Annotated in this window: 59 protein-coding genes and 1 tRNA gene (1 of these 60 running past the window's edge); 34 read left to right on the top strand and 26 right to left on the bottom strand. The window is 61.5% G+C overall.

The window, feature by feature from the left end; genetic code table 11:
- Both Q0X62_RS01730 and Q0X62_RS01725 read right to left on the bottom strand, forming a co-directional pair.
- A protein-coding gene (locus Q0X62_RS01730) for a GNAT family N-acetyltransferase (RefSeq protein WP_297730938.1) crosses the window boundary here: on the bottom strand, positions 1-386 show its 5' portion. 217 nt of this gene lie to the left of the window's left edge; the window shows 386 of its 603 coding nt (coding positions 1-386); the start codon lies at positions 384-386; its stop codon lies off the left edge, out of view.
- Positions 383-1,021, bottom strand: coding sequence for a hypothetical protein (locus Q0X62_RS01725; protein ID WP_297730936.1), 639 nt, complete (start codon positions 1,019-1,021; stop codon positions 383-385). The genes Q0X62_RS01730 and Q0X62_RS01725 overlap by 4 nt, the downstream gene beginning before the upstream one ends.
- Before the next feature lie 89 nt (positions 1,022-1,110).
- On the opposite strand from Q0X62_RS01725, the gene Q0X62_RS01720 reads away from it, so the two are divergent.
- The 3 genes from Q0X62_RS01720 to Q0X62_RS01710 all read left to right on the top strand — a co-directional run bounded on the left by Q0X62_RS01720 (position 1,111) and on the right by Q0X62_RS01710 (position 2,795).
- Positions 1,111-2,082, top strand: a complete 972-nt coding sequence (locus Q0X62_RS01720; protein ID WP_297730934.1) for a LysR family transcriptional regulator — start codon at positions 1,111-1,113, stop codon at positions 2,080-2,082.
- Between the two features lie 7 nt (positions 2,083-2,089).
- Positions 2,090-2,476 (top strand): helix-turn-helix domain-containing protein, encoded by a 387-nt coding sequence (locus Q0X62_RS01715; RefSeq protein ID WP_297730932.1) that lies wholly within the window; start codon positions 2,090-2,092, stop codon positions 2,474-2,476.
- A gap of 157 nt (positions 2,477-2,633) precedes the next feature.
- Positions 2,634-2,795 (top strand): hypothetical protein, encoded by a 162-nt coding sequence (locus Q0X62_RS01710; RefSeq protein WP_297730931.1) that lies wholly within the window; start codon positions 2,634-2,636, stop codon positions 2,793-2,795.
- 63 nt (positions 2,796-2,858) lie between these two features.
- On the opposite strand, the gene Q0X62_RS01705 is transcribed toward Q0X62_RS01710, so the two are convergent.
- Positions 2,859-2,933 (bottom strand) — tRNA-Gly (locus tag Q0X62_RS01705).
- Between the two features lie 123 nt (positions 2,934-3,056).
- Here Q0X62_RS01705 and Q0X62_RS01700 point away from each other — a divergent pair.
- The 6 genes from Q0X62_RS01700 (at position 3,057) to Q0X62_RS01675 (ending at position 6,702) form a co-directional block, all read left to right on the top strand.
- Positions 3,057-3,575 carry a YbaK/EbsC family protein gene (locus tag Q0X62_RS01700; RefSeq protein ID WP_366946088.1) on the top strand — a complete coding sequence of 173 codons (519 nt, stop codon included), beginning with the start codon at positions 3,057-3,059 and terminating at the stop codon, positions 3,573-3,575.
- An 85-nt stretch (positions 3,576-3,660) separates the two neighbouring features.
- The gene (gene trxA / locus Q0X62_RS01695) at positions 3,661-4,578 is read left to right on the top strand and encodes a thioredoxin (protein WP_297730927.1); all 918 of its coding nucleotides are present in this window, start codon (positions 3,661-3,663) and stop codon (positions 4,576-4,578) included.
- A gap of 11 nt (positions 4,579-4,589) precedes the next feature.
- Positions 4,590-4,781, top strand: a complete 192-nt coding sequence (locus Q0X62_RS01690) for a Trm112 family protein (RefSeq protein ID WP_366946087.1) — start codon at positions 4,590-4,592, stop codon at positions 4,779-4,781.
- A gap of 2 nt (positions 4,782-4,783) precedes the next feature.
- Positions 4,784-5,086, top strand: a complete 303-nt coding sequence (locus Q0X62_RS01685; protein ID WP_297730925.1) for a DUF971 domain-containing protein — start codon at positions 4,784-4,786, stop codon at positions 5,084-5,086.
- Between the two features lie 23 nt (positions 5,087-5,109).
- Positions 5,110-6,087, top strand: a complete 978-nt coding sequence (locus tag Q0X62_RS01680; protein ID WP_297730923.1) for a Gfo/Idh/MocA family oxidoreductase — start codon at positions 5,110-5,112, stop codon at positions 6,085-6,087.
- Between the two features lie 66 nt (positions 6,088-6,153).
- Positions 6,154-6,702 (top strand): DsrE family protein, encoded by a 549-nt coding sequence (locus tag Q0X62_RS01675; protein WP_297730921.1) that lies wholly within the window; start codon positions 6,154-6,156, stop codon positions 6,700-6,702.
- 27 nt (positions 6,703-6,729) lie between these two features.
- On the opposite strand, the gene Q0X62_RS01670 is transcribed toward Q0X62_RS01675, so the two are convergent.
- On the bottom strand, positions 6,730-8,004 hold the full coding sequence (locus Q0X62_RS01670) for a UbiH/UbiF/VisC/COQ6 family ubiquinone biosynthesis hydroxylase (protein WP_297730919.1): 1,275 nt from the start codon (positions 8,002-8,004) through the stop codon (positions 6,730-6,732).
- 106 nt (positions 8,005-8,110) lie between these two features.
- Between Q0X62_RS01670 and Q0X62_RS01665 the strand changes: the two genes are divergently transcribed.
- The 5 genes from Q0X62_RS01665 (at position 8,111) to xth (ending at position 14,004) form a co-directional block, all read left to right on the top strand.
- Complete coding sequence (locus Q0X62_RS01665; protein ID WP_297730917.1) at positions 8,111-10,534, top strand: DNA translocase FtsK; 2,424 nt, start codon at positions 8,111-8,113, stop codon at positions 10,532-10,534.
- Between the two features lie 87 nt (positions 10,535-10,621).
- A complete protein-coding gene (locus tag Q0X62_RS01660; RefSeq protein WP_297730915.1) occupies positions 10,622-11,497 on the top strand; it encodes a hypothetical protein in 876 nt (291 codons plus the stop codon).
- A gap of 76 nt (positions 11,498-11,573) precedes the next feature.
- Positions 11,574-12,245 carry an outer membrane lipoprotein carrier protein LolA gene (locus Q0X62_RS01655; protein ID WP_297730913.1) on the top strand — a complete coding sequence of 224 codons (672 nt, stop codon included), beginning with the start codon at positions 11,574-11,576 and terminating at the stop codon, positions 12,243-12,245.
- A gap of 310 nt (positions 12,246-12,555) precedes the next feature.
- Positions 12,556-13,164 carry a hypothetical protein gene (locus tag Q0X62_RS01650; RefSeq protein WP_297730911.1) on the top strand — a complete coding sequence of 203 codons (609 nt, stop codon included), beginning with the start codon at positions 12,556-12,558 and terminating at the stop codon, positions 13,162-13,164.
- A gap of 27 nt (positions 13,165-13,191) precedes the next feature.
- Positions 13,192-14,004 (top strand): exodeoxyribonuclease III, encoded by an 813-nt coding sequence (xth, locus tag Q0X62_RS01645; RefSeq protein ID WP_297730909.1) that lies wholly within the window; start codon positions 13,192-13,194, stop codon positions 14,002-14,004.
- Positions 14,005-14,024: 20 nt separating this feature from the next.
- Here xth and Q0X62_RS01640 read toward each other — a convergent pair whose 3' ends face one another.
- Positions 14,025-14,711, bottom strand: a complete 687-nt coding sequence (locus Q0X62_RS01640; protein WP_297730907.1) for a response regulator transcription factor — start codon at positions 14,709-14,711, stop codon at positions 14,025-14,027.
- Between the two features lie 251 nt (positions 14,712-14,962).
- Between Q0X62_RS01640 and Q0X62_RS01635 the strand changes: the two genes are divergently transcribed.
- Positions 14,963-15,463 (top strand): L,D-transpeptidase family protein, encoded by a 501-nt coding sequence (locus Q0X62_RS01635; RefSeq protein ID WP_297730905.1) that lies wholly within the window; start codon positions 14,963-14,965, stop codon positions 15,461-15,463.
- An 11-nt stretch (positions 15,464-15,474) separates the two neighbouring features.
- Here the strand turns inward: Q0X62_RS01635 and Q0X62_RS01630 are convergent, their stop codons facing one another.
- Complete coding sequence (locus Q0X62_RS01630; RefSeq protein WP_297730902.1) at positions 15,475-16,152, bottom strand: YggS family pyridoxal phosphate-dependent enzyme; 678 nt, start codon at positions 16,150-16,152, stop codon at positions 15,475-15,477.
- Here Q0X62_RS01630 and Q0X62_RS01625 point away from each other — a divergent pair.
- Positions 16,151-16,786, top strand: a complete 636-nt coding sequence (locus tag Q0X62_RS01625) for a thiamine phosphate synthase (protein WP_297730900.1) — start codon at positions 16,151-16,153, stop codon at positions 16,784-16,786. The two genes, Q0X62_RS01630 and Q0X62_RS01625, sit on opposite strands and share 2 nt — an antisense overlap.
- On the opposite strand, the gene Q0X62_RS01620 is transcribed toward Q0X62_RS01625, so the two are convergent.
- Both Q0X62_RS01620 and Q0X62_RS01615 read right to left on the bottom strand, forming a co-directional pair.
- The gene (locus tag Q0X62_RS01620) at positions 16,758-17,189 is read right to left on the bottom strand and encodes an NtrZ family periplasmic regulatory protein (protein WP_297730898.1); all 432 of its coding nucleotides are present in this window, start codon (positions 17,187-17,189) and stop codon (positions 16,758-16,760) included. The two genes, Q0X62_RS01625 and Q0X62_RS01620, sit on opposite strands and share 29 nt — an antisense overlap.
- A 104-nt stretch (positions 17,190-17,293) precedes the next feature.
- Complete coding sequence (locus Q0X62_RS01615) at positions 17,294-18,580, bottom strand: hypothetical protein (RefSeq protein ID WP_297730896.1); 1,287 nt, start codon at positions 18,578-18,580, stop codon at positions 17,294-17,296.
- A 264-nt stretch (positions 18,581-18,844) separates the two neighbouring features.
- Between Q0X62_RS01615 and Q0X62_RS01610 the strand changes: the two genes are divergently transcribed.
- The 4 genes from Q0X62_RS01610 to holA are packed head-to-tail and all read left to right on the top strand — an operon-like array spanning position 18,845 to position 23,549.
- The gene (locus tag Q0X62_RS01610) at positions 18,845-19,339 is read left to right on the top strand and encodes a DUF3576 domain-containing protein (RefSeq protein WP_297730894.1); all 495 of its coding nucleotides are present in this window, start codon (positions 18,845-18,847) and stop codon (positions 19,337-19,339) included.
- 55 nt (positions 19,340-19,394) lie between these two features.
- Complete coding sequence (gene leuS, locus Q0X62_RS01605) at positions 19,395-21,992, top strand: leucine--tRNA ligase (protein WP_297730892.1); 2,598 nt, start codon at positions 19,395-19,397, stop codon at positions 21,990-21,992.
- 4 nt (positions 21,993-21,996) lie between these two features.
- Positions 21,997-22,500: an LPS assembly lipoprotein LptE gene (lptE, locus tag Q0X62_RS01600; protein WP_297730890.1), complete on the top strand. Its 504-nt coding sequence runs from the start codon at positions 21,997-21,999 to the stop codon at positions 22,498-22,500.
- Positions 22,497-23,549, top strand: coding sequence for a DNA polymerase III subunit delta (gene holA / locus Q0X62_RS01595; protein ID WP_297730888.1), 1,053 nt, complete (start codon positions 22,497-22,499; stop codon positions 23,547-23,549). Before lptE ends, holA begins: the two co-directional genes overlap by 4 nt.
- Here the strand turns inward: holA and Q0X62_RS01590 are convergent, their stop codons facing one another.
- The 6 genes from Q0X62_RS01590 to Q0X62_RS01565 form a co-directional block, all read right to left on the bottom strand.
- Complete coding sequence (locus tag Q0X62_RS01590; RefSeq protein WP_297730886.1) at positions 23,550-24,473, bottom strand: ParB/RepB/Spo0J family partition protein; 924 nt, start codon at positions 24,471-24,473, stop codon at positions 23,550-23,552.
- Entirely contained in the window at positions 24,470-25,327 is an 858-nt protein-coding gene (locus Q0X62_RS01585) for a ParA family protein (protein WP_297730884.1), read from the bottom strand. Before Q0X62_RS01585 ends, Q0X62_RS01590 begins: the two co-directional genes overlap by 4 nt.
- The gene (gene rsmG / locus Q0X62_RS01580; RefSeq protein ID WP_297730882.1) at positions 25,305-25,928 is read right to left on the bottom strand and encodes a 16S rRNA (guanine(527)-N(7))-methyltransferase RsmG; all 624 of its coding nucleotides are present in this window, start codon (positions 25,926-25,928) and stop codon (positions 25,305-25,307) included. Before rsmG ends, Q0X62_RS01585 begins: the two co-directional genes overlap by 23 nt.
- Positions 25,929-27,788: a tRNA uridine-5-carboxymethylaminomethyl(34) synthesis enzyme MnmG gene (mnmG, locus tag Q0X62_RS01575; protein ID WP_297730879.1), complete on the bottom strand. Its 1,860-nt coding sequence runs from the start codon at positions 27,786-27,788 to the stop codon at positions 25,929-25,931.
- 122 nt (positions 27,789-27,910) lie between these two features.
- Positions 27,911-29,227 carry a tRNA uridine-5-carboxymethylaminomethyl(34) synthesis GTPase MnmE gene (gene mnmE / locus Q0X62_RS01570; protein WP_297730877.1) on the bottom strand — a complete coding sequence of 439 codons (1,317 nt, stop codon included), beginning with the start codon at positions 29,225-29,227 and terminating at the stop codon, positions 27,911-27,913.
- Between the two features lie 4 nt (positions 29,228-29,231).
- On the bottom strand, positions 29,232-29,516 hold the full coding sequence (locus tag Q0X62_RS01565) for a DUF6489 family protein (protein WP_297730874.1): 285 nt from the start codon (positions 29,514-29,516) through the stop codon (positions 29,232-29,234).
- 12 nt (positions 29,517-29,528) lie between these two features.
- On the opposite strand from Q0X62_RS01565, the gene Q0X62_RS01560 reads away from it, so the two are divergent.
- Positions 29,529-30,227, top strand: a complete 699-nt coding sequence (locus tag Q0X62_RS01560) for a dienelactone hydrolase family protein (RefSeq protein WP_297730871.1) — start codon at positions 29,529-29,531, stop codon at positions 30,225-30,227.
- 113 nt (positions 30,228-30,340) lie between these two features.
- Entirely contained in the window at positions 30,341-31,165 is an 825-nt protein-coding gene (locus Q0X62_RS01555; protein ID WP_297730868.1) for a LytTR family DNA-binding domain-containing protein, read from the top strand.
- Between the two features lie 208 nt (positions 31,166-31,373).
- Here the strand turns inward: Q0X62_RS01555 and Q0X62_RS01550 are convergent, their stop codons facing one another.
- Positions 31,374-32,006, bottom strand: coding sequence for a glutathione S-transferase family protein (locus Q0X62_RS01550; RefSeq protein WP_297730865.1), 633 nt, complete (start codon positions 32,004-32,006; stop codon positions 31,374-31,376).
- 272 nt (positions 32,007-32,278) lie between these two features.
- On the opposite strand from Q0X62_RS01550, the gene Q0X62_RS01545 reads away from it, so the two are divergent.
- Positions 32,279-33,022 (top strand): glycerophosphodiester phosphodiesterase family protein, encoded by a 744-nt coding sequence (locus Q0X62_RS01545; RefSeq protein ID WP_297730862.1) that lies wholly within the window; start codon positions 32,279-32,281, stop codon positions 33,020-33,022.
- 58 nt (positions 33,023-33,080) lie between these two features.
- Positions 33,081-34,055 carry a quinone oxidoreductase gene (locus tag Q0X62_RS01540; RefSeq protein ID WP_297730859.1) on the top strand — a complete coding sequence of 325 codons (975 nt, stop codon included), beginning with the start codon at positions 33,081-33,083 and terminating at the stop codon, positions 34,053-34,055.
- A 15-nt stretch (positions 34,056-34,070) separates the two neighbouring features.
- Here Q0X62_RS01540 and rho read toward each other — a convergent pair whose 3' ends face one another.
- The 4 genes from rho to hemE form a co-directional block, all read right to left on the bottom strand.
- Positions 34,071-35,381 (bottom strand): transcription termination factor Rho, encoded by a 1,311-nt coding sequence (gene rho, locus Q0X62_RS01535; protein WP_366946086.1) that lies wholly within the window; start codon positions 35,379-35,381, stop codon positions 34,071-34,073.
- A 237-nt stretch (positions 35,382-35,618) separates the two neighbouring features.
- Positions 35,619-36,074 carry a CopD family protein gene (locus tag Q0X62_RS01530; RefSeq protein ID WP_297730856.1) on the bottom strand — a complete coding sequence of 152 codons (456 nt, stop codon included), beginning with the start codon at positions 36,072-36,074 and terminating at the stop codon, positions 35,619-35,621.
- A 32-nt stretch (positions 36,075-36,106) separates the two neighbouring features.
- Positions 36,107-37,147 carry a ferrochelatase gene (gene hemH, locus Q0X62_RS01525; RefSeq protein ID WP_297730853.1) on the bottom strand — a complete coding sequence of 347 codons (1,041 nt, stop codon included), beginning with the start codon at positions 37,145-37,147 and terminating at the stop codon, positions 36,107-36,109.
- A gap of 25 nt (positions 37,148-37,172) precedes the next feature.
- Complete coding sequence (hemE, locus tag Q0X62_RS01520; protein ID WP_297730851.1) at positions 37,173-38,210, bottom strand: uroporphyrinogen decarboxylase; 1,038 nt, start codon at positions 38,208-38,210, stop codon at positions 37,173-37,175.
- Between the two features lie 444 nt (positions 38,211-38,654).
- Here hemE and Q0X62_RS01515 point away from each other — a divergent pair, with 444 nt between their 5' ends.
- The 5 genes from Q0X62_RS01515 to dnaQ are packed head-to-tail and all read left to right on the top strand — an operon-like array spanning position 38,655 to position 42,250.
- Positions 38,655-39,494 (top strand): pyruvate, water dikinase regulatory protein, encoded by an 840-nt coding sequence (locus tag Q0X62_RS01515; RefSeq protein WP_297730849.1) that lies wholly within the window; start codon positions 38,655-38,657, stop codon positions 39,492-39,494.
- Positions 39,491-40,081: a nucleoside triphosphate pyrophosphatase gene (locus Q0X62_RS01510; RefSeq protein ID WP_297730847.1), complete on the top strand. Its 591-nt coding sequence runs from the start codon at positions 39,491-39,493 to the stop codon at positions 40,079-40,081. Before Q0X62_RS01515 ends, Q0X62_RS01510 begins: the two co-directional genes overlap by 4 nt.
- Entirely contained in the window at positions 40,078-40,920 is an 843-nt protein-coding gene (locus tag Q0X62_RS01505; RefSeq protein ID WP_297730845.1) for a shikimate dehydrogenase, read from the top strand. The genes Q0X62_RS01510 and Q0X62_RS01505 overlap by 4 nt, the downstream gene beginning before the upstream one ends.
- A complete protein-coding gene (gene coaE / locus Q0X62_RS01500; protein WP_297730843.1) occupies positions 40,920-41,528 on the top strand; it encodes a dephospho-CoA kinase in 609 nt (202 codons plus the stop codon). The genes Q0X62_RS01505 and coaE overlap by 1 nt, the downstream gene beginning before the upstream one ends.
- A gap of 29 nt (positions 41,529-41,557) precedes the next feature.
- Positions 41,558-42,250, top strand: a complete 693-nt coding sequence (gene dnaQ / locus Q0X62_RS01495) for a DNA polymerase III subunit epsilon (RefSeq protein ID WP_297730841.1) — start codon at positions 41,558-41,560, stop codon at positions 42,248-42,250.
- A 34-nt stretch (positions 42,251-42,284) separates the two neighbouring features.
- On the opposite strand, the gene secB is transcribed toward dnaQ, so the two are convergent.
- On the bottom strand, positions 42,285-42,809 hold the full coding sequence (gene secB / locus Q0X62_RS01490; protein ID WP_297730839.1) for a protein-export chaperone SecB: 525 nt from the start codon (positions 42,807-42,809) through the stop codon (positions 42,285-42,287).
- Between the two features lie 213 nt (positions 42,810-43,022).
- Between secB and Q0X62_RS01485 the strand changes: the two genes are divergently transcribed.
- Genes Q0X62_RS01485 through Q0X62_RS01475 form a run of 3 tightly spaced genes read left to right on the top strand, consistent with a single transcriptional unit; the run spans position 43,023 to position 45,459 of the window.
- Positions 43,023-43,643, top strand: coding sequence for a Tim44/TimA family putative adaptor protein (locus Q0X62_RS01485; protein ID WP_297730838.1), 621 nt, complete (start codon positions 43,023-43,025; stop codon positions 43,641-43,643).
- Complete coding sequence (locus tag Q0X62_RS01480) at positions 43,627-44,868, top strand: murein transglycosylase A (protein WP_297730836.1); 1,242 nt, start codon at positions 43,627-43,629, stop codon at positions 44,866-44,868. The genes Q0X62_RS01485 and Q0X62_RS01480 overlap by 17 nt, the downstream gene beginning before the upstream one ends.
- Positions 44,869-44,871: 3 nt before the next feature.
- Entirely contained in the window at positions 44,872-45,459 is a 588-nt protein-coding gene (locus Q0X62_RS01475; RefSeq protein ID WP_297730834.1) for a Smr/MutS family protein, read from the top strand.
- A gap of 38 nt (positions 45,460-45,497) precedes the next feature.
- Here the strand turns inward: Q0X62_RS01475 and hslU are convergent, their stop codons facing one another.
- Positions 45,498-46,805 (bottom strand): ATP-dependent protease ATPase subunit HslU, encoded by a 1,308-nt coding sequence (gene hslU / locus Q0X62_RS01470; RefSeq protein ID WP_297730832.1) that lies wholly within the window; start codon positions 46,803-46,805, stop codon positions 45,498-45,500.
- A 79-nt stretch (positions 46,806-46,884) separates the two neighbouring features.
- On the opposite strand from hslU, the gene Q0X62_RS01465 reads away from it, so the two are divergent.
- On the top strand, positions 46,885-47,304 hold the full coding sequence (locus tag Q0X62_RS01465; protein WP_297730830.1) for a VOC family protein: 420 nt from the start codon (positions 46,885-46,887) through the stop codon (positions 47,302-47,304).
- A 66-nt stretch (positions 47,305-47,370) separates the two neighbouring features.
- Here the strand turns inward: Q0X62_RS01465 and Q0X62_RS01460 are convergent, their stop codons facing one another.
- The 5 genes from Q0X62_RS01460 to Q0X62_RS01440 all read right to left on the bottom strand — a co-directional run bounded on the left by Q0X62_RS01460 (position 47,371) and on the right by Q0X62_RS01440 (position 53,387).
- Complete coding sequence (locus tag Q0X62_RS01460) at positions 47,371-48,228, bottom strand: alpha/beta hydrolase (RefSeq protein ID WP_297730828.1); 858 nt, start codon at positions 48,226-48,228, stop codon at positions 47,371-47,373.
- 64 nt (positions 48,229-48,292) lie between these two features.
- Complete coding sequence (locus tag Q0X62_RS01455; RefSeq protein ID WP_297730826.1) at positions 48,293-49,375, bottom strand: AraC family transcriptional regulator; 1,083 nt, start codon at positions 49,373-49,375, stop codon at positions 48,293-48,295.
- A gap of 80 nt (positions 49,376-49,455) precedes the next feature.
- Complete coding sequence (hslV, locus tag Q0X62_RS01450) at positions 49,456-50,022, bottom strand: ATP-dependent protease subunit HslV (RefSeq protein WP_297730824.1); 567 nt, start codon at positions 50,020-50,022, stop codon at positions 49,456-49,458.
- Between the two features lie 96 nt (positions 50,023-50,118).
- Positions 50,119-52,212, bottom strand: a complete 2,094-nt coding sequence (locus Q0X62_RS01445) for an EAL domain-containing protein (protein WP_297730822.1) — start codon at positions 52,210-52,212, stop codon at positions 50,119-50,121.
- A 167-nt stretch (positions 52,213-52,379) separates the two neighbouring features.
- Positions 52,380-53,387 (bottom strand): adenosine kinase, encoded by a 1,008-nt coding sequence (locus tag Q0X62_RS01440; RefSeq protein WP_297730820.1) that lies wholly within the window; start codon positions 53,385-53,387, stop codon positions 52,380-52,382.
- A 101-nt stretch (positions 53,388-53,488) separates the two neighbouring features.
- Between Q0X62_RS01440 and Q0X62_RS01435 the strand changes: the two genes are divergently transcribed.
- Complete coding sequence (locus Q0X62_RS01435) at positions 53,489-54,385, top strand: hypothetical protein (protein ID WP_297730818.1); 897 nt, start codon at positions 53,489-53,491, stop codon at positions 54,383-54,385.
- Positions 54,386-54,851 lie beyond the last annotated feature (466 nt).

Below are 54,851 nucleotides of genomic sequence, written 5' to 3'. Positions count from 1 at the left end.
CGGAAGCCGTGGGTCCGCCAGTATTTCACGCGATTGAGCTGGGCATGGCCGAGCATTTTCTTGTAACCGCGACGCGCGGAGTAACGCTGGGCTTCCTGCATCAGCACCCGCATGACGCCGAAGCGTCGATACTGTCGCAGGACAGCGGCGCGCTCGACCTTGGCGAAATCGGCAAAGAAGCGCAGGCGCAGGACACCGACCGGTTCCTTTCCGCGCCAGGCTATCAGATGCGCCGCCCCCACAAAGTCATTGCCGTCATACTCTTCGGCATAGGGTGCGAATTGCTCGCCGAGATAGATGACCCCGCGCAAGGTCATCGCCATGACCACCTGGTCGAGCGAGCGCGCGATGGTCACTTCCAGACTATCGGGTATCGCGTTTTTCACGAAGCAGCCTCCCATTCGCCGAGAACGGTCCGCTTTAACAGCATGTCGCCGAGCTTCTTCGGGAAGCCGGTGCTGCCATAGAGCGGGCTTTCACCGTCCGGATAAGCACAAATCTCAAAATTCAAGCGCCGCATCAGCGCCTTACCCTCGGTCGTCCGCGCCCGCGCATAGACACGAACATCGTCATAGAAGCCGCGCCAACCGACCAGGAGCGCCCGCAAGGCGGCGGCTTGCGCATGTGGCGTCCGGCCTGCCAGACCCCATGACAGGAGCGCCGCCGCCCTTTCCTCGAGCCCGCATACCCACTCACGACGCGCATTCGCGAAACCGAATTCGCCCCTGAGGAGTGCGGAAACGCCGGATTCGCTAAGCGGGATTGAGGCAACGAAACCGTCAGGCCTGCCATTCCAGCGACGCATGTGGAGCGAGCGACGGGTCCATTCCTGAACCCGGCCGATATCCTGCGCACTGGCGATCTCGCCATCGATCAGATCGTTGGCCAGGGCATGGAACTCGTCGATCTCGGACAGCTTAACAGGCTTGAAATCCAAGGACCCAAAGGCCTGGTCAAGCCGCTCGAGGGGAAACTCGAACCCTGTCTTCGCGGCGCTGAGACGCTGCCCTTCACTCACCATTACGCACACTCCGCCATGTAGTTAATTCTTCGTTAACACCGGCGAGCTACTTCTTCTTCGGCGAAGTTGGAATAGGGGGTAGTCTTAACTTGGATAGCGATCTTCGTCGCAACGTCTTCGACTGGGACGACCTGCAGATCTTCCATGCCGTCGCCACGACCGGCTCCATGAGCGCGGCGGCGACCGTGCTGGGGTGTCAGCAATCCACGGTTTCCAAGCGAATGCGCCAATTGGAAAGTCGGCTCTCATCGCAGTTGATCGAGCGGCGTGCGGACGGTGTCGTCCTGACCCGGGCCGGCGCAGCAGCGCTGGATTACGCGGTGACCATGCAGCGTTCCGCGCAGCGGCTTGAGACCGAAATCGCGGGCATGGATCGCAGCCTTGCGGGGCAGGTTTCCCTGCGTGTTCCCGATGGGCTGGCGACCTATTGGCTGGCCCGCCATATCCCGGAGTTCCAACGCGTTAATCCGGAAATCGTCCTCAAATTGATCAATGACCGTTCAGTGCCCGCGGGCGATACGGCCGCAGCCCTGAGCCTGACCTTCACGCCGGACAAATCAATGGATACCGAGGCCCGAGCCCTGGGAAGCATCCACTACATGCCCATGGCGTCACGTGAGTTTATCGCGACCTATGGCGCCCCACGCTCCTTGGAAGACGTTCTGACACTGCGATTCTTGAGGCTGGAACAGTACGACCCCTCACTCCACCTGTGGCAGCGAAAGGCCACAGCAACGGATGAGGTTGTAAGATATTCCTTCACTGCGGACATCAGTTCGGTGCTATTTGAAACCATTCGCCATGGAGGTGGAATTGCCATGGCACCAACCTATCTGGCCTCCTTGTATCCGGATGAGCTGGTTGTTCTTGACTATGACTTTCATCAAGACGTCCGTTTCTGGCTCAAGAATTCACCAGGCAGTCTTGGAATATCGAGAATAAAGTGCGTTGCCGACTGGATTGCAGAACTGTTCAACCGTAGACTCCACCCTTGGTTCCGCGAAGAGTTTTGCCATCCGAGCGAGTTCTGCGACGTAGAAGTCATCAAACCACAGACGTGAGGACGCGATGAGTGCACGAGGCCCAACCAGTATTGATCAGCATGTCGGGGCCAGACTGCGGCTGCGGCGCAGCCTTCTGGAAATGAGCCAGTCGGAATTGGGCGAAAAGCTCGGTGTGACGTTCCAGCAAGTCCAGAAGTATGAACGCGGCACCAACCGGATTGGCGCCAGCCGCCTGTTCCATGTCGCCAAAGTCATGGAAGTCCCGGTCTCCTACTTCTTCGAAGGCCTGGAAGAGGATGGCTCGTCCGAGCTCAAGGGCGGCGATTCCGACACTCTGTATGATTTCATTGCCAGCCCGGACGGCCTGGCTCTGGCGTCAGCCTTTTCCGGCATCAAGGACCAGACGGTCAGACGACGCGTAATCGATCTGCTGCGTTCCCTTGCCAGTTGATTGTTCAGCGCCCGGCCTTTGGGTCGGGCGCGGACGACACACCTTTCCCGCAAACCTGATCGAACGATGAACGCAATGGCCGGGAAATGGCCTTGCCGCTGCCCCGTGCCTGCCTTTCTGGCGTGTGACCATGCTCTTTCATGGCAAGGAGGCTTTCATGACCATGCGTCCGAACAAGACCCCGCGACCCCACATCCAGGCCCCTGCGGCCTTGCGGATTGGACTGCCGCACCTGCTCTTCAATACGCGACCGGTATTGCGCGCCCGGGATCCGCGCCATGACGCCTATGTGCGTCAGCGCGAACTGAAACTGTCCTGAGGCCGGGACCGGCCTGACAGCCAAGCGATCAAACCGGACCAGGAATCAAAATGGGGAAGAGAATGGAGCGGGCGATGAGATTCGAACTCACGACATTCACCTTGGCAAGGTGACGCTCTACCCCTGAGCTACGCCCGCTCACGACTGGCAGGGCATGGCCCCGCCGGGGAGCGGGGTATATCGCGCAAAGCTTCGAAGATTGCAAGCGTCTGTTTCCGTCCTCTTGCACATCATCTGCAGCCGCGCTTCAACAAGGTCATGATCGCCAGCCGCACTGACCTCTTCGCACGCCTTGATGCTCTCGGTATTGCTCACAAGACCCATGAGCATCCACCCATCTTCACCGTCGCCGAAGGCGAGGGTATGAAGGATGACATGCCGGGCGGGCATACCAAGAACCTGTTCCTGAAAGACAAGAAGGGTGTCCTCATCCTGATCTCGGCCCTGGCCGAAACCAGCATCCGCATCAACAAGCTGCACACAGTCCTGGGCTGTGGGCGCCTGTCTTTCGGGAAACCCGAACTCCTGCTCGAAACGCTCGGAGTCACGCCGGGCTCGGTCACGGCCTTTGCGCTGATGAATGATCCGGACGTCCGGGTCCGCTTCGTGCTCGATGCGGCGCTGATGGCGCATGACATCGTCAATTTCCATCCACTTTCGAACAACGCCACGACCGCTATTGCCGCGGACGACCTTCTTCGCTTCGTGCGGGACACGGATCGCGAACCGGAGATCCTGGACCTCGGCGCCCTCGCGGCAGCAGAAGATGCGGCGCAGTGACCGCTTGCATCCGCGTGCCTCAGAGGCCACTTAGTCAGTCATACCAGACCGCGGCAATGAACCAGGCAAAGACAAGGAAACCGGCATGACCCTTATCGGCGGCGACAACGGACAAGGCACGGCCCAAGACGACCTGGTGCGCGATTCCTCGGATCGCACCTTCATGCAGGATGTCGTCGAACCGTCCAAGGATGTTCCGGTCATCGTTGACTTCTGGGCGCCCTGGTGTGGCCCCTGTCGGCAATTGGGCCCGATGATCGAGAAATGCGTCCATGACGCAGGCGGCGCGGTCAAACTGGTGAAAATCAATATCGACGAGAATCCGGGCATCGCCCAGCAATTGCGGGTTCAATCCATCCCCGCAGTCTATGCCTTCAAGAATGGCCAGCCGGTGGACGGCTTTACCGGTGCGCTTCCGGAAAGCCAGATCAAGGATTTCATCGGCCGCATTTCCGGCAAGGGACCCAGCGAGGCGGAAATCCGCGCCATGGTCGAACGGGGTCTCGCCGCCATCGAAACCGGGGACTTGCAAGGCGCATCCCAGGATTTCGGGACGGTTCTGCAGTCCGACCCCGGCCATCCCGGCGCCATAGCCGGACTTGTCCGGGTCTGGCTGAAAGCCGGAGATGCCGACAAGGCCCGACAAATTCTCGCACAAGTGCCGGAAGACCGCGCCGATGATCCCGCGATCGACGGTGCCCGCGCGGCGCTGGAACTGGCAACCGGTGCCCCCGCCGACGATGCAGCCACAGCGGCTTTGCGCCAGGCTGTTGCGGCGGATTCCAGTGATCTCCAGGCCCGCTATGACCTTGCCGAAGCGCTCGTTGCGGCAGGCGATCACAAGGGCGCGGTCGACCAGTTGATCGCTATCACCGCGCTGGATCGCGAATGGAATGAGCAGGCCGCGCGGACCCTGCTTCTGAAAGTCTTCGACGCGGCCGGCCCGGCCTCCGAAGTGACCCGTGACGGACGTCGCCGTCTGTCCGCCATCCTGTTTTCCTGAGGAGAGTGTCCATGAGCGACGCCGAGACCCGCGAGATCGACCCGAAACTCCTGGAAATCCTGGTCTGCCCGGTGACCCGCGAGACTTTGCACTTTGATCGCGAGGCCAATGAGCTGATCTCCAAGGGTGCCGGCCTCGCCTATCCGGTGCGCGATGGCATCCCCATCATGCTGCCCGACGAAGCCCGCAGACTTGAGGATTGACCATGTCACGCCCCTGGCCCGAGAAGCTGGACTTTTCAAGCACCGACAAGGCCCTTCATGCCCGCTTTGATGACGGGGAGAGTTTCTCGATCCCGTTCGAGACCTTGCGCGTGGAAAGCCCGAGCGCTGAAGTCCAGGGCCATGGCGCCGGCCAGAAGAAAATCGTCACCGGCAAGGAGAATGTCGGCATCACAGCTGCGGAGCCTGTCGGACGTTATGCGGTCCGCCTGACCTTCGATGATGGACATGACAGCGGGATTTTCACCTGGGACTATCTTTATGCGCTGGGAGAAGCCGCGCGCTGATTCAACCGGCGAGGACACAGGGTATGACCGCAAAGACCTGGCGCTGGGGCATGATCGGATGCGGTGACGTGACCGAGCGCAAGAGTGGCCCGGCCTACCAGCAGGCCCGGAACAGCGAATTGGTCGCGGTCTGGGCCCGGCGCCCGGAACAGGCGACAGCCTATGCCGCCAGGCACCGGGTCGCGACGGTTTGCGCGAACCTCGAAGACCTGCTGAACCACGATACGGTTGATGCGATCTATATCGCCACACCGCCTGCTTCCCACCCGGAACTCGCTGAAAAGGTCGCCGGCGCGGGCAAACCCTGTTGTATCGAAAAGCCGCTGGCCAATACCGGGGTCGAGACGGAGGCCATCACCAGCGCTTTTGAAGCCGCCGGTCAGCCGCTATTTGTGGCCTACTACCGACGCAGTCTGCCGCGCTTCGCCCAAATTGGTGCATGGATTGACGCCGGCGAGATCGGGGCGGTCCGGCATGTTGAGTGGCGACTGACCCGCGAGCCCAACGCAACCGATCTCGCCGGCCTGCCGAACTGGCGAACGGAAATCGAGGCGGCGCCGGGTGGCTATTTTGACGATCTCGCCTGTCACGGGCTCGACCTGTTCGACCATTTGATTGGCCCGCTCGTCGAGGCTTCCGGGCAAGCAACTCACCAACACACACTCTACACCAGCCCCAGCGCATTTGCGGCCAGTTGGCAGCATGCAAACGGGGCGACCGGCAGCGGGTTCTGGAATTTCGCCGCCTTCGGACATGAGGATCATGTGCGCATTCTGGGCTCGCATGGCGAGATTCGCTTCTCGGTCTTCGACGATGCCGCCCTCGAAGTGGTCACCGAGGCCGGCACGACACGGATCATGATCGACAATCCGGATCCGGTTCAGCTGCCGCACGTGGAAGGCATGGTCACTCACCTCAATGGCGGTGCGCCTCACCCCTCGCTGGCCTCAAACAGCCTGCGAATCGCGCGCGCGCTAGATGCCATACGGGGCCCACGCTGAAGGACAGTTGAGGGACAAGGCCGCCGGACCGCGCTAAATTGATGGCAAGACAGTCCGGAGACCTTCATGTTGCCTGCCATCATTCCGCGTACCGCGCGACCTGCCCTGCTCGCTGCGACGAGCCTGTTCATTGCACTCCAGAGCGCACCGGCCCTGGCCGGGCCAGAGGATTTCGGGGCCGGGCCGCTGATCGCTGATTATGGTCAAATCGCCGCTGTCGACATGACCTCGGCCCTGCCGGACAACAGCGTCTTCCAGATCGCCTTCGACAGCGCCACGCGCTCCGATACCGACAGCCTCAACCGCACGCTGACCAGCGCCGCGCGCTTTCTCAACATGCATGTCGCCAACGGCGTTGAAGCAGGTAACCTCCACCTCGCCATCGTCATTCATGGCGGCGCCGTGCATGACGTCGCCGGCGAAAGCGCGGCCGGCAATGCGGACCTGGTCGCGACCCTGCTCACGCATGGCGTTCGGGTGATCGTCTGCGGTCAGAGTGCGGCCTATTACGACGTTTCGCGCGAAGACCTTCTGCCTGGCGTGGAAATGGCGCTCTCAGCGATGACCGCCCACGCCTTGCTGCAGCAGGACGGGTATACGCTCAACCCGTTTTGATCCTGTCGCGCCCCGAAAGCCGGTCGCTTAAGCAGCATCCAGACGCTGACCCTTGAGCAGTCGGGGCGGATCGCCCGTTTCGCCGCCAGCCTGGCGCATGAAAAAGCGCCGGGCCGGGCCGATCTTGTTGACCAGGGACAGGCCCAAGCCGCGCAATTGGCGAAGCGGCTCGATATCGTTCGAGAAGAGCCGGTTGAAGATATCCGTCCCCGCTGCCAGCGTCGCACTGTCAAATTTGCGCCAATCCTCATAGCGCCGCAGCGTTAGGAGTGCGCCGATATCCAGACCGACGCGCCGGGCCTCGCCAACCACTTCGGCCAAGGCGGCGGCGTCACGAATACCCAGATTGAAGCCCTGCCCCGCGAGCGGGTGAATGCCGCGTGCCGCATCGCCGACAAAGGCCACACGCTCCTCGCAGAATCGCTCGGCATATTTCAGCCCCAGCGGATAGGCGAAACGCGGCCCTTCCGGACGCACATCGCCGAGGAAATCACCAAAGCGATTCTCGAGCTCTTCCTGGAAGACGGCCTCCGGAGCGTCCTTCAGCGCATCGGCAACGGCATCCGGCTCGGTCCAGACGAGGGAGGCCCGGTTGTCAGGAAGCGGCAGGATGGCAAAGGGGCCTGACGGCAGGAAATACTCATAGGCCACGCCATTATGCGGCTCGGAATGTCGGACCGTGGCAACAAGGCCTTTCTGACCATATTGCCAACCGGCGGTACGGATTCCTTCCTGCCGGCGTCGGGGCGAAAACTTGCCGTCACAGGCAACCAGAAGCTGGCCGGACAGATAGCGGCCATCCTCCAGGAAAAGGTCGACGCCGTCCCCGCGCGTCTCATGCCGCTCCGCCCGCGCCGGCGCAAAGACCTTGATGCCCGGGCGGGCCTTGATGGCCTGGATCAGGGCGAAACGGGAATGCCGGTTCTCCGCCATCCAGCCGAGCGGCTCACCGTGTTCGCCTTCGGAGATCTCGCGGCGATCGAAATGCAGTGTGTGCGGGCCGGGTCCACCGGGCTTATCGCCCCCATAGGGGCGCCCGTCGCAGACCAGGATATGCTCGATCCGCTGGGTGTATGGCTTGAGAAACTCGGCCACGCCCAGAGCTTCGAACATGCGCCAGGACGTATAAGCAAGCGCTGAGGCCCGACCATCAAAGCTCGGCGCCAGCTGGTCCTCGATCTCCAGCGCGTCGACAAGGGCCACACTCAGCCCGGCCTGATCCATGGCCAGGGCCAGGGTCATGCCGGCCAGGCCACCGCCGGCGATCACAACATCGCCATCAAATTCTGCTGACTTCATCATGCAGGCAGAATAAGCGCTTTGTTGACGGTGAAAAGCGGCCAGAGCGTCGCAGCGCTGTTAACCTTTGTTTACCGCCCGGGAAGACTTGCAGCGTTAGGACGACAGGATGAGCCGCAAACCTTCGACCCGCAAAGCCAAGACTCCCAAGGCCGTAGCCAAGCCGACGCCGCGCTGGCGGCTGCGCCTTGCAGATATTGCCTTTGGCTGCCTGATGCTGGCTGGCGGTGTCTTCCTGATGGTCTCGCTGCTGACCCACAACGTGCTCGATCCAAGCTGGAATGTCGCGTCGGATGGCGAAATCGGAAACTGGATGGGGCGCCCGGGTGCGACCGTCAGTGACGCCTTCTTGCAGGCACTCGGCTGGGCGGCGGGCGGACCCGCCATCGCCCTTGCCATCTGGGGCGGCATCCTGATCTGGCGAACGCCGCAGCCTCGCAGCGGGTCAGTGGCGATTTTCCGCTGGTTTTTCGCCGGGCTGGGCACAACCGGGTTTGCCGCCGCAGTCGCATCCTTGCCCGTACCGCAAGCCTGGCCACTTGCGCCGGGTCTGGGCGGCGTGATCGGCGATGCCGCACTGACCTCACTGGCCTCACTGCCGGCGCGACTGGATTTGCCTGTGCCGGTCGCCCTGGCGGCCGGTTTTGCGCTGCTTCTGTCGATTGCCGGTATCTTCTTCACCTTCGGCCTGCGCGCCCGCGACCTCACCAATGCGGTGGATGCCGGCGGCCTGGCCTGGGCCACGCTGCGGGTCTGGTTCGACCAATTGCGCGGACGCCTCGGCGGATGGGGTCGAGAGGCGCACGAAGATGACGAGGATGAACCGGACGGAGACCGCCACGAAGAACCCGTTCTGAGACGCGCCATGCGGGCCGCAGACTCCGGACCTGCACCCACCGCGGCACGCGCCGGCGAGCCGGACCCCTCTCCCCATAACCCGTCGGTCAAGGTGGCTCCCTCGCGCAAGTCCAAGGCATCGGATCGGGATGTCAGGGAAGCCCAGGGGGCGCTGCCCTTCGCGCGCAGCGAAGGGTTCAAACTGCCGCGGCTGGACTTGTTGACCAAGCCGAGCGTGCGCAATGACGCCGTCGACGAACTGGCCCTGCGCCAGAATGCTGAGCTTCTTCAAGGCGTTTTGTCGGATTTCGGCGTGAAGGGCGAAATTGTCCAGGTGCGCCCCGGCCCGGTCGTTACCCTGTATGAATTCGAACCCGCACCGGGGGTGAAGTCCTCGCGCGTCATCAATCTGGCCGATGATATCGCCCGCTCGATGAGCACGATGGCCGCGCGCGTCGCCGTCGTCCCCGGCCGCAATGCGATCGGGATCGAACTGCCAAACCCCAAACGCGAAACTGTTTTCCTGCGCGCCCTGTTCAATTCCAAGGCCTTTGAGGACGCCAAGGCCGAACTGCCGTTCGCGCTCGGTGAGACGATTGGCGGCGAACCCTTTGTCGCCGACCTTGCCCGCATGCCGCACCTGCTGATCGCCGGCACCACGGGCTCGGGCAAATCGGTCGGTATCAATGCCATGATCCTGTCCCTGCTCTACCGGCTGCCGCCGGAAGACTGCCGGATGATCATGATCGACCCGAAAATGCTGGAACTCTCGGTCTATGACGGCATTCCACACCTTCTGAGCCCGGTCGTCACCGATCCCAAGAAGGCCGTCGTCGCGCTGAAATGGGCTGTGCGCGAGATGGAGAGCCGCTATCTGCGCATGTCCAAGGTCGGTGTGCGCAATGTCGCCGGCTTCAATGAGCGCGTGGCCGAAGCCCTGGCGAGCGGTGAGGAACTCTCACGCACGGTCCAGACCGGGTATGACAAGGAAAGCGGCGAACCGGTCTTCGAGACCGAGACCATTACCGCCGAGAAAATGCCCTATATCGTCGTCGTGATCGACGAAATGGCCGATCTCATGATGGTCGCCGGCAAGGAGATCGAAGGCGCCGTCCAGCGCCTGGCTCAAATGGCCCGCGCCGCCGGCATTCACCTGGTCACAGCCACACAACGCCCCTCGGTCGATGTCATCACCGGCACGATCAAGGCCAATTTCCCGACCCGGATCTCCTATTCGGTCACCTCCAAGATCGACAGCCGCACCATTCTGGGCGAGCAGGGCGCTGAACAGCTGCTCGGCATGGGCGACCTGCTCTACATGGCCTCCGGTGGCCGACTGCGGCGCCTTCACGGTCCTTTCGTTTCGGACAAGGAGGTTGAGGACGTAGCAGCCTTCCTGAAAAAGCAGGGCGCGCCGGAGTATCTCGAAGCGGTCACAGCGGGCGGGGATGATGACGAGGGCGGTCTGCCCGGCATGGATGACGGCGAAGGCAGTGGAGATGCCCTGTTCGACCAGGCCGTTGCCGTCGTGGCCCGTGATCGCAAAGCGTCGACCTCCTATATCCAGCGCCGCCTGCAGATTGGCTATAACCGCGCCGCCACGCTGATCGAGCGATTGGAAGAAGAAGGCATGATCGGCCCCGCCGACCATGCCGGCCGCCGCGAGATCTACCTGCCGGAACATGGCGATAGCTGAGCCGGTCCTCACCGGTTCGTGAATGGCCCTGGAACCAAGCACCTGCGAGCTTGCGGACGCTGGGGGGCAGGAATGAGGGGACGCATCTTGAAAATGATCTATATCGCGGCCGGCCTTGCGCTGGCCGGAGCGAGCACCGTCGCTCAGGACAGACCGTCGGCGATCGAGCTATGGCGCACCGAAAATGTACAGCGGCCCGAAGCCGTGCACGTGCCGGAAGGCAGTGACTGGGCCTATATCGGCAATCAGGGGCCCGCCAGCGAGTCCGAAGAGCCGGAGGCGAACGGTTTCCTCTCCCGCCTGAACCTGGTGACCGGGGAATGGCAGGGCCGCTGGGTCGAGGGCTATGTCAGCCCGCTCGGTATTGTGTCCGCCAATGGTCGCCTCTTCATGATTGAAGGCGCCCGGACCCTCGTGGCCATGGACCTGGATACAGGCGCGGAACTCGAGCGCTGGGATTTCGCTCATGACGATGTCGTGCTGAACGATATCGCCATCGACCCGAGTGGCCGTATCTGGATCACAGATACGCGAGGGGGGGCCCTCTACACGCTGCAGGACGGCGAATGGGAGCGGGTTTTCGACGATGATCGCTTCACTGGCGCCAATGGCGTGGAGTATGTCGATGGCTGGATCTATGTTGTCACCTCCAGCGGGGAAGGTCGGCTGATCCGGATCGACCCCGATACGCTCGATCTGACTGTCCTGCTGGAGAATGAAGGCTCGCTCGACGGTGTGGTCACTGATGGTCGCGGCGGACTTGTGCTCAGCGACCTTCGCGGTCGCCTGTTGCACTGGTCCGAAGCCCAGGGTCTGACCGTCCTTGACGGGTATGAGGATGAGGAGATCATGCTCAACTCGATCGGCGGAACGCCGGACGGGCGCTTCATTTTTGCGCCGCACTGGCGATCTTCCCGACTCTCCGCCTATGAGGTCCGCTATCCGGACTTGGGCCGCAACTGAAACGGGGTGCTGCGGCTGAGCAGGACATGAACATCGCGGTCTTGCTCACGCCGCATTCCCGGGCCAGCTTGGCATCATGATTATACTGCTTGCTTCCCTGGCCTTTCTGCAGGCCTCCGACCCAGCTGCGGCGGCTGAGCAGCCTGACTTGGCAGAGTCGGCGGCTCAGGCGTCTTCGGACACATCCGGTGCCGAGCTCGACCGGGATCAAGTCCTGGCCGGGATCAACACCTATCTGAACTCGGTGGAGACGCTCCAGTCACGCTTTATCCAGATTGCGCCGGACGGATCGTTCGCGGAGGGGAATCTGGCCCTGGCGCGGCCGGGTCGGCTGCGCCTCGACTATGATGATCCCAATCCGTTGCGCATCATTGCCGATGGCACCACGGTCGCGGTGGAAGACCAGGCGCTGGAAACCGTCGACCGGATACCGCTGCGCTCAACCCCGCTCTGGTGGCTGCTCAAACCAGAAATTGACATCGAATCCGACGCGGCCATCGTCTCGATGGAGCGTGAGTTCGGATTTCTGTATCTCACACTGCGCGACCCGTCGGGGGAGATGGAAGGCGAAATCATGTTCGTCTTTGCGGAACCGAATTACGAACTGCGTGAATGGTATGTCACGGATGCGCTTGGGGAAATTACGCGGGTCAGCCTGACTGATGTGCAGTCTGGCATGCGCCTCAACCCGCGCCTATTCGTCATTCCGGAACCCGAAGACCGCCGCGATTCCCGTCGTGGTCGATGATCAATTGAGGCTTTTTCGACACACGCAATTCCTTTCTCATTTTTTATTTGTAAAAGACCGGACGCTGTGGCGTTATTGTTACGCTGACTGAGAGGCGATGGATCGGCGTCGTCCCCCCGCTTGCGGATCCTGACCTCAGTCGCGCCGGATTGATCCCCTCCCGGCGCTGCGCTCGAACAGACAAGCGCATGGCTTTGCGCCCGGTCTCCTCCCCCTCGAGACCGGGCGCAATTCGTTTGGGGACACCATCAACCCGATCACACGCACCTTCGCCCTGTTGCGCGGCGGGAATGAGGGTTAAATACGCCTCATGCAATTCCATGATGATCCCGATGACGCGGACATCCCGCGCCTGCTCGAAGAAATTCCGCTGCTCTACAAGGCGAAAGCCTTCGCCGAGAGCCTGAACTCGAATTCCTGGTTCGCCCGCCTCGGCGAGCCGCTGGATGAGCGCGAACAATTCCTCGCCCGCGCCTATCTTGACGGTCTGGGTTTCCCCGACGCCGACCCCGCCGTCCTCTCGGACTGGGAAGAGGCCGCCGGCGCTGCCGAGACGCTCGATCGGGATCCGGTCAGCTGGGAAGCCGAGGAAATGCTGCGCACCGGCCTGGTGTCCCGGGTCCTGGAACGCCTCGATGAGGAAGCCGTGCACGCCGCGCTGTCCATGGTGGCGCAGAAGACCGGCGACAGCGCACGGGACATCGTCGAAGACGCCGCCGCCATGGATGACGTCGAGGACATGGCCCTGGTCAATGCCGCCGCCGGTGCGCTGGCCCAGGCCGCCAATGGAGCCGCCCTGGTCATTCTGGCCGAGGCCGAGGATGACGAACCTCCCCACCCCTTCCTTGCACGCTGGCGCCTGTTCGCGCGCGGGCGCTGGCCGGTCGGCCTCGCCGGCGCGACCTATAATATCCTCTGATCCGGACCCTTAGACCGAAAGCCTGTCATGCCGCTTACCCTTGCCAGCTGGAACATCAATTCCGTGCGCCTGCGCGCCGTCCCACTCATCGCAGACTGGGTTCGCGAAGCCGATCCGGACGTACTCTGCCTGCAGGAGATCAAGTGCCAGACCGACCAGTTTCCGGAGGACACTTTCCGCGAAATGGGTTTCAGGCATTTCCATGTGCGCGGCCAGAAAGGCATGCATGGCGTCGCCATCGCGTCGAAGTACCCGCTGGAGGATCTGGGCGATTGCGACCTTTGCCCTCGCGGCGAGGCCCGGCACCAACGGGTAGGTGTGGAAGGCCTGGAACTCCATAATTTCTACATTCCCGCAGGCGGAGACGAGCCGGACCCGGCGATCAATCCGCGCTTTTCCCACAAACTGGCCTTTCTCGAGCGGATCGAACGCTATTTTACCGAGCGCGCGGCCGATAATGCGCCGCTCATCCTGGTCGGCGATTTCAACATCGCGCCCTATGAGCACGATGTCTGGTCACACAAGCAATTGCTGAAAGTGATCTCGCACACGCCGGTCGAGACCGAAGCGCTGGAGCGCATCCGGCAAGCCGGCCAATTCTCGGACGTGGCCCGGGAACTCATCCCGATGGACGAGAAGATCTACACCTGGTGGAGCTATCGGGCGAAGGATTGGCGCAAGGCCAATCGCGGCCGGCGCCTGGACCATATCTGGGCCGCACCCGCCGCCCGCGACCGGGCCTTGGCCGGCGGCCGCGACGCCTTCCGGATCTGGGAGGACGAACGCAGCCGCGAAAAGCCGTCAGACCACGCACCGGTCGTGCTGACCCTGGGCGATTAATCCTCAGGCGGCTACCCGCTTCAGTTTTGCAATCGGTAGCCGCCGCTCTCCGTGACCAGCAATCGCGCGTGCGCGGGATCAGGCTCTATCTTCTGGCGCAGGCGGTAGATATGGGTCTCCAGCGTGTGCGTGGTCACCGCCGGATTATAACCCCAGACCTCGTGCAACAGCTCGTCGCGCGGCACCGGCTTGCCGCCCGCCCGGTAGAGATATTTGAGAATATTGGTTTCTTTCTCGGTCAACCGGATCTTCTTCTCGTCCGATGTCAGCAAGAGCTTCATCGACGGCCGGAATTCATACGGACCGACCTGGAAAACGGCATCCTCGCTCTGCTCATGACTGCGCAAATGGGCCCGAACCCGCGCCAACAGAACCGAGAATTTGAACGGCTTGGTGACATAATCATTGGCGCCGGACTCGAGACCGAGGATCTGGTCCGCATCCGTGTCCTGACCGGTCAGCATGACAATCGGGGCGGTGATCCCGTTCTTGCGCATCAGGCGGCAGGCCTCGCGCCCGTCCATGTCCGGCAGGTCCACATCCAGCAGGACAAGGTCAGCGCGCTCATTGCGGGCGATCCCCATTCCCCCACCGGCCGTGTCGGCGGACAGGGTGCGGAATTCTTCATGCAGGGCGAATTGCTCGACGAGCGCTTCACGAAGGTCTTCGTCATCATCGACGATCAGAATTGTTTTTTGCGCGTTCATGCGTTGATCATGCCCATTTCGTTTCACAAGGCAATTCCTGCCGAGTGGCAGATTCTGCCCGGCAGATTTTGCTGGTTCGGTCAGATTTGCCCAGTTTTGTGTGTGCCCGGTCTGGCCTTGAACTTGCTTGGTTAATGACAGGTCCGGTTGCCCGGACAAAGCTCCGTGGTGGGGGAGGCGAAGTGGACACGCGCACTTTTCAGTGCCGGATGTCCCTCGCCGACCACCGCGTTTCCAGATACGATTCCTGAATGGATTGGCAAGTCAGCCGCAATGGCCACCTCGTGCTGGAGAACGGCAAGGTACGCGCAGCCTTGGGCCGCGCGGGAGTCACGAAGGCGTCAGACAAGTGTGAAGGTGACGGCGCCACGCCGCTGGGCACTTACCCAGTGCGACGGGTGCTCTATCGCGCCGATCGCGTCGCGCGCCCTGAAACAAGACTGGCCTGCCGCCCCCTGCAGGAGAGTGACGGCTGGTGTGATGCTCCGGACGATCCCGCCTATAACCGGCCCGTCCGTCGGCCCTATCCCGCCTCGCACGAGACCCTGTGGCGGGATGACGGGCTCTACGACATCATCCTGATCCTCGGCCACAACGATGATCCGCCCGTGTCCGGGGCCGGATCAGCGATTTTCCTGCACTGCAAGCGCGACGACTACATGCCGACCGAGGGCTGCGTCGCCCTGGATCCGGACCATGTCCGCGCCCTGCTCAAGGCCTTGCGGGCAGGCGATACGCTGACAATCACCTAGCGACAGGGCTATCAGCTGTCCCTGGAGCCGAAGAAAGCCGTTCCCAGGCGCACGGAGGTCGCGCCGAGACGGATGGCAGTGGGATAGTCGGAGCTCATGCCCATGGACATTTCTGGCAAGTCCAGCTGGGCTGTGAGCTTGGCGAGGAGCGCGAAATGCAGGCCGGGCGGCTCCTCGACCGGCGGGATGCACATCAAACCATCAATGGCGAAGCCGTACCCGGTGCGCATCCGGCCAACGAAATCGGCGACTTCGGACGGCGCGATTCCGGCCTTCTGGGGCTCGTCGCCCGTATTGACCTGTACGAAAAGGCGAGGTGAGCGTTTCTGGATGTCCATCTCCTTGCGCAACGCCTTGGCCAGCTTCTCCCGATCGAGAGTTTCTATGACATCGAACAGGGCGACGGCCTCGGCGGCCTTGTTGGACTGCAAAGGGCCGATCAGGCGCAGTTCGAGATCCGGCCAAGCGGCCCGGCGTTCGGCCCAATGCGCCTGGGCCTCCTGCACGCGGTTCTCGCCGAAAACACGCTGGCCGGCGGTGAGGGCCGCCTCCAACCGCGCTTCAGGCTGGCGTTTGGAAACCGCGACCAGTTTGATGCTATCGGGAGAGCGGCCGGCATCCTGTGCGGTTGCCTGAATATCGTCGAGCAAGGCCGCGCGGCGGGCTTGTATATCCGGAGTATCAGTCATGACGTCGCCCTACGATGCAGCGCGAAAGTTGGCAAGCGCAGCTGCGCGCTTGCGTGGCGAATGTGACGCCAGGACACCCGCCCTGCTCGCCCTGACGGATCCGGACCGCCAGCCCGACCCGCTGTCGCTGGCCCGCTACCTGCCGCCGGGCAGTGCGTTGATCTATCGCCATTACGGCGCGCCGGATCGCGTTTCCATTGCGCACGATACCGTGCGTCTGGCACAGGCGCGTGGCGTCCGGGTCCTGATTTCCGGTGACGCCGCGCTGGCCCGGGATTGCAAGGCAGACGGCGTTCACTGGCCGGAACGCATGCTGGCGGAGGCACACCGGGAACGCGCGCGCGGCCATACAGGGCTTTTCACGGGCTCGGTGCACTCGCCCGCGGGCCTGTCTCGCGCCCAGTCGAGCGGGCTCGACGCGGTATTGGTCTCAACCGTTTTTGTCAGCGCCAGTTCAAGCGCCGGTCATCCAATGGGTCCGTTGGCATTATCCGCCTGGAGTAAAAGGTCATCCACCCCGATCTACGCGCTCGGCGGGGTCAATACACGCACGATCAAGCGGCTGGTAGGTCTGGGAATTTCGGGTGTAGCGGTGGTCGGCGCAATCAGAAGCGCAGAGCCGACTCGAACTTGATTTCCGGCTGACGCTCTTCCTCGTCGGTATTGCGAACGAAGAAGCTGTCATCGGGCGAAGCAAAGCGAACCTGGCCACCCAGACGAATGCGGTCACCAAAGGTGACAAAGGCGCCCGCAGTCAGATCATCATCAAGGCGCGGATCTGACCGCTCCAGAGTGCCCAGTGTCACGCCCCAGCGCTCACCAAACTCCAGATCATAGGTGGTGGCTTCATCCAATTCCGGCGTCGGAGCCTCGGCCATGGAGAGTGTGAAAGCCTCATACCACGGCGCAACAGCGTCCGTTTCTGTGGTGTTGTCCTGAGCCAATGCGGCCGGAGCAAAGAGGATCATCGCCGCGGCCACTCCGGCCACAGTCGACTTTCTATCAATGATTTCAAACGGATTAGCCCGCCAGATCATTGTACTTCTCCCTCACGCCCAATATTTGTAGCGCAGCGGTCTTGACCGACCCAAACAGAATCTGCCGCAAGGATGAAAGAAGTCCAAGTCCTGTGGCGGATTTGTCAATATCGCCAACCGAGCTCGACAAAGGCCGTGGTGTGGTGAGCACTCGCCTGGCGTCGTCCTGCGCGGGTCAGCACCGGATTGTCTGTCGCGGCAGACTGAACTCCGATTGCGACCAATCCATGGTCCCCGATGAGGCGCGATGTCGCCGCCTGCCAGACTCGTGTGTCCTGATGAACGAAATCATCACTCGAGGTGGCGTATTCGAGCGTGGAGAGCCAGTCGCCTTGTTCCCAGCCCGCGGAGACCGACCAGGCCTCCAGCGCACCGCCGCCCGCAAGACCATTATTGCTGTGCCGCCAACGTCCACCTGCGCGCCAATCCTGCCAGCGCCAGGACAGACCGGCATCGACACTGCTGACCGGGTCGAAGCCGGCCGGGCCATCCATGTCGCCGGCCTGGCTGGTGGCGAAGCTCGCCGACCATTCATGGTCGCCGCGGCGAATTTCGTACGTCAGGGCCAGCTCGGAGACAGCTTTGTTGATAGATCCGACCTGGCCTCCGGGTCCCGTTCGACGCGGGCATGCGTCCACGCCACACAGCCTGACCTCCGGCGTGAAGGATACCGACGCGCGAAGCGTGCCGACACTGCTTTCCTGACCCAGCGCGATGGAGCGAAACACCAGCTTGGGGTCCTGGCCGGACAAATGGCTTTCCGTCCGGATCGCGCCGGGGCTGGCGGCAACCAGGTGGCCGCCATCTGCCCGAGTCAGGCGCGCCGTTGCCGGACCCCTCACAGGATCGAGCCGCGCAGCGCCTGGCCCATAGCCAAGTCTCAGCTCCCCCCAGCCCGTGTCAGCGAAGAGGTAAGCGTGAGAAATCATGGCACGAACTCGACTGCCAGTTTCGAGGCCATCGCTGAACAGTCCACTGTCAGCGGCGATCGGGATCAAGGTTGGGTTTAGTGTGTTCAGGCTCGCACAATCCCCGCGTCCTGCGGGGCAATTGCCAGTGCGACCACCGCGGGCAGAGAGGTGTTGGTCACGTTCAGCGTGACCGGCCAGGACCCAGCCCCAGCGTCGACCGCCTTGCGTGAAGCTCTCGAATTCAACGCCAAGCTCGATATCGCCCAGCCAGGCGGGGTGGTCAGTCGGGGTGTCGCCCGCCAACAGGACCAGGCCGAGATCGGCCCGCCAGTCGAGAGTGTTCCCGGGGTCCAGGCCAAATGAATCCGATGCGGCGGACGCTGAAATGTAAGGAGAATCCGGAGGCTGGGAGAATGCCGGCGGGCCCGCAAGTGTTCCGGACAAAGCGGCGAAGAAGATCGCGCTGGTTGTCCTTCTCATCGCTCGCGGTCCCGCCGATCGGCCCCGTCCCCCCGGACGTCGCGCCTTAAAGGAGGTGAGCACGCGCCTCCGGTCAAGCGCCGGGAAAGAGTTGACGGCGTGTTCACCAAAATATGTTGCAGGTTTGTCACGCCTGATCGGGTGCCTTTCGCCGCTGGCGCGCGCGAATTCGCGTGTTATACAAGTCTTTCAAAACCTGAGGCGCATTCGCGTCCTGCAGTTTCTCGAGCGTTTTCGCCGTTTGTTTCGAAGGAGTCACGGCACATGTCGGACCGTCGGATTCTTGGATTGATCCTTTCTGCCGCCATTCTCACACTTCCGGCCTGCGCCTCGCGCAATGCCGACACGGCGGAATCGTCGTCGGAATCGTCTGGACTGCGCCTGCCTTCATTACCGAACCCGTTGGCCAGCAATCGCGTGGTCGAGCCGGAAGGCATTGGCGTGAACGGCTTTCTCTGGCGCGCCAGCCTGGACACCATCAGTTTCATGCCACTGGCTGAAGTGGATCCGTTCGGCGGCGTCATTGTGACTGATTGGTATGCCAATCCGCAGATGGCGAGCGAGCGCTTCAAGCTCACAGTATACATCCTCGATACGCGCTTGCGTGCCGACGCGCTGGCCGTGAGTGTCTTCCGTCAGGTTCGCAGCGAAAGCGGCGAATGGATTGATGCGGAGACCAGCGGCCAGACTGCGTATGATATCGAGAACGCAATCCTGACCCGCGCGCGTCAACTGCGAATCTCGCAACTGGAAAACTAGTCAGGCAGCTTAGCCTGATCGATTACCGGGGGCGCGGCGCGGCCGCGGGCCAGACATGACACGATACAATCCACGCGAGGCCGAACCCAAGTGGCAGGCGGCCTGGGACGCCTGTGACGCTTTCAGGGCTCTGGGTCCTGAAGCCTCAGGTGGGAAACCGAAATACTATGTCCTGGAGATGTTTCCCTACCCGTCCGGGCGGATTCATGTCGGCCATTCCCGGAATTACGCCATGGGCGATGTTGTTGCCCGCTACAAGCGTGCGCGCGGCTTCGACGTCCTGCATCCAATGGGCTGGGACGCGTTCGGCCTGCCGGCAGAGAATGCCGCACGCGATCGCGGCGTGCATCCGGGCGCGTGGACCCATGACAATATCGACGCCATGCGCGGCCAACTGCAACGCCTCGGCCTTGCGCTTGACTGGAGCCGCGAGTTCGCCACTTGCGATCCGACCTATTACCGACACCAGCAGGCGATTTTTACGCGGCTGATGGAGCGCGGGCTGGTCTACCGCAAGACCGCCAAGGTCAATTGGGATCCGGTCGATCAGACCGTTCTGGCAAACGAGCAGGTTATCGATGGTCGCGGCTGGCGTTCGGGCGCGCTCGTTGTCCAGCGTGAGCTGGATCAGTGGTTCTTCAAGATCACGGAATACGCCGATGAACTGACCGACGCGCTGGAAGAGCTGGATCGCTGGCCGGACAAGGTCCGCACGATGCAGTCCAACTGGATCGGTCGCTCTCGAGGCGCCGAAGTCCGTTTCCCATTGACGGATAGCGACCTGGCCACCCAGTTCGGCGATACGATCGACGTCTTCACGACGCGGCCCGATACACTGTTTGGCGCCAGTTTCCTGGCGCTGGCGCCCGATCACCCCATCGTCAAGGCGCTCGCCGCGGACGATCCGGAGATTGATCGCTTCATGCATGAGTGCGCGCGCATGGGCACCACGGCGGAAGAAATCGAAAAGGCGCCCAAGCGCGGCGTCGACCTCGGCATCACCGTCAAGCACCCCTTTGATGAGACTTGGGAATTGCCGGTCTGGTCCGCCAATTTCGTGCTATCCGGCTACGGCACGGGTGCCATTTTTGGCTCGCCGGCCGGTGATCAGAGAGACCTGGATTTCGCCCGCAAATATGACCTCGCCGTCAACCCGGTGGTGCTGCCGCCCAATGCGTCGGTCGATGATCATGTCATCGAGGATGAGGCCTATACCGGGCCCGGCACGATCTATAACTCGCGCTTTCTGGACGGACTTTCCACCGACGACGCGATTGAGCGCGCCATTTCCGAGCTTGAAGGCCTGAAACTTGGTGAAGGGGCGACCAGCTACCGGCTGCGCGACTGGCTGGTGTCTCGCCAGCGCTATTGGGGTTGCCCGATCCCGGTTGTTCATTGTGGTGATTGTGGTGTGGTTCCGGTTCCGGACGATCAATTGCCGGTCGAACTGCCTGAGGACGTCACCTTTGATCATCCCAGCAACCCGCTGGAACGCCACCCAACCTGGAAAGACACCGATTGCCCGTCCTGCGGCAAGCCGGCCCGCCGGGAGACGGACACGCTGGATACCTTTGTCTGCTCGTCCTGGTATTTCCTGCGCTTCACCTCGCCCTGGGTCGAAGACACGCCCTTCCTGGCGAGCGATGCAGAACACTGGATGCCGGTTGACCAGTATGTTGGCGGCATTGAGCACGCGATCCTTCACCTCCTCTATGCGCGCTTTTTCACACGTGCACTGAACGATGCCGGGCTGATGAACATGACTTCCGGCGAGCCCTTTGCCGGCTTGTTCACCCAGGGCATGGTGACGCACGAGACCTACAAATCGTCGGACGGCAAATGGCTTTTGCCCGACGAGGTGGATCAAGGCGCGGACGGGCCGATCGAGATCGCCACCGGCAAGCCGGTCACAGTGGGTTCCATCGAAAAGATGTCCAAGTCGAAGAAGAATGTCGTCGATCTGGATGCCTTCATCGAGAGTTACGGAGCGGATGCCGCACGCTGGTTCGTGCTGTCCGACTCTCCGCCCGAGCGCGATGTCGAGTACACTGATAGCGGCGTTGAAGGCGTCTGGCGCTTCATTCAACGGCTTTGGTCGACCGTCACCTCCTTGCCCGAGGGTGCACCCGGCCCGCTCGCTGTCGCGGCTGATGCGAGCGGAGATGCGCTCGGGGTTCGCCGAGCGGCCCACAAGGCCTTGCAGACCGTAACGGATGCCATCGAAGGCTTCCGGTTCAATTCGGCCGTCGCCCAGGTCCATGACCTCGTCAATGTCCTGCGCAAGTATGAGCCGACGGATGCGCCCGGAATCGCCGCCAAGGCTGAAGCCCTGGGCATTCTGGTTCGGATGATCGCGCCTTTCATCCCGCACCTGGCCGAGGAATGCTGGGAAACGCTCGGTGGCGAAGGCCTGGTCATCAACGCAGCCTGGCCCGAAGCCGATCCGGCCTTGCTGGTTGATGACAGTGTGGTGATGCCGGTGCAGGTCAATGGCAAGCGTCGGGCCGAAATCAATGTACCCAAAGGTGCCAGCCAGGAGGTCATCCAGAACCAGGCCATGGCGGACGAAACCGTACAGCGGGCCCTTGAAGGGCTTAGTGTTCGCAAAGTTATCGTGGTACCTGATCGTATCGTGAATATCGTCGCAGGATAAGATTATGGGTTCCAGCCGCCACGCTCTTCTTGCCAGTCTCGCGGTAGCCGCCGGGCTGCTTGTTTCAAGCTGCGGCTTTTCGCCAATGTATGGCAGCCATGGCGTCGCACAGGGTTTGTCCGACATTCGAGTCCAAACCGGACGGGAGCAGGTTGATTTCCACCTTCAGGAAGCGTTGCTGGAGCGGATGGGCGCCCGCCATGCCAGCGGCCCGTTCACGCTGCGTACCGAGAGTGACATTACCCGTTCACCCCTCGGCGTCGGCGCAGATGCGGCAGTGTCGCGTTATGCGATCGGTCTGGACGTCGATTATGGTCTCTACCGCGATGGCGACACGGATCCGGTAATGACCGGAACGGTCAGTTCAGAGGCATCCTACAATGTCCCGCGCTCCGTTTATGCGACTGTTGCAGCGGAACGTGATGCGACCGAGCGAGCCGCCCAGCTGGCCGCCGAACGAATTGCCAATCAGCTCGTCCGGGCGCTGCAGGACGCCGATAGCCAGTGAAGGCGACGGCGCGTGACGCTGATGCCCGAGTTCGCAAGCCAGACCCGGCTATTCGCGCTTATCTGATCTATGGACCCGATCGCGGTCTGACCCATGAACGGGCCCAGACGCTGGTCAAGGCTGTTCTTGAGGATCCTGATGATCCCTTCGCATTGACCCAGCTCACCGAAGAGGATCTCAAATCTGACCCGGCCGGGCTTGCGGATGCGATGGCGGCCATGTCGCTGACTGGCGGCCGGCGCCTGGTTCGTGTGCGATTGACCGGCGAAACCGGTAGCGGCCCGATCATAGAGCTGATCAAGGCCCTGGAAGACGGCTCTCTCGCGGCGGAAGCGGTGCTGCTGGTCGAGTCCGGAGACTTAACGCCGCGAGGGAAGCTTAGAAAATCCTTTGAACCGGCAAAAAAGGCAATATCTATAGCGTGTTATACTGATAACACCCATTCACTCGAATCCCTTTGTGTGGATATGCTCAAGGTTGAGTCACTTAATCTTGCAAGTGATGCGCGTGACACCTGGCTGCCGAGACTTGAAGGTGACCGCGCGCTGGCCCGGGGCGAGATTGAGAAGTTGATCCTGTACAAGGGACTCGCGAGTCAGCGCGACGAAAGCGACAACACGGTCACCCGGGCGGATATCGAGGCGATTGCAGCGGACCAGGGCGAGGCTCAGCTCGACTCTGTCCTGGCGCCCGCCTTGCTCGGTCAACTGACGAAGGCGGATAGTGCTTATCATCGCTCGATCACAGCCGGTGGATCAGCAGTCGGCATACTTCGCGCTCTGCAACGCCGCCTCGATCAACTCAGCTCTGTGCATGCGGCCGGTGGAAATGATGGAGCCATCGCGCGCAGCGGTGCACCGCGCTTCGGGCCACAGGCCGACACATTCAAGCGACAGCTCTCACTGTGGCGTGGCCGACGGCTGGACCACGCACGACAACTCGCCTTCGATGCAGAGCGATCCGTGAAGCGGTCCGGCGCGCCAGCTGAAGCGCTCGTCGGCGACCTTCTGCTTCGCCTGGCCCGGGGCGCGGCCCAGATTGGTCGCTGACTAACCGCGGACGCCATCGGCACTCAGACGACGGCAAACATCATCCAATTGCTCGAGCGTCTTGTACTGAACCCGTAATTCTCCGCCTCTCGCACTATGACGAATATCGACGGACAGACCCAGTCGGGCCGTGATATCTGCTTCCAGCGCCCGCGTGTCAGCATCTTTGTCAGCACGAGATTTGGCGGCCGACTTGGTTTCCGGCGCGCTTGGGTTCTGGGCCGCGCGAGCGAGCTTTTCGGCCTCGCGAACAGACAGGCCGCGATCAATGATCTGCTCTGCCAGGGCAGCAGGATCGGGTGCATTGGCAATCGCCCGGGCATGACCGGCAGAGAGCTTGCCTTCAGCCAGACAGGACAGCACAGAGTCAGGAAGTGACAGGAGGCGCATCATGTTCGCGACATGGCTGCGGCTTTTGGAAACGGCGTGCGCGACGTCTTCCTGGGTGTGCCCAAACCTGTCGATCAGCTGGCGGTATGCATGGGCTTCTTCAACCGGATTGAGATCTGCTCGCTGGACGTTTTCGACAATACCGATTTCAAGCGTTTCTCGGTCGGTGAGCTCACGGACCAAGGCCGGCACTTCATGCAAGCGGGCCCGTTGAGCGGCCCGCCAACGACGTTCACCGGCAACAATCTGGAAGCGCGCACCGCTATCGACGGGACGGACCAGAATGGGTTGGACAATGCCCTTGTCTGCAATCGAGTCTGCAAGTGCGTTGAGTTCGGGTTCGGTGATTGTCTTTCGTGGCTGATCCGGGTTTGGGGTGATCAGCTCGATTGGAATCATGCGGACACCATCCCGGGATGACCGGCCGCTTTCTGTCGATTCAGCTTCCGGTGCGCTGTAGCCCTCGGTATCGGTTTCGCCGAGCAGGGCTGACAATCCGCGCCCGAGGCGCTTGTTCTTTTCGCTCGCACTCATGCCACTTCACCTTGTTCTTCGCGTCGCCGCTTGCGTTCCTGCTGGACGATTTCCTTGGCCAGACTGATATAGGCCTGAGATCCCGAGCACTGCAGGTCATAGAGCAGGACGGGCTTGCCGACCGATGGCGCCTCGGAGACCCGCACATTGCGCGGGATCATCGTCTTGTAGACCTTGTCCCCAAAATGCTCGCGAACGTCAGCGGCAACCTCGGCAGACAGGTTGTTGCGGCTGTCATACATGGTCAGCACGACACCCTGGATATCGAGGCGAGAATTGAGATGTCCGCGCACACGATCAATCGTCTTGAGAAGCTGGGACAAGCCTTCGAGGGCAAAAAACTCGCACTGAAGCGGCACGAGGATCGCATCGGATGCGGTCAGGGAATTGACCGTCAGGACGTTCAGCGATGGTGGGCAGTCAATCAGGATATAGTCGAGGCCGGCTGCGTCCGGGCCCAGCGCCTGCATGCTCTGATCAATGGCGCGCTTGAGCCTGTAGGACCGGCGCTGGTCATCCGCCAGTTCGAGTTCGGCTCCCGACAAGAGCTCGTCCGAGGGGACGATGGAAAGGCCAGGCACAACAGTCGGAACCATGGCGGACTTCAGGGAGTCACCCCCCACCAGCACGTCATAGGATGTCAGCCCGCGCTTGTTTGGCGGCACACCAAGCCCGGTAGACGCATTCCCCTGCGGGTCGAGGTCGATGATGGCGACCTTCTGCTTGATCGCGGCCAGGGCCGTGCCGAGATTGATGGCGGTTGTGGTCTTGCCCACGCCCCCCTTCTGATTGGCAACAGCAATGACACGGGGCGCCTTGGCGCGCTGGACGTCAGTTGGCACGTTCCACCTCATGAATACGCAGGATCACACCGTCACTGGTCCGACTGGGTATGACTTCATGATCGAATGTCCAGTTTTTACGGGCGGCGGTCAATTCATCCCGATAGTTTTGCCCTTTATAAAAGAGACCTTGAGCCTTGTTATTCAACAAGGGCGCGACATAGCCCAATAATTTATTCAGAGGCGCAAAGGCGCGCGCGGTCACCAGATCAAAGCCTTCCGCCGGATCCAGCGTTTCCACGCGGACAGATCGGGCCTCGGCATCAAGATCGAGCGCTGAGATCGTCTTGCGGAGAAACGCGACTTTCTTGCCGACGGAATCCACCATGGTGACGCTGGCCGCCTGGCCGCGATCGCGGAATCCGAGAGCCAGAGCGATACCGGGGAAACCGGCGCCGGCGCCCAGGTCTGCGACCTTCTTCACATCGGTCGATATGTGCTCCAGGAGCTGGTAACTATCCAGGGCGTGACGGTGCCAGAACTGGTCCAGCGTCGACCGGCCAATCAGATTCGTGTGCGCGTTGGTCTCGATGAGAAGCGCGCGCCACTGGTCAAAGCCGTCCAGTGTTTCACGTGAAACACCGGTTTCGCGCCCGAAATCCTCGCGATCCATCTAGCTGGCCTCCCGTCCACGACGTTTCACGTGAGCCAGAACGGCCGTCAAAGCACCGGGCGTGACACCTTCAATGCGGGCCGCCTGGCCAAGCGTCTCCGGACGAGCGGCTTCAAGTTTCTCCCGCGCTTCATTGGAAAGACCGCCAATCCCGGCATAATCAAGATCCCGCGGAAGATGAACGGCCTCGTCCTTGCGGAAGGCGAGGATGTCGGCCTGCTGCCGATCGATATAGCCGGCATAGAGCGCATCAATTTCGATCTGCTCCGCCACAGCTCTGGGCGCACCTGCCAGCTCAGGCCAGATTTCACACGTCTTGGCCCAATCCACGCCCGGGTAAGCCAACATGTCAGACACAGACCGGCGCTTGCCGTCGGCATTGACAGAAAGGCCATGACGCGCCGCTTCATTCGGCGTCAGGGACAGGTCTTTAACACGCGTGCGAAGTCGGCCGAGCTCGGACATCTTTTCAGCAAATACGGTGTTTCGGACCTCGCCGCTCAGACCAAGACGCTCGGCCTTGCCCGTAAGACGCTGATCAGCATTATCGGCCCGCAAGGTCAGACGATACTCGGCGCGCGAGGTGAACATGCGATAAGGCTCGCTCACACCACGGGTGATCAGATCATCGATCATCACCCCGATATAGGCGTCTGACCGACTCAGGACGAAAGGCGCACGACCCGTCGCCGCAAGTGCCGCATTGGCACCGGCCATCAGACCCTGGGCGGCGGCTTCTTCATAACCGGTCGTCCCATTGATCTGGCCCGCCAGCCACAACCCCGGGCGCTTGCGCATCTGCAAAGTCGCATCGAGTTCGCGCGGATCCACATAATCATACTCGATGGCATAGCCGTAGCGCTTCACCTCGACCGCTTCGAGACCCGGAATGGTTTGGAGAAAAGCCTGCTGAACCTCATCCGGCAGAGAAGTGGAAATTCCATTCGGGTAGACCGTGTCATCGTCGAGACCCTCGGGCTCCAGAAAAACCTGATGCTGGGACCGGTCCGCAAAACGAACGACCTTGTCTTCTATCGACGGACAATAACGTGGGCCGCGCCCTGCGATGGCACCGGAATAGACAGCAGACTGACCAAGATTGTCGGCGATGATCTGATGAGTCGCTTCCGTGGTGCGCGTGACGGCGCAGCTGACCTGCGGGACCGTGATGGTCTCCGTTAGAAAGGAAAACGGTACGGGCGCTTCATCCGCCGCTTGCTGCTCCAGCGACTCCCAATCAATCGACGACTTCCGCAAACGCGCCGGCGTGCCCGTCTTCAACCGGCCCATGCGCAGATTGAGCCCATAAAGTGTGTCTGACAAACCGATTGACGGCGCCTCACCGGCCCGGCCTGCCGGAATTCGCTCGCAACCTTTGTGAATCAAGCCGCGCAGAAAAGTCCCGGTGGTCAGGACCACAGCCCGCGCATGATGGGACACGCCATCTGCATCGACAGCACCCGTACAAACACCCCCATCAAAGAGGAGGTCTTCAACGGCAGCCGCGACGATCTCAAGGTCAGGAATTGCCGCCAACTCAGCCTGCATGGCGGCCCTGTAAAGCGCCCGGTCCGATTGCGTGCGCGGGCCTCGTACCGCAGGACCTTTGGACCGGTTCAGCAGTCGGAACTGGATCCCGGAGGCGTCCGCCACTCGGCCCATCACGCCATCAAGCGCGTCAATCTCGCGAACCAGATGACCCTTGCCCAACCCGCCAATGGCAGGATTGCAAGACATCTCCCCGATGGTCTCGAGCTTGTGGGTCATCAATAGCGTGCTGGCGCCCAGGCGCGCAGACGCGGCGGCGGCATCGCAGCCCGCATGGCCACCACCAATGACAATGACATCCCAGGTTTTCATGGGAGCGATTCCGATCCGGATCCAGGTAGATTGAAGCCGGTCTACATAAGACCTTCGCCCTCTAGAGTCGAGATCAGCATCGCGATGTTTCACGTGAAACAGACGGCAAGCTTAATCGCGATCTATTTCCCGATGCAGAACTGAGAGAATACCCGATCCAACACGTCCTCGACATCGACCCGTCCGGTGAGACTTTCCAGGGCTCGCACCGCAAGGCGTGCATCCTCGCCGGCCAGCTCCGGTGCCAGAGCGAGATTGTCCCGACATCGCGCCAGCGCCTCCAGCGCCGATTCCACCGCCCGCCGATGACGGACCCGACTCAGCGCCGGCATTTCCCGCGACGACAGCCTGTCCCGCACAATTGTCTCGATCCGACGCTCCAGCGCCTCAACGCCCTCACCCGATTTGGCACTGAGCGGATACGTCCCGTCACGCTCGGCACCAGGTGCAAGATCCAGCTTGTTCAGAACAAGCAGGTCGCCATCGGCAAGACGGCCCTGCAAATCCTTCAACTCTTCCTTGGATCGCGCATCCGCGACACCGATCCGCAGATCGGCATGCTCAGCCCGGTCCAGCGCACGGCGTACACCCTCAGCCTCGATCGCATCCACCGCTTCACGAAGGCCCGCCGTATCCGAAATCACGACCGGGAAGCCGGACAGGGTCAGCTGAACCTCAACAATGTCCCGCGTGGTACCGGGAATATCCGTGACGATCGCCGCTTCCCGCCGAGCCAGCCGATTGAGCAGACTCGATTTACCCGCATTCGGGGCCCCGATCAGGGCAATCGAGAACCCCGTCCGGATCCGCTCGCCACGGCGCCCATCATCGAGATGAGCGAACATCGACGAGATCAACTCGCTGAGGGGGGCAAAGGCCGTATGAGAGAGCGCATCCGGGACATCCTCCTCATCCGGGAAGTCAATCTCCCCTTCTATCGACGCCATGGCGCTGATGAGACGGTCCCGCCAACCGTCATAAAGCTGGCGCAAGGAGCCCGACATCTGGGCCAGAGCCTGCTTCCGCTGCCCTTCGGTTTCGGCTTCGATCAGATCGGCGAGACCTTCGGCCTCGGTCAGATCAATTTTCTCATTCTCGAAGGCACGGCGCGTAAATTCCCCGGCCTCCGCGGGATGCGCTCCGGACTCGTCGAGCGCGTGAAGCATGGCCTCGATGACAGCCGGACCGCCGTGAACATGAAACTCGACACTGTCTTCACCCGTGAAACTCGCGGGCCCCGGAAACCAGATCACCAGACCCCGGTCCATCACCGAACCATCAACGGAGCGCAGGGATCTGAGGGAGGCCTGGCGGGCCGACGGGCGCGGGAGACCCGCCAGCGCGTCCAGAATCGCTCCGGCATTGGCACCGGACAGGCGGATCACCGCCACGCCAGACCGGCCAGCCGGCGTCGCCAACGCGTAAACAGTTGTATTCAATGGACTAACTGCCCTTTCCCGATTTCGGGACGCCACCAGCCTGACGCATCATGTCCATGAATTGATTGGTCATTTCTCCACCGACGGTCGACCATTGCCGCATCAGCGCTTCCGGCTCCATGGACTCCAGATTGGCTTCCGTCCGGCGCACCACCTCATCAACCATGGCTTCATTGATGCGGGTGACGTCCGGCAGGCCCAGGAAGCTGCGCGCTTCCTCGGGGCTGCATTCAATGTCGATCTTGACCTTCATACCGGCCTCGCTTGAACTGGCTGCAAGAGCACTCAACAGGAGGCCCCCATGGCAGGTCAATATATCCACATCAAGGGACGGGATGGAGAATTTTCCGCGTATCGCGCGCTGCCCGCCTCCGGGAGCGGACCCGGCGTGCTGGTGTTACAGGAGATATTCGGGGTCAATGCCAATATGCGCCAGATCTGCGACGGCCTGGCCGAGGCCGGTTTCGTGGCGCTCTGTCCGGACCTGTTCTGGAGAATCGAACCCGGGATCGAGCTCGATGATCACGTTGAACCGGAGCTGCAACGCGCGTTTCAGCTTTTCCAGCAATTCGATGTCGAAGCCGGGATGCGCGATATCGCTGACGCTCTCGCCACCCTGCGTGCGGACACGGCCTGCACCGGCAAGGCAGGCGCGATGGGGTATTGCCTCGGCGGCCTGCTCGCCTACCTGACCGCCTGCCGTACAGATAGTGAGGCGACCGTCGGCTATTACGGCGTCGGAATCGAAGCCCGGCTAGACGAGGCGAAGGATCTGGATCGCCCGCTACTTCTGCATATCGCCGGCAAGGACCAATTTGTTCCGGCCGAGGCCCAGGCCGAAATCCACAGAGCCTTCGACCCCCACCCAACCATACGACTCGAGGATTATCCGGACGAAGATCACGCTTTTGCCCGCCCGGACGGACTTCACTACAGCGCGACCAGCGCCGGTCGCGCCAATGGGCTCACCATTCGCTTCCTGCATGACGCCTTGAGCTGAGTGGGAAACGACAAGAGGCCGGCCAGCCTCTCGCAATTGTTAGCGTAAAGACACTTGCCCTGCGCTGGCCGAATACGGCACTAAGGGTGCCCGCCTTCAACCGGACAGAACCCTTGGCCCTCGTTGACGATCTCCGCGAAGTCCGCCTTACCGGCTTTCCGCTTCGCTCACCCTTCCTGGTTATCACGACGCTCGTCTGGGTCAGTGCGGTATGGCTTTTTGCCACGGCCAACTGGATCGATGCCGTTCGAGCAGAGTCTGCAGGTGCCTACCACGCCTACATACTCGGGTGGACGCGGGGCATGCTTCCCTGGCTCTTCCTGTTTCCCATTGTCTTCAAGATTGGCGCCCGCCACGCCAACTCAGATTTCGCGGAAACCGCCAAATCCGCCGCCATCGCCGGCTTTCTCGGCATGGGCGGCGTGGCCGTCTATGCCGCGATTGCCTTCTCCGTCGGCACGGAACGCACGCCCTTCCAGACACTCGCCGATTTGGGCATGCAGGCCTTCCTCTGGGATGTCGTCTTTTTCGTCCTGGCCTTCCTCTTCGGCCGTCAAATGCGACCTGTCATCGATCCTCGTGAATTTCGCAGACCCGATTTCGGCACGCTGGCGGTCAAATCAAGCGGCCGTGTCGAATACGTGCCCGTTCGCGACATCCTCGGCGCAACAGCCCAGGGCAATTACATAGCCCTGCACCTGGCTGACAGAGATGTCCTGCACAGAACGACCATGGCCCAACTCGTGGACGCCCTGTCAGACGCGGGCTTTGTCCGGATCCACCGTTCGCACCTCGTCAACCCGACCCGTATCAGCGTGGCCCGTTCACGCGGCGAGAGCTACCGGATCGTCGAGCTGACAAATGGCGTGCAATTGCCCGTATCAGACCGCTATCGCGCCGAGGTGCGGGAGCAATTGGACCAGCGCGCGCTCGGCTGACGGTATTCGTCACCGCAACCACCTCACTCATCACATCTTGCAAGGTACGAGCTTCCGCGAACAGACCGACCCGACTAATCAAGGCGAACGGGGTCCGTTGGATGCCGCTCCGATCAGTGCGAAGCCCGGTCGGAATGCGAGCGGTTCATGGACAGGCCCCCTTTCAACCGATCCATGAACCGCTCTTTTTTCCCCGCAGAGACATCACTCAGTCTGTCGCGCTGGCGATCGCCCAGCTGGGCCGCGCCGTAATCCGCTCGAAATACGCCTTCACTGCGTCCGGCGACTCATCGAACTGCTTGATAAGCTTCAACAGGAAAAGCATGTACCCGACCGAGATGTCCGCGGCGGTGAAGCGGTCCCCGGCCAGATATTGCCGATCCTTCAATCCATGCTCGGCCAGCATGGTCAGGGCTTTTGTCGTATCGGCCCGCGCTGACGCCGCGATGCCCGGATTACGCACCTTTTCCGGCAACAGCATGGTGTGGGCCAGCAAGAGCGAAACGGGCATGATCATGCCGCTCTCACCAAAATGCAGCCATTGCAAAAAGAGGTCGTAATCCGTCTCGTCCGGTCTGACATCCAGCTCCGTCGGACCATAGCGCCCCATAATGTATTGCAGGATGGCGACGGATTCGAACATGACCCGCCCCTTGTCCTCGAGCGCCGGGACTTTCCGGAGCGGATGGATTTGCGCATAATTCTCATCCCCCGCCGGTCGCTTGGCGAAGGCGACGGTTTCGAGCGAGTAGGGCAGTCCCATTTCCTCGAGCAGCCAGCGGACACGCACCGAGCGGGTCCGCGGCGCGTGATAGAGGCGAAGTGGTGAAGTCTCGACCATGATGTTATCTCCCCGATGACCGACACATCGGTCATTCTTCTGATTGAATTCCCATTGAAGCCCGTCAGGAGACCGGCGACCAACAAGAATAGTCGCATCCCATCCATACAAACGCGACCAAAGCCAATCCCGACCTGGACCTTGTCATGCTCAGAACCTTGCCTGCCCTTCTTCTATTGCTCGGCGCGTGTAGCCAGCCTGCACCGTCAGCGGAGCCCCGCCTTTCAGACCAGGCAGCGTCGCTGACATGTTTCCGAGAAAACGGATTTGCCATGCTCGCCGCACACCGCGGAGGGCCGGCACCGGGCTATCCCGAAAACGCCCTGTCCAGCCTGCACCGCCTTGTCGACAATGGTGTCCTCTATGCCGAAATAGATGTCCGCCGCTCCAATGACGGCGTCTACTACCTGCTGCATGATGACACGCTCGAGCGCACAACGACCGGCGAGGGTCGAGTAGAGGGTCGGAGCTGGTCGGACCTCTCGAACCTGCGCCTCCTCGACAGCAATGGCGAGCTCACCGACCAGAGCATCCCGCGCCTGGAAGCCGTGTTCACGCTCGCCCGCGAGACCGGCCTCGTTCTCAATCTCGATCTCAAATCCGTTACGCCGTCCGAGATTGTCGCCCTGATCGACGCCAATGACGCCCGCGACCACGTCGCCATCATTGCCTATACCGTCGACGATGCCGCCGCTATCCATGCGCTTGATGCCGGTCTGCTCCTGTCCGTACCGGACGAGCTGGTCGCGCTGCGCGCAGCCGGCGTGAATCTCGAAGCAAGCTATTTCTGGCTCGGCACCGGCGCCCTGGACGCACCTCGCGACGCCGTCCTGGCGAGCCGAGGTCTTGAAACATCCGTCGGGCTGTTCCGCCGCGAAGACGGAAGCGCAACACCTTATCTGGAAGCGATCGAGGCAGGAATTGAGCTCTTGTCCATCGATAATGTCGACGCAGCCGTCGCCTCTCTGGGTGGGCGAGACGCTCTGCAAGCTCGCATCGCGCAATGTCGAGCCTAGTCAGAGCACCGGATGACTCTCATTATTCTTCCGAAACCAATGAGATGAGGCAGAACCGATGAGCCAGGCGATCCGAATTCACCAGACCGGTGGTCCTTCTGTCATGAAGCTCGAACCTGTCGAGGTCACGGCCCCCGGCCCCGGCCAGGTTCGAGTCCGGCATGAGGCCATTGGCGTGAACTACATCGACACCTATCACCGCTCCGGCCTCTATCCAGTCTCCTTGCCAAGCGGAATTGGTCTCGAAGCCGCCGGGCATGTCGATGCGGTAGGCGATGGCGTGACCCAATTCGCGCTTGGCGACCGGGTTGCCTATGGCAATGGACCTATCGGCGCTTATGCCGAGTACAACACGGTCGCTTCCGGCCGACTGGCGAACATCCCGGACGCGGTATCCATGGAAGAAGCGGCGGCGATCATGCTGAAAGGCATGACAGCGCGGTATCTTCTGAAGGAGACCTTTCCGGTCAAAGCCGGCGACACCGTCCTCTATCATGCCGCGGCAGGTGGGGTGGGCTTGTTGATGTGCCAATGGGCCCGCGATCTGGGTGTAACGCTGATCGGGACGGCCAGTACGGCCGAGAAATGCCAGCTGGCCTTGTCGATGGGCGCTGCTCACATGATCAATTCTTCGCAGGAGGATGTGGTCGCCCGGGTACGAGAATTGACAGGCGGAGAGGGCGTTCCGGTCGTCTATGACGGAGTTGGGCGGGATACATTCGCGATCTCGCTCGATTGTTTGCGGCCGCGAGGTCTGCTTGCCAGTTTCGGCAACGCGTCAGGCGCCGTGACAGGCGTCGAACTTGGCATCCTGACGCAGAAAGGCTCGGTCTACGTCACGCGACCGTCGCTCGCTCACTATGTTGCCAGCGATGACGCGCTCGCCACCAATACGGCAGATGTCTTTGATGCGGTCGCCCGCGGCGCCCTGTCGATCCGGATCAATCAACGCTATGCGCTGGCCGATGCCGTACAGGCCCATGAAGATCTGGAAGCGAGAAAGACGACGGGGGCCAGTATCCTGGCCCCCTGAACGCAATCGTCTCTGTTACGTGTTCATCGAGTCGAAGAACTCGTCATTCGTCTTGGTCTGACGCAGCTTGTCGAGCAGGAACTCGATCGCGTCCTGGGCACCCATGGGATTGAGGATGCGGCGCAGGACATACATTTTCTGCAACTGACCCTTGTCGACCAGAAGCTCTTCTTTCCGCGTCCCGGATTTGAGAATGTCGATCGCCGGGAAGACGCGCTTGTCGGCGACCTTCCGGTCCAGAACGACTTCCGAGTTACCCGTACCCTTGAATTCCTCGAAGATGACTTCGTCCATGCGCGAACCGGTATCGATCAGCGCCGTCGCGATAATGGTCAGTGAACCGCCATGCTCGATATTCCGCGCAGCGCCGAAAAAGCGTTTCGGGCGTTGCAGGGCATTGGCATCCACACCACCGGTCAGAACCTTGCCCGAGGACGGTACAACCGTGTTGTAGGCGCGACCCAGACGCGTAATCGAGTCCAGAAGGATCACGACATCACGGCCATGCTCAACGAGACGTTTGGCTTTTTCGATCACCATCTCGGAGACCTGGACATGCCGTGTTGCCGGCTCGTCAAAGGTTGAGGAGATCACCTCACCCTTTACGGTCCGCTGCATATCGGTCACTTCCTCGGGGCGCTCATCGATCAGCAGAACCATGAGATAACAATCGGGATGATTGCTCTCGATGGCATGCGCGATGTTTTGCAGAAGAACGGTTTTACCGGTCCTCGGCGGCGCCACGATCAGGCCGCGCTGGCCCTTGCCGAGCGGTGCCACGATATCGATCACCCGGCCGGAGCGATCCTTCACCGTCGGGTCAGCCAGCTCGATATTGAAGCGCGTTTCGGGGTAGAGCGGTGTCAGATTGTCGAAATGAACCTTGTGACGCGCTGATTCCGGATCCTGGAAATTGATCGTCGAGACCTTCAGCAGCGCAAAATAGCGCTCGCCATCACGCGGGCTCCGGATTTCGCCCTCGACGGTATCGCCTGTACGCAGGCCGAATTTCCGGATCTGGGTCGGCGAGACATAGATGTCATCCGGACCGGCCAGATAATTGGATTCAGGCGAGCGCAAGAAACCGAATCCGTCCTGCAAAACTTCCAGGACTCCGCCGCCATGGATCTCGACATCCCGTTCGGCCAGGGCCTTGAGAATGGCGAACATCATGCCTTGCTTGCGCAGCGAGGATGCGTTCTCGATCTCGAGCGCCTCGGCGAATTCCAACAGCTCGGTCGGCTTCTTTTCCTTCAGGCCCTGAAGCGTCATCCGCTCCACACCTTCAAGCAGGGCAGGCACAGGTACAGTGGTTTCGTCGGTCATGGTTTTACTATCAGCTCAAACAGAAGCACCGGGTCCAAAACGAACCTTGCGCGATCAGGCAAACCGGGTGCCGCCAGAGCGGAGGTAACCCGAGAATTGAGGAGCAGACGGGCGCGCTGTGGTTCACGCGTCTCACGTCACGAAGGAGGGATCCTGAAAAAGGAGTCGAGAAACCCTTGCCATGCAGGGTCAGGATCGTCAAGCGCTGCTTGATCCTCCACGCGACCTGTCAATTGGTCAGGCCAGCGCCACCACGGCAATCAGCACGATGGCAATCGCGAGGATAAAGGGAATTTCATTCAGGATGCGATAGCGCTTGTGTGGCCAGTCATTGGTGCCGGCGTCGAAGCGTTTGAAACGGACGGCAAATACATGATGCAGACCGGTCATGGCAGACACCAGAAGCAATTTCGCCAACCAGGCCCAACCCAGAAAGATCGACCATCCGCCGGCCCGTTCAACATTGGCCCACACCAGGGCCAGACCAAACAGCCAGGCCACGATCATGGCAGGATTCATGATGAGTTTAAGGAGACGCCGTTCCTGCAGTTTGAGTGTCTCGTCCAGCTCGCCGCCCGGCGTAGCTTCGCAATGATAGACGTAAAGCCGTGGCAGATAGAGCAGACCCGCCATCCACGCGATCACGGCAAGAATATGGAAAGCCCGCAACCAGTCATAAGCGGCAATCAACATGGCGAATGAGGTCCCGGCCCAGAGTGTTCAGATCAGGTGACAGACTGGCACGGGCAAGCCGAACAGTCAGCCGGGCAAATCCGCTCACCGGCCTCTGGTCGCAGTCCGCCCGGACCGTTCAGCGCTTGGCCGACCATATTGGCCAAACCCTCGATAAAGATCGGGTCATCACCCAGCGCAGGAACCCGGAGATAGGATTTCACACCCAATTCCTCCGCAATCTCGGCGTATTCCTCATCCAGCTCGACCAGGGTCTCGATATGCTCCGAGACAAAAGCGATAGGTGTAAGCAGAATGGATTTTCCATCCCTGGCCGCCGCTTCAATTGCATCCTCGGTCGACGGACCAATCCACTCAAGCGGGCCGACCCGGCTCTGATAACAAATCTGGTGATCGGGAAAGTCCGGTAGCTGCCGCATCACCGCAGCTGCGGTCTGCTCGACCTGCCATTGATAGGGATCACCGGCATCAATGATCTTTTTCGGCAGACCATGAGCGGAAAAGAGCAGGCGCATATTTTCAGGACGACCCGCCTTCTCCCAGGTTTTGCGGATCAACGCAGCATGCGCGTCAACAAATGCAGCCTCGGTCGGATAGCAACACAAGGCCCGGGTCTCTGGCCCGCCAGCCTTGCGCCAGGCGGTCAGGGATGAGCCGGTCGTCGTGGTCGAAAATTGCGGATAGAGCGGCAACAAGACCGCCTCATCCGGCTGCCAGGCTTTCACTTCCTTGGCTACATCCTCGGTGAAAGGGTGCCAGTAGCGCATCGCAGGCCAGACACGAATATCATAATCAGGCCATTGTGGTGCAAGGACGTCGGCAAGAGCGTTGGCTTGGCGAATTGTTCCCGGCAGAAGCGGGGATCCGCCGCCCATTTTGGCGTAGTTGGCCTGCGCTTCCTTGGTGCGAACGGTCGAGATGAAGAGTGCCAGGGCTTCCCGGATCAGCCCGGGCGCCTGGATAATCGCCGGATCCCGAAACAAATTGCGCAAGAAGGGACGAACCGAATCCGGACCATCGGGCCCGCCGAGATTGAACAGGACGACCGCCAATTTCTTGCGCGCTTCACTCACCCTCGGCTCCTTCAGCTCAGGTCAATCAGGCGCGATTGCGAATCCGCGCCAGCAATTGCTCAACATGGGCAACCGGCACATCCGGTGTAATGCCGTGGCCGAGATTGAAGATATGGGGCCGACCCGCCCAACTATCCAGCAAACGGTCCACCTCACCGTCAAGCGCTGCACCTCCGGCGCGCAGCACGGCCGGATCCAGATGCCCCTGGACTGGCATGCCGTCCGGCAGGACCGATTGGATCCAGGCCGGATCCACACCCGTATCGACCGCGATCGCCGTCACACCGGTTTCCCGGGCATAGCGCGGATAGAGCGTGCCGGCGCCCCGCGGAAAGCCGATAATCGGGACATCCACACCAGCGGCCCGGACGGCTTCGATAATACGGCGCGTCGGTCGGATGATGACACGCTCGAACAGAGGTTCCGGCAGGCCTTCTGCCCAGCTGTCGAACAGTTTGAGGACTTCAGCTCCGCACCGGGCCTGCATGATCAGGTATTCTGCTGTCACGTCAGCAATCCGGTCCATCATGCCGTCAAAAGCCTCGGGATGCTCCCAGGCCGCCACTCGGGCCTTGAACCGGTCTTTCGAACCGCCACCCTCGACCATGTAGGTCGCAACGGTCCAGGGGGACCCCGCAAAGCCAATCATCGTGGTCTGGGACGGAAGCGCGGGAACAACCCGTTTGAGCGTCTCACCTACCGGTGACAGAACGGCTTCGGTTTGATCGAGCGTAAGCTGTTCAAAATCGCGTACATCGAAGGGTTCGAGCTTCGGGCCTTCACCGGTCACGAACCAGACCTTGCGACCCAGCGCGATCGGGACCAGCAAAATGTCGGCAAACAGGATCGCTGCATCGAACCCGAACCGGTGGATTGGTTGCAGAGTCACTTCAGCGGCCAGATCCGGAGAGAAACAGAAATCGATGAAGTTCTTCGCGCGAGAACGGACTTCGCGATATTCGGCAAGATAGCGCCCTGCCTGGCGCATGAGCCAGACAGGCGGTGGGCTGACGGTTTCACCAGCGAGAACCCGGAGGAGCGGTTTTTCGATCATGTCATTCATTCGCCCTGCTTAGGCATCAATTCCCACCGGATCAATCGCTCCCCTTCATCTCTCTAAAAAGAATATATTGATTGTAGAAGATTGTTGGGGTGTGGACGATGTGGATGCTTGGGATTTTCCCCGTTGTTCCGGTTTTCAAACCCGTATGTTATCCCTCCACAGCTCTCCTGGTCCCGGTTTCCGACAAGTTTGATTAAACCATTTTTTTCAAACTCATAGGTCAATGTGGCAATGTGGAAGAATCGTGGACAACGACATTTTCGGTCGAAGCGGGTTGCTCGATCTTCCACAGTAATTTCCACGCTCTGGCAGACTGTGGGAAGGGCTGTGGGTTGTTCATGGTAAGACCGGGCACTACTCACAGCCTGTCGGTGCCAATTGTGGTGCTGGGGAAAACAGCCCAACTTATTAACAATTAGTAAATGCGAACCGGTGATCGATCCCATGCTCCCATCGAACTCTCCTTTCGACACCTGCTTTCATATCCATATGGTTTCGGACTCCACCGGTGAGACCCTCATGGAAGTCATGAGAGCTTCGGTCGCCCAGTTTGAAGGCACCAGCCCGCTCGAACACCTCTATGCGCTGGTCCGGTCATCCAAGCAGCTGGACCGGGTATTGGATGAAGTCGAAGCTTATCCGGGGGTGGTCATGTACACGATCGTCAATGCGGATTTGCGCCGTGAGCTGGAAACCCGTTGTGTTGAACTGGGCGTACCGGCGATTGCCATCCTGGATCCGATGCTGGCGACGTTGAGTTCCTATCTCGGCCGGCCTGTTGCGAGCCGCGCCGGCGCGCAACGGTCGCTGGATGCGGATTATTACCGCCGGATCGATGCCCTGAACTATGCGATGGCGCATGATGACGGCCAGGGCGATGATTTCGAGGGAGCGGACATTGTGCTTCTCGGTGTCAGCCGGACCTCCAAGACGCCAACCAGTGTCTATCTTGCTCATCGTGGCTATCGCGCTGCGAACATTCCGCTGGTGAAGGGTGTGCCTTTGCCGCCGCAAATTTTCAACTTGCGCAACCCGCTGGTTGTCGGCTTGACGGCTTCCCCCGAGCGAATCGTCCAGATCCGTCGGAATCGCCTGCTCAGCCTGAATGAGGATCGCGATACCAACTATATCGATGATTTCGCGGTCCGAGAAGAGATTCTTTACGCCAAGCGTCTGTATGCCAAGCATAAATGGCCAACTATTGATGTGACGCGACGATCAATCGAGGAAACGGCCGCCAAGATCATCAATCTACTTATGGAAAAGCGGAACATGACGGTATGACCCGGTTCATTCTCGCGTCCGGCAGCCAGATCCGGGCGGATATTCTCACGCAGGCCCACATCCCCTTCTCGGTTATCAAGTCGGATGTGGATGAAAGCGAGATCAAATCGGAACGGACCGATCTGTCACCGCGGGATATGGCGCTGGTCCTGGCTGAAGCGAAGGCCCGACCGGTTTCCCAGGCCCATCCTGATGATCTGGTTCTGGGTGCCGACCAGACCATGGAGCTTGACGGGGATTTGCTGGACAAGCTTCCTGATGTCGCGCTCGCGCCAGAACGTCTGCGCCGCATGCGCGGGCGTCCGCATTGTCTGCATTCCGGTCTCGCCTTGTTGCGAAATGGAAAAGCCGTGTGGACCCACCAGCAGACATCCACCATCCATGTCCGTGATTTCTCGGATGAATTCCTGTCAGCTTATCTGATCGAGGCGGGTGATGCCCTGACAAAAAGTGTCGGAGCCTATGCCTATGAGGGTTTGGGTGCGCAATTGTTCGAACGGGTAGAAGGCGATTACTATGCCATTCTCGGTTTGCCGCTCTTGCCGCTGGCGAAAATCCTGCGTGATGAGGGAGTCCTGACGCGATGATTCCGACCGGTGCAGCCAGGCTGGCCGGCGTGGCCGGCGACCCGGTCAGCCATTCGCTCTCGCCGATCCTGATGAGACTCTGGATCGAGGCGGCAGGCCTCGATGCGCAGTATGCGCCTTTTCCGATCGCCCCGGAGCATTTCGATCGCGCGGTAATCGGTCTTGCCCGGGCTGGGTGTGTCGGGCTCAATGTGACCTTGCCGCACAAGGAGGCCGCGCTTGAGTTGGCCGATACCGCCACTGCGTCGGCGCGCGCCGTCGGCGCGGCCAATCTCCTGACAATGAAGGGTATGGAGATCCACGCCGACAACACCGATATCGCTGGATTCCTGTACGCGCTTGAACCAGCCAATATCAATTATGACAGGGCCAAGGCACTGGTTCTGGGAGCGGGAGGTGCGGCTCGTGCCCTGGTTTACGCGCTCCTGACAGTTGGCGTGACTGACCTCGCCCTGTGCAATCGCAATCTGACGCGGGCTGAAGGATTGGCACGAGATCTTGCGCCAGGCGCAAGCCTCATTCCCTGGGAGGCACGTGATGATGTGCTCGCTGATCGCACGCTGATTATCAATGCCACCTCACTTGGCCTCAAGGGCCGCAAAGAGCTCACTCTGGACTGGGATCGGGTCAGCCCGGGTAGTATTGCCTTCGACAGTGTCTATACGCCTTTGAAGACGGGCTTTCTCACCGGAGCGGCGACGCGCGGTCTGACCGCGATAGACGGTCTGGACATGCTGATTGGCCAGGCACGGCCGAGTTTCGAGGCCTTTTACGGCCAGCCGGTACCGGCTCTGCCCGATCTGCGTGGCCAACTCGTGCGCTATCTGGAGGCGTCATAATGCTGCGCGTCGGGCTGACCGGGTCCATCGGCATGGGCAAATCGGCGACGGCTCAATTGCTGAGGGAGGCGGGCATCCCTGTTTTCGACTCCGATGCCGCTGTGCATGCGCTCTACGCGCCAGGCGGCGGGGCCGTTGAGCCGGTTGGACGCGCCTTTCCGGGCGTTGTCGTGGATGGCGCAATTGACCGGGTCCGTCTGTCGGAAGCGCTGAAGACCGACCCGGACGGGTTCGAGATTCTCGAAGAGATCGTGCATCCGCTCGTGAGCGCGGCGCGGGAAGCGTTCGTGGCTGACGAAATGGCAGCCGGCCACGAAATCCTGGTGTTCGATGTGCCCCTTCTGTTTGAGACAGGAGGAGACAAGCGGGTTGATGCCGTCATTGTCGTGCATGCGCCGGACGAGGTGCGGCGCGCGCGCGTCCTGCAGCGACCGGGCATGACCAAGGCCAAGCTGGACGCCATAATCGCGCGTCAGCTGGACGATTCGATCAAGCTCGAAAGGGCGGATCATATCGTTGAAACATCAGGTGGAATTCCTGATGCAAAGAGACAGGTGGCTGAAATCGTCAAGGCACTCAGAGCCAGGGCGACTGACGCCAATTCATGAAGTCAGCAAACTCAGGCGGGGCGGCCGGAATGCGTGAAATAGTCTTCGATACGGAAACCACGGGCCTGGATCCCAATACCGGCGATCGCATCACCGAATTGGGCGCTGTCGAGGTGATCGATTACATCCCGACCGGCAAGACATTCCATGCCTATGTGAATCCGCAGCGCTCCGTGCCGAAGGAAGTGGTCGAGATTACCGGGCTGACGACAGAATTTCTGGCTGACAAGCCGCTCTTTGACGAAGTCGGACCGGACTTTGTCGCCTTTGTCGGGGATGCAACCCTTGTCGCTCACAATGCCCCGTTTGACCGCGGCTTCATCAATATGGAGCTGGCGCGCCTGGGCCTGGATATCTATGCCGATGACCGATTCAAGGATACGGCCCGGATCGCGCGGGCGAAATTTCCGGGCTCGTATGTATCCCTGGACGCGTTGTGCAAACGCTTCGATATCTCGCTCGACACGCGCGACAAGCACGGCGCCCTGATCGACTCCCTGCTTCTGGCGGAAGTCTATCTCGAGCTGATGGGTGGGCGAACCCGGGCGCTGGATCTCAGCGGCAAGGGTTCGTCGACCAGTAATGCGGTTGAATTTCCCGCCCGGCCGCCGCGTCCAACAGCGTTGAACCAGGGCCAGACAGCGTCAGAGCGCGCCGCCCATGACGCCTTTGTCGACGAGATGGGCGATCACGCGCTCTGGAAGAAACTCTCGTTTCAATAGGACCATTTGCGTTGGTCCGGCCTGGTTTAAAGGCCTAGTTTGCAGCGGCCGGGTCGCCATTGCCATTGCTTCCGCCTTCCGAACCCGGCACAGCGGCGGCACGTTTGGCCAGCTGGGCGCGATACAGGCCCGCGAAATCGACCGGATCCAGCATGAGCGGCGGGAAATTGCCATCACGCGTAGTGTCGCCAAGGACGCGGCGCGCGAACGGGAAGATCAGACGCGGGCATTCAATCAGCAGGAAGGGCTCGCGTTCGGCATCCTGCACATTGGCCAGCTGGAAGAGGCCGGCATAGGCAAGCTCGGCGATGAAAACGACAGTCTCCTCGCGGGTCGCCTTGGCGTTCACGGTCAGTACGACCTCATAGGTATCGTCACCGACGGCGCGGGCCTGGACATCAATGCCCAGATCGATCGCCGGCGTTGCCTGGCCGGGACGCAGCGTGTCAGGGGCGCCCGGGTTTTCGAAGGAGAGGTCCTTCACGTATTGCGCAAGGACGCGCAGCTGCGGCTGTTGGGCGGCCGCGTCGTCAGCGGGCATGTTGGGTGCGTCGGTCATGGAACTCCCCGGATGGGTCTGTAAGCATCTGGCCATGGGCGGCCGGGTCAATGAGAGCGCGCCCGTTAGCATGGCGACCGCCTACCGGCAAGCTGGCAAGACCACAGCGAAGAGGCTGACGTCTGACCAAATAGGGCCTATATCAGGGATTGGAACGATGTCTTGGCGCGTGGCGGCAAGGCGTGTCAGCTCAGCAAAGGTATAGCGAGCCGTATGGATATCTGGACACTTCTCAGCGGTGTAGTCGCGATCTTCTTCGCCTATCGTCTCTATACGGTTCTGGGGCGCCGGGAAGGTCACATGGAGGCCCCGACGCCTCGCGAGAAAGCCGCGAAACCGGGAGAGGCCGGTCAGCCGCCCGGATTGCGCCCCGCGTTTGAAGGCCCGGCTGCGGCCGGCTTGGAAGCCATTGCAGCGGTTGATCCGCGATTTGACCCAACAGTCTTCCTCGAGGGTGCTCGCAGCGCCTACACGATGATCGTTGAGGCCTTTGCCGCCGGTGATCGAAAGACGCTCGAACCGCTCCTGGCAGCAAAAGTCCTCGAACGTTACACCACCGCAATTGACCAACGCGCGGATCGTGGTGAAACGGTCAAAACCGAAATTGAACGGATTCGTTCGGCCGAGATTACCGAGGCCAGCCTCGAGGGCGAAACCGCGCGTATCAAGGTGCGCTTTATCGCCGAGATCGCCACCGAAACCCGCGATGCGGACGAGGTTTTGATCGCCGGCGACCTGGGCCATCTTTCGACCGTCACCGAAGACTGGCTGTTCGAACGCCGCACCGATACCGGCAATCCCAATTGGGTATTGACCCGTGTTGCGGCGGTCTGATCGGCTCGCCCTGATCGGCGTCGTGCTGCTGGCGGCTTGCCAGCCCTCGACACCGGAGCCTGAGCCCGAACCGGAAATTCCGGTCGCAGAACGCCCGGAAACCCTTGATTTTCAAACTGTCCTCTGGACCGACCTGCCTGGTTGGGAGAGTGAGGATCTGGCGCCAGCGCTGCAAGCCTTTCGCCGAAGTTGCGAGCGGCTGGGTCGCCGGGCCGACAGTGATGCGCTCAATCCGCGCGCCGAATGGGCTGGCCGGGTGGAGGATTGGCGCGGCGCCTGTGCCGCCGCGGCCATGACACGGGACGGGTCCGATGCCGCGCGTGCCAGTCTGGAAGCCGTCTTCACGCCCGTGCGGCTGCTCGCCCGCGAGGCGGAAACGGGGGAAACCCGCGAAACCGGTCTGCTGACCGGATATTACGAGCCCTATGTCGAGGTGCGTCGGACGCGCCAACCCGGCTTTACCCAACCGCTTCGCCGTCGGCCGGATGATCTTGTCACCGTTGACCTGGGACGTTTCGACGAAAGCCTGTCGGGTCGTCGCATTGTCGGTGAGGTCCGTGAGGGCGAACTGGTTGCGTACAAGGATCGCACCACGATCGAGGCCAGCAATGCCGGCGAAGTCTTTGCCTGGGGTCGCCCGATTGATGTCTTCTTCCTGCAAATCCAGGGCTCGGGTCGGCTGGTCTTTGCCGATGGCCGTGAAGAGCGTGCAGCCTTTGCCGCCCATAACGGCCTGCCTTACCGCTCCATTGGTCGCGAACTGATCAATCGGGGTCAGCTGGAACCGCATGCCGCCTCCAAACAGGGCATTGAAGCCTGGTTGAACGAGCATGGTCCGGAAGCCACCGCTGAGCTGTTTGGCGTTAATCCGCGCTATGTCTTCTTCCAGAGCGAAAGTCTGGATGACCCGTCGCTGGGGCCGCGCGGCTCCGCCGGTGTCCCGCTGACGCCGATGGCCTCGATCGCGGTGGATACCGGCATCATGGCGCAGGGTGTGCCGGTCTGGATATCGGCGGACCTGCCGGAGCTCGACGACTGGCATGGCCTTGTCGTCGCCCAGGATACCGGCGGGGCGATCAATGGACCGCTGCGAGGCGACTTCTTCTGGGGCTGGGGTGAGACGGCCGAGCGACGGGCGGGGACGACCCGTGCCACCGCCAGCTGGGTCGTGCTCCTGCCGCACACGGTTGTGGCGCGTCTTTTCGCCGACACCGAGCCGGCCTGACGCATGTCGCGCAAACGCACCATGCGGCCGGAGGAGCGTGCCTTGTGGACGCGTGTGGCCAAGTCGGTGAAGCCGCTGTCCGAGGATCGCATGGCCGCGCTAGAGCGCTCCGAGCCGGACGCTGCTCCGCAGAAAAAAGACAAGATGGACACGGCAGCCCGCGCTTATGAAACAGGGCTGCGCCTGCCGGTCACGCCCCGCGCGCCGGCGGCTTATGACCCGCCTGTCCCGCATGACCGCTCCGGCGAGAAACGGGTCCGCCGCGGCCGGCTCGACATTGATGGTCGGATCGATCTGCACGGGCTGACCCAGGATCAGGCACTGCGCTCCCTGCGCCATTTCCTGCAAATGGCCTTCGCCAGCGGCTATCGCACCGTGCTCGTGATTACCGGCAAGGGTTTCAAGTCGCGTGAACGCGAAGTGGCGCCGTGGGAACAGGTTGAAGAACCCGGCGTCTTGCGGCGCAAGCTCCCGGAATGGCTGGGACTTCCTGAGTTTAGTCAGTATGTGTCAGGATTCGCGAAATCCCATGCCCGCCATGGTGGCAGCGGCGCCTTTTATGTCACGCTGAGAACGCGAAACCGCGACTGACCAGGTCAGCCAATTGCGGCCTTGCGTGGCGCCAATCCTCAAAGAATGAATTTCGACAGGTCGGCATTCTTGGCCAGCGTGCCGACATGCTCGGCGACATAGTCCGCATCAATGGTGATGGTCTGACCTGACCGATCCGACGCGGTGAAGGATATCTCCTCGACCAGTTTCTCCATCACGGTCTGCAACCGGCGGGCACCGATATTCTCGACACTCGCATTGACCTCGGCGGCCAGAGCGGCGAGTGCGTCGATGGCGTCATCGGTGAAGTCCAGCGTTACGCCCTCCGTGCCCATCAGGGCGACATACTGCTTGATCAAGCTGGCTTCCGGTTCAACCAGGATGCGCTTGAGATCGGCTTCAGTCAGGGCAGAAAGTTCGACTCTGATCGGCAGGCGGCCCTGCAATTCCGGCAGCATGTCCGAGGGTTTGGCGACATGGAAGGCGCCCGACGCGATGAAAAGGATATGGTCGGTCTTGATGGTGCCATGCTTGGTCGCCACCGTGGTTCCCTCGATCAGGGGCAGAAGGTCGCGCTGCACGCCCTCGCGGGACACATCACCGCCGCGGGCATCAGCGCGTGCCGCGATCTTGTCGACCTCATCAAGAAAGACGATGCCGTCATTCTCGGCCAGCTTGATGGCCTCCGCGGTAATCTGGCTGTCATCGAGCAGCTTGTCGGCCTCCTCATTGATCAGGGGCTCATAGGCGTCCTTGACCTTCATGCGAACGGTCTTGGTCTTCTGTCCGAAACCCTTGCCCAGGATATCACCGAGATTGATCACGCCGGCCCCGCCCGAGGGCATGCCCGGAATGTCCATCATCTGCATGGGTGAGGCGCTGTCGGCCAGCTCGATCTCGACGTCCTTGTCGTCCAGTTCGCCGGCCAGAAGCCGTTTGCGGAAGCTCTCGCGTGTCGCCTCGCTGGCGCCGGGTCCGACAAGGGCGTCGACAACGCGATTCTCGGCAGCGGCATGCGCCTTCGCCTTTACGTCCTCACGTTTCTTCTCGCGGACAATGGAAATGGCGATTTCCACAAGGTCGCGCGCGATCTGGTCGACATCGCGACCGACATAACCGACTTCGGTGAATTTCGTGGCCTCGACCTTGATGAAGGGCGCGCCGGCCAGCTTGGCCAGACGGCGGGATATTTCGGTTTTGCCGACGCCCGTTGGCCCGATCATCAGGATATTTTTCGGCGTAACCTCTTCCGCGAGGGTCTCGTCCAGCTGCCGTCGGCGCCAGCGATTACGCAGGGCGATGGCGACCGCCTTCTTGGCATCGCCCTGGCCGACAATGAAGCGGTCGAGTTCGGAGACTATTTCGCGGGGAGAAAAATCGGTCATTATCGTCTTTGCATTGCTAGCGCTTCCACTGATGTAATCAGGGGCGCTCCGCAAAACCAGACCTGAAAGGCATAAACCAATGACCCGTCCGCGTTTCCACCTCGCTTTCCCCGTCAATGACCTGGCTGCGGCGCGGAAATTCTACGGCGAACTGCTGGGTTGTCGTGAGGGGCGATCCAGTGCGAACTGGGTCGATTTCGACTTCCATGAGCACCAGATCGTGGCGCATCTGGCGCCGGAAGAGTGTGCGTCCGTGTCTGCCGGTGCGGTGGACGGGAAACAGGTCCCGGTTCGGCATTTCGGTCTGTTGCTGGACTGGTCGGACTGGGAAGTGCTCGCCGCTCGTCTCAAGGCTGCCAACCAGGACTTCATCATCGATCCCTATGTGCGCTTTGAGGGCGAGCCCGGCGAGCAGGGCACGTTCTTCGTCCGTGACCCGGCCGGCAATGCTCTGGAATTCAAGACGTTTCGGGATGAGGCGCAGGTGTTTGCGAGCTAGTTGATGTTGGAAATACGCGCTTAATCCTGGCCAGGGCCCACACGGGTGCAGAGCGGGATGAGCGCCTCATTCAGCGCTGGCGGATTCCATGAAGCGGAGCGTGTCGGGGACCCAATCGAGTATGATCTCGCCGGACTCCACATTCAGGAAATTATGGTCCGCCCGCTCAACAAGAATGTACTGAAATGGCTGCCCCGCCGCGGCGAGCCGCTCGATCACATCGATATCGAGCTGCGACGGATTGCTGTCATCGCGCTCACCCAGCACCCAAAGCATCGGGATCGACGCCCGGGCGAGGTCGCAAGCGGGGTCGTATCCGATTGCTTCAGCCCGGCCCGGTGTCATTGCGAGCGCGGCACCGATCGACAGCCCGGTGTTGGTCAGGGCGTCGAATGTATCGGAGCGCGAGACCGAGGTCGCACCGCCGACCAGGTTGATCGCGAAATCAATCAGGTCAGACCGGGCGGCTGCCGAGGCGTTGACCCATCCGCCCATGCTTGATCCGAGAATGCCGATCCGGTCATAGCCCAGCCCATCGAGATGGCTTGTGATCGCGATCAGGTCTGACCCGAGGGCCGGAATAAGCCAGGCGGTATTGGCTGTTGTCGGCGTGGTCGCGATACCGGACGAGTCGCCGAAGCCGCGACGGTCATAGATGGCCACCGCGGTTGTTTTACTCAAGAAGAGACCGATCGCTGCCGCTGTATCGGCACGAATGCCGACGCCGGACCCGCCGGTAATGACGAGGATGGTGTCGGGGCTCGAGCCCGGAATTTGGTGGATCTCGCCGGCTATCCGGCCTTCTGGTGTGGCCGCTTCGAAAGGTATGACCGGTGGCTGGGCCGGCGAGTAAGCCCCCATGGGCGCGGTAAGGGTGAAACTGGCGAATATTGCGAGGAAAAGGTGGCGCAGATGATTTTGCAAAAGGCGCTCCATGACAGGACGGGACAGGACCTGGATCCTGGCCGCACCGCCGGCGCCTTTCGCGTCACTTTACAAAATGAGACGCGCGAAATCCGGTCGGAGATTGTCCGGTGACGGCCTTGAAGGATCGGTTGAAAGCCGCCTTGCTGTTGAACCCGCAGGCCAGCGCGATGGAGAGAATGGACTCATCCTGATCGGCGACCAAGCGCTGTTTGGCGTCTTCGACCCGCAGGGTGTTGAGCCAGGCCTTCACATTCAGTCCCGTCTGCGCATTGATCACATAGGACAGGTAGTGCGGCTGGAAGCCGGTCCGTTCGGCCAGGCGCGAGACCGTCAATTGCGGTTCCTCATGCAGGCGCGCCGATGCTACCGCACGACTGATCTGGGCGAAGAGCCGCTCGGTCGTTTCCACGTCCAGCAAGCCGCCGCCGTCCCGCGGTGGCTTCGTCGGGTCGTCGCCCGCCGGATTGATGGCGAAGGCGCGCCAGTTGATCAGAACGACCAGAGACAGACTGTACAGGAAGATGGCAAGTCCGGTCGCCGCGAGCAGGTCGGAGGAAATTGGCAGACGGTCAACCAGATGCTCGGTGGCAAATCCGGCGGCGACCAGCAAGACGAAGACGAGGAAGCCCAGGACCGACCAGAACGCGCTGCGGGCAAGCGTTGAGCGGGGCAGTCGCCAGAGCACCCAGAGTGTGGCGGTCAGATAGCCCAGCAGAGCGATCGCCTTGGTCAGGCCGAGCAGGCTGGTATCCAGCGGTATGGTATGGGTCGCGTTGACGAAGGCGATCTTCTCGGCTCCCGAGCGCGCATAGAAGGGCAGGAAGTAAGCGAGCGCCATTGCCGCCGGGAGAAAGTGAAGGGTCGACCAGCCTAGCTCGAATGGCCGCGCCAGCGAGCGGGCGAACAGCCAGACACCTGGTCCGATCAGATAGGGCATCCAGGTCGTAGCGCGCAGGACATGGGGGAATTCCCGCCAGGCACCCGTCTGGACAAACCAGTCCTCGACGACGATCGCCATCGCCGCGACCAGAGCTATCAGGAGGGCTGCGAATCCGACCGGATTGCGATTGCGGGCCCGAAACAGGGCTGTGGCCAGGACCAGGCCCTGGATCAGGCCGAGCGCTGCGAGAATGTGAAGGATCACGGCGTTCTGCCTCGTGCGCCAAGTTCGATCATGTGGGCAGCCTATCGCAAAGCCAGATCGCGGGCGCGCGGTTTCGCAACCTAGCTGATCTCTTCAATCGTCAGGTTTTCATTCGTGTAGACGCAGATCCGGGCGGCGATCGCCATCGCCTTGCGGGCGATGACTTCCGGGTCGGCTTCGTACTCATAGAGGGCGCGGGCGGCGGAGAGGGCGAAATTGCCGCCGGACCCGACAGCGACAACGCCATCTTCCGGTTCCAGGACATCGCCGGCGCCGGTCAGCAGATAGGTCGCATCCTTGTCGCCGACGATGAGCATGGCTTCGAGGCGACGCAGATAGCGATCCGTGCGCCAGTCCTTGGCCAGTTCGACACAGGCGCGGGCAAGTTGTTTGGGATATTGCTCCAGCTTGCCTTCCAGCCGCTCGAACAGGGCGAAGGCGTCGGCTGTGGCGCCGGCGAAACCGGCAATCACATCACCGCCGGCCAGGCGGCGCACCTTCTTGGCATTGCCCTTCATCACGGTCGGGCCGATAGAGACCTGACCATCACCGGCCACGACCAGACGGCCATCCTTGCGCACGGCGATGATGGTGGTGCCGCGCCACAGGCTGGCATCGGCATAGTCGGGGGTTGAGGCGTGCGTCATGGACCGGTCTCCGGATGATGTCGTCACAAGCATGTGGCCGACACGGCGGAGCGGATCAAGGGCTGATGCTGCCGGACGCCTGGCAGCGCCGGGGCGCTATTCGTTGACGGCGCGGTCGGAATGACTGTCCGAGGCGAAGGCGACAAAGTCGCTGGCCGGCATCGGCCGGGCAAAGAGGAAGCCCTGGGCCAGGGTCGCACCCTGACTGCGCAGCATCTCGTATTGCTCCGCTGTTTCCACACCTTCAGCGACGGTTTCCAGCTTCAGCGACTTGGCCATGGCGAGAATGGTCTCGACCACGATGCGGGCATGATGATCCGTGGTCATGTCGCGGACGAAGCTCTGGTCGATCTTGAACACGTCGAACGGCATCCGCGTCAGATAGGCGAGCGAGGAATGGCCGGTCCCGAAATCATCAATGGCGAAATTGACGCCCCGGTCGCGCAGCGGCTGGACCTGTTCAATGACACGCTCGGGATTTTCCATGGCGATGGATTCGGTCAGTTCGAGCTCAAGCAGGTGCGGCGGAAGATTGGCCGCGGCCAGGGCTTCCAGCACGGAGTCCGAGAATCCGTCACGATCAAACTGCATGGCCGAGACATTGACCGCGACCGGAATTTCCAGCCCGCGCTCACGCCAGGCGGCGGCTTCGCGACAAGCGGCGCGCAGGACCCAGTCACCGATCTCGCCAATCAGGCCACATTCCTCGGCAGCCTCGATGAAGGCGCCCGGGGACAGAAGCCCGGCGGTCGGATGCTGCCAGCGCACAAGGGCCTCGGCTCCGGCACAGGCGCCATCTTTCATCAAGACCTTCGGCTGGTAGAAGACCACCAGCTGGTCCTGGGCGACTGCGTCGCGCAGCTCGTTTTCCAGCACCAGACGCTCGAAGGCGGACTGGTTCATGCTCGGCTCGAAGAATTGGGCGGCCGATCCGCCGGCCCGCTTGGCATGGGCCATGGCAAGGTCGGCATGGCGCATCAGCGTTTCCGGATCGGCACCATCCTGCGGGAACACAGCCACCCCGATAGACACACCGAGGAAGACCTGGTGACCGGAAATCTCGAACGGCAGCCGAATGGCGTCGACCAGCTTGTTGGCGACGCGCGCCGCGTCGGCACTGTCCTCGATATTGGGCAGCAGCACGGTGAACTCATCCCCGCCCAGACGGGCGACCATGGATGGATCTTCGATATTGCCGGCAGCGAGATCACAGCCACGCGTGACTTCGGAGAGGCGGCGTCCAACCATTTCCAGCAGGCGGTCACCCTCGCCGATGCCCAGCGAGTCATTGACGCGCTTGAAACGGTCAAGGTCGAGGAAGAGCACGGCACCGGAGGAGCCGACTTCCAGCGATTTGCGAGCCACGCGCTCGGTTTCCTTGCGGAAACGTTCGCGATTCGGCAGCTCGGTCACCAGGTCCACATAGGCAAGGCGATGGATGCGCTTCAGATTGCCGTCGAGGCGGGCAAACATGCGGTTGAAGGCATTGGCCAGTACTTCCAGCTCGTCGCCGGTCTTCACCTTGATACGCATGTCGAGATTCTTCGACGAGGCCAGGCGTGCGGCGTCGGTGAGGGTTTGGACCGGGCGCAGGGCGCGACCGACGATCAACGCGGCCAGCGGCAGGAAAATGCCCAGGGCAAACAGGGCGATCAGGGTCTGGCGCTGGATCGCGGCATTGCGTGACGCGGCCAGCTCGATCAGCGGCTGCTGCATGTAAACGACGCCAACCAGCCGGCGAGACTGGGTGTATACCGGCGCGGATACCTCCAGCAGGTCATCATGGAGATCATAACGAAGGTCGCCGGCGCCGAGTGACATGACGGCGATGTCGGCGGCGCGAAGCTGCCCCTGCTCGCGATCGTCATCATAGGCTTCGCCGAGCACTTCACGGCGATTGTTTAGTACATAAAGCTGGGACGCGCCGATCGAGTTGATCAGTTCTTCAATATAAAGATCGACATAGGTTGCGTCATTTGTGGAGATCGGATTGGCTAGCCGGCTGGCCGAAGCCTGCAGCGTCGCAACCGAACGCTCGATAAGGAGGTTTCGTGTCTCGCGTTGCGCAGACACGCTCTCCAGCGTCATCAGCATGAGTGTTGTTGCGAAGATCAGCGCACCGGTCAGAAGTGTGAACTTCATCACCAGCGAACGCATGACTCGAGCAACCGCTTTGCGGATGGGTGCCATTTTAACCCCTGAACGCGCCCCCGTAAGGTCGCGTAATCGCCACCAAACACCGGGTGAATAAGGATACTCACCCGTTCTCAGCGATCAGCATCTCAGCAACCACTTGAATTGTGGTTAAAATGCTGGAGTTAAATCATTAAGTTTTTAGACAAATGCCCGGAATACCTTCATTCAAAGGCGATCCCGGCTGCTTCAGCGAGTGTTTTCAATCCGGTTTCCGGACGCGCGCCGTAGTGAGAGATGATTTCTGCCGCACAAATCGCGCCCATTCGTCCCGCCTCTGCCAGTGAGCGCCTCTGGGCCAGACCGAGCAGAAATCCGGCCGCAAAGAGATCGCCGGCGCCCGTCGTATCCACCAGCTTGCTGACCGGTTCCGCGGCGACCGTGACCATTTCTTCACCGCGAGCGATGACGGCGCCCTTCTCTGAACGCGTTACGGCCACGACTGCCACGTCCTGGCGGGCCTGGGCCATGGCCGCGTCGAAATCCTCGGTCTCGTAGAGCGCCTTGATCTCGGCCTCATTGGCCAGAAGGATGTCGATATGATGCGCGACCAGATGGCGGAAAGCCGTCCGGTGGCGCTCGACGCAGAACAGGTCAGACAGGGTCAGCGCGGTGCGGCGCTTGTGGGCAGCTGCCATCTCGGCTGCCGCGACATAGCCGCGCTTGGCCTCTTCGCGATCGAAAAGATAGCCTTCCAGATAAATGATTTCAGACGCTTGCAAGTCCGCAGCGCCGGCCTCGACATCGTCCTCGGTCACCAGCGCCGCAGCGCCCAGGAAAGTCGACATGGAGCGGGCCGCGTCTTCGGTGACATTGATCAGGCAGCGTGCGGTCGCCGGTCCGTCCTTGAGCGGAGGCGTGTCGAAATGGACGCCGATCGTGCGGATATCATGGGTGAAGATCTCGCCCAGCTGGTCATCGGCCACCTTGCCGATATAGGCGGCCCTGCCGCCCAGCGATGCGATTCCGGCGACGGTGTTGGCGGCCGATCCGCCGGAGGCTTCCTTGCCCGGCTGCATGCTTGCGTAGAGGGTTCGTGCCCGATCCTCGTCGATCAGCGTCATGGCGTCCTTGGCAATGCCTTCAGCGGCCAGAAAGCTGTCTGTCGCGGGCGACAGGACATCGACAATGGCATTGCCTACGGCAAGCACGTCAAAACGGGTCTCGGACATCGGTATCATCCATTTCAGCTGGCAAGAATGGCAGGGTTAAACGCAGCGCCGGTCGAGAACAAGGCTTGCCGTCACGATGCGCTCCGGCTAGCCAGCCCGTCATGACCCGGATCGCCTTTCTTACCGCCAGCTGCATGCTTCGCGACCATCCCGATGCCCGCAAGGATTATTGGGAATACGAGCTTGAAATCGCCGCCCTGCAGCCGGCCTGCGCCCAGCGCGGCATCGATCTCGAGCCGGTGATCTGGGATGCGCCTGATTTTGACCCGTCGCAGTTTGACGCCGTCATGATCGGCACCTGTTGGGACTATATGGAAAAGCCGGACGCTTTCTTGGCGATGCTCGAGCGCTGTGATCGTGAGAGCCGCCTGTTCAATCCGCTCGACCAGGTGCGCTGGAACAGTCGCAAGACCTACCTCAAGGATCTGGCCGCCCGCGGCGCGCCGATGATCCCGACGGTCTGGTCCGACGCCGCCAATGCGCAGACCATCGCGGCGGCTTTCGAGACGCTGGGGGCGGACGATATTGTCGTAAAGCCGGTTCTGGGTGCCGGGGCCTGGCGTCAGGCGCGTATTCGTCGGGGCGCGGCGCTTCCGGCTGCGGCGGACTTGCCGCCGGCCGAGTGCATGATCCAGCCCTTTCTGCCGGCCGTTGCCGAGGAGGGTGAATATGCCTTTCTCTTCTTCAACCGCGAATTCTCTCATTGCGCGCGGAAAATTCCGGCCAAGGGCGATTACCGTGTGCAGTCGGAATATGGCGGGCATGAGGAAGTCCATCTGCCCAGCGCCGAGGAACTCGCCCTTGCCCGATCTGTCCTTGATTGCATCGAGGGTGACCTCCTTTATGCCCGGGTCGACATGTTGCGCGGCCTGGATGGCAAGCTCGCCCTGATCGAGATCGAACTGATCGAGCCCTATCTCTATCCGGAGCAAGGGCCGCAGATCGGCGAGGTGTTTGCCGACGCGCTGGAGGTCTTGCTGCGTGGGTTGCCGTCCTGACGCGGGGGCGTGATCCGTCAACACAACGCTTGTCATCCCTGACGGACGCCCGGCGCAGGCCGGGCGAAGATCAGGGACCTAGCTGGTCGAACACTTGGGTCCCCGCCTTGCGTCCGGCCTGCGCCGGACATCCAGCGGGGATGACAAGGTGGCAGACGGGGAGTTTATCCCCGCCCTTTACCGCAAAACCGTCATCCTGACGAAAGTCAGGACCCAGTCTCGCAGGCGCGGATTTCCCAATCTTGGCAACAGCTTGCGTCGCAGACTGGGTCCCGGCCTGCGCCGGGATGACGGTGTGTGGGGCGGGTTTTGAAGAAAACTTATCCGCACCCTCTCCAACCCAAGCGATAATGCCTGTGGTTTTCGGGACGGGAGGCGCGAGCTCAGTCACTTGTGCCCGGAAGCGTGCGGAGCCTGTCCGCGTGCGGGGATGACAGCCCGACACTCCGGCAGGGCGTGCGATCAG

It is taken from the genome of uncultured Maricaulis sp. (assembly GCF_947259345.1).
In the GTDB taxonomy this organism is placed as follows: domain Bacteria; phylum Pseudomonadota; class Alphaproteobacteria; order Caulobacterales; family Maricaulaceae; genus Maricaulis.
Note: the sequence above shows the minus strand (reverse complement) of the source record. Positions and strands in the feature narration are given on the sequence as shown.

Bases quoted from the DNA above. Each gene is read 5' to 3' on its own strand.
- dnaQ (WP_297730841.1), top strand. From the start codon at position 41,558: ATGCGTGAAATAGTCTTCGATACGGAAACCACGGGCCTGGATCCCAAT.
- Q0X62_RS01590 (WP_297730886.1), bottom strand. From the start codon at position 24,473: ATGAGTGCGAGCGAAAAGAACAAGCGCCTCGGGCGCGGATTGTCAGCC.
- Q0X62_RS01685 (WP_297730925.1), top strand. From the start codon at position 4,784: ATGTCACGCCCCTGGCCCGAGAAGCTGGACTTTTCAAGCACCGACAAG.
- Q0X62_RS01540 (WP_297730859.1), top strand. From the start codon at position 33,081: ATGAGCCAGGCGATCCGAATTCACCAGACCGGTGGTCCTTCTGTCATG.
- Q0X62_RS01440 (WP_297730820.1), bottom strand. From the start codon at position 53,387: ATGTCCGAGACCCGTTTTGACGTGCTTGCCGTAGGCAATGCCATTGTC.
- Q0X62_RS01560 (WP_297730871.1), top strand. From the start codon at position 29,529: ATGGCAGGTCAATATATCCACATCAAGGGACGGGATGGAGAATTTTCC.
- lptE (WP_297730890.1), top strand. From the start codon at position 21,997: ATGGGTTCCAGCCGCCACGCTCTTCTTGCCAGTCTCGCGGTAGCCGCC.
- hslV (WP_297730824.1), bottom strand. From the start codon at position 50,022: ATGACGCACGCCTCAACCCCCGACTATGCCGATGCCAGCCTGTGGCGC.
- Q0X62_RS01585 (WP_297730884.1), bottom strand. From the start codon at position 25,327: ATGAGGTGGAACGTGCCAACTGACGTCCAGCGCGCCAAGGCGCCCCGT.
- Q0X62_RS01510 (WP_297730847.1), top strand. From the start codon at position 39,491: ATGACCCGGTTCATTCTCGCGTCCGGCAGCCAGATCCGGGCGGATATT.
- Q0X62_RS01710 (WP_297730931.1), top strand. From the start codon at position 2,634: ATGACCATGCGTCCGAACAAGACCCCGCGACCCCACATCCAGGCCCCT.
- rho (WP_366946086.1), bottom strand. From the start codon at position 35,381: ATGACCGACGAAACCACTGTACCTGTGCCTGCCCTGCTTGAAGGTGTG.
- Q0X62_RS01465 (WP_297730830.1), top strand. From the start codon at position 46,885: ATGACCCGTCCGCGTTTCCACCTCGCTTTCCCCGTCAATGACCTGGCT.
- Q0X62_RS01530 (WP_297730856.1), bottom strand. From the start codon at position 36,074: ATGTTGATTGCCGCTTATGACTGGTTGCGGGCTTTCCATATTCTTGCC.
- trxA (WP_297730927.1), top strand. From the start codon at position 3,661: ATGACCCTTATCGGCGGCGACAACGGACAAGGCACGGCCCAAGACGAC.
- Q0X62_RS01475 (WP_297730834.1), top strand. From the start codon at position 44,872: ATGTCGCGCAAACGCACCATGCGGCCGGAGGAGCGTGCCTTGTGGACG.
- Q0X62_RS01615 (WP_297730896.1), bottom strand. From the start codon at position 18,580: ATGAGAAGGACAACCAGCGCGATCTTCTTCGCCGCTTTGTCCGGAACA.
- coaE (WP_297730843.1), top strand. From the start codon at position 40,920: ATGCTGCGCGTCGGGCTGACCGGGTCCATCGGCATGGGCAAATCGGCG.
- Q0X62_RS01680 (WP_297730923.1), top strand. From the start codon at position 5,110: ATGACCGCAAAGACCTGGCGCTGGGGCATGATCGGATGCGGTGACGTG.
- Q0X62_RS01690 (WP_366946087.1), top strand. From the start codon at position 4,590: ATGAGCGACGCCGAGACCCGCGAGATCGACCCGAAACTCCTGGAAATC.
- Q0X62_RS01485 (WP_297730838.1), top strand. From the start codon at position 43,023: ATGGATATCTGGACACTTCTCAGCGGTGTAGTCGCGATCTTCTTCGCC.
- Q0X62_RS01620 (WP_297730898.1), bottom strand. From the start codon at position 17,189: ATGATCTGGCGGGCTAATCCGTTTGAAATCATTGATAGAAAGTCGACT.
- leuS (WP_297730892.1), top strand. From the start codon at position 19,395: ATGACACGATACAATCCACGCGAGGCCGAACCCAAGTGGCAGGCGGCC.
- Q0X62_RS01550 (WP_297730865.1), bottom strand. From the start codon at position 32,006: ATGGTCGAGACTTCACCACTTCGCCTCTATCACGCGCCGCGGACCCGC.
- Q0X62_RS01505 (WP_297730845.1), top strand. From the start codon at position 40,078: ATGATTCCGACCGGTGCAGCCAGGCTGGCCGGCGTGGCCGGCGACCCG.
- Q0X62_RS01445 (WP_297730822.1), bottom strand. From the start codon at position 52,212: ATGGCACCCATCCGCAAAGCGGTTGCTCGAGTCATGCGTTCGCTGGTG.
- Q0X62_RS01630 (WP_297730902.1), bottom strand. From the start codon at position 16,152: ATGACTGATACTCCGGATATACAAGCCCGCCGCGCGGCCTTGCTCGAC.
- secB (WP_297730839.1), bottom strand. From the start codon at position 42,809: ATGACCGACGCACCCAACATGCCCGCTGACGACGCGGCCGCCCAACAG.
- Q0X62_RS01610 (WP_297730894.1), top strand. From the start codon at position 18,845: ATGTCGGACCGTCGGATTCTTGGATTGATCCTTTCTGCCGCCATTCTC.
- Q0X62_RS01655 (WP_297730913.1), top strand. From the start codon at position 11,574: ATGATTATACTGCTTGCTTCCCTGGCCTTTCTGCAGGCCTCCGACCCA.
- Q0X62_RS01715 (WP_297730932.1), top strand. From the start codon at position 2,090: ATGAGTGCACGAGGCCCAACCAGTATTGATCAGCATGTCGGGGCCAGA.
- Q0X62_RS01625 (WP_297730900.1), top strand. From the start codon at position 16,151: ATGACGTCGCCCTACGATGCAGCGCGAAAGTTGGCAAGCGCAGCTGCG.
- Q0X62_RS01665 (WP_297730917.1), top strand. From the start codon at position 8,111: ATGAGCCGCAAACCTTCGACCCGCAAAGCCAAGACTCCCAAGGCCGTA.
- Q0X62_RS01725 (WP_297730936.1), bottom strand. From the start codon at position 1,021: ATGGTGAGTGAAGGGCAGCGTCTCAGCGCCGCGAAGACAGGGTTCGAG.
- mnmG (WP_297730879.1), bottom strand. From the start codon at position 27,788: ATGAAAACCTGGGATGTCATTGTCATTGGTGGTGGCCATGCGGGCTGC.
- Q0X62_RS01545 (WP_297730862.1), top strand. From the start codon at position 32,279: ATGCTCGCCGCACACCGCGGAGGGCCGGCACCGGGCTATCCCGAAAAC.
- Q0X62_RS01435 (WP_297730818.1), top strand. From the start codon at position 53,489: ATGACCCGGATCGCCTTTCTTACCGCCAGCTGCATGCTTCGCGACCAT.
- rsmG (WP_297730882.1), bottom strand. From the start codon at position 25,928: ATGGATCGCGAGGATTTCGGGCGCGAAACCGGTGTTTCACGTGAAACA.
- Q0X62_RS01640 (WP_297730907.1), bottom strand. From the start codon at position 14,711: ATGAACGCGCAAAAAACAATTCTGATCGTCGATGATGACGAAGACCTT.
- Q0X62_RS01650 (WP_297730911.1), top strand. From the start codon at position 12,556: ATGCAATTCCATGATGATCCCGATGACGCGGACATCCCGCGCCTGCTC.
- hemE (WP_297730851.1), bottom strand. From the start codon at position 38,210: ATGAATGACATGATCGAAAAACCGCTCCTCCGGGTTCTCGCTGGTGAA.
- Q0X62_RS01670 (WP_297730919.1), bottom strand. From the start codon at position 8,004: ATGATGAAGTCAGCAGAATTTGATGGCGATGTTGTGATCGCCGGCGGT.
- hslU (WP_297730832.1), bottom strand. From the start codon at position 46,805: ATGACCGATTTTTCTCCCCGCGAAATAGTCTCCGAACTCGACCGCTTC.
- Q0X62_RS01515 (WP_297730849.1), top strand. From the start codon at position 38,655: ATGCTCCCATCGAACTCTCCTTTCGACACCTGCTTTCATATCCATATG.
- xth (WP_297730909.1), top strand. From the start codon at position 13,192: ATGCCGCTTACCCTTGCCAGCTGGAACATCAATTCCGTGCGCCTGCGC.
- Q0X62_RS01635 (WP_297730905.1), top strand. From the start codon at position 14,963: ATGGATTGGCAAGTCAGCCGCAATGGCCACCTCGTGCTGGAGAACGGC.
- Q0X62_RS01675 (WP_297730921.1), top strand. From the start codon at position 6,154: ATGTTGCCTGCCATCATTCCGCGTACCGCGCGACCTGCCCTGCTCGCT.